59 protein-coding genes and 1 pseudogene (1 of these 60 running past the window's edge) are annotated in these 57671 nt (G+C 52.0%); 37 read left to right on the top strand and 23 right to left on the bottom strand.

Annotated features, from left to right (window positions below; genetic code table 11):
* Both rhaR and rhaS read right to left on the bottom strand, forming a co-directional pair.
* A protein-coding gene (rhaR, locus tag OGV80_RS02495) for an HTH-type transcriptional activator RhaR (protein WP_286513521.1) crosses the window boundary here: on the bottom strand, positions 1-759 show its 5' portion. 90 nt of this gene lie to the left of the window's left edge; 759 of the gene's 849 nt are visible here — the first part of the coding sequence; its start codon is at positions 757-759; the stop codon falls past the left edge of the window.
* Positions 760-906: 147 nt separating this feature from the next.
* Positions 907-1755: an HTH-type transcriptional activator RhaS gene (rhaS, locus tag OGV80_RS02490; RefSeq protein ID WP_043018902.1), complete on the bottom strand. Its 849-nt coding sequence runs from the start codon at positions 1753-1755 to the stop codon at positions 907-909.
* 300 nt (positions 1756-2055) lie between these two features.
* Between rhaS and rhaB the strand changes: the two genes are divergently transcribed.
* From rhaB to rhaM, 5 genes are all read left to right on the top strand, one after another.
* Entirely contained in the window at positions 2056-3525 is a 1470-nt protein-coding gene (gene rhaB, locus OGV80_RS02485) for a rhamnulokinase (RefSeq protein WP_043018901.1), read from the top strand.
* Positions 3522-4781 carry an L-rhamnose isomerase gene (rhaA, locus tag OGV80_RS02480; protein ID WP_200001670.1) on the top strand — a complete coding sequence of 420 codons (1260 nt, stop codon included), beginning with the start codon at positions 3522-3524 and terminating at the stop codon, positions 4779-4781. Before rhaB ends, rhaA begins: the two co-directional genes overlap by 4 nt.
* Positions 4782-4924: 143 nt before the next feature.
* A complete protein-coding gene (gene rhaD / locus OGV80_RS02475; protein ID WP_075145405.1) occupies positions 4925-5752 on the top strand; it encodes a rhamnulose-1-phosphate aldolase in 828 nt (275 codons plus the stop codon).
* A gap of 74 nt (positions 5753-5826) precedes the next feature.
* On the top strand, positions 5827-6975 hold the full coding sequence (gene fucO, locus OGV80_RS02470) for a lactaldehyde reductase (protein ID WP_043018898.1): 1149 nt from the start codon (positions 5827-5829) through the stop codon (positions 6973-6975).
* Positions 6972-7286, top strand: a complete 315-nt coding sequence (gene rhaM, locus OGV80_RS02465) for an L-rhamnose mutarotase (RefSeq protein WP_087050714.1) — start codon at positions 6972-6974, stop codon at positions 7284-7286. The genes fucO and rhaM overlap by 4 nt, the downstream gene beginning before the upstream one ends.
* Positions 7287-7370: 84 nt before the next feature.
* Here the strand turns inward: rhaM and OGV80_RS02460 are convergent, their stop codons facing one another.
* Positions 7371-7919, bottom strand: a complete 549-nt coding sequence (locus OGV80_RS02460; RefSeq protein ID WP_003825255.1) for a helix-turn-helix domain-containing protein — start codon at positions 7917-7919, stop codon at positions 7371-7373.
* A 101-nt stretch (positions 7920-8020) separates the two neighbouring features.
* Here OGV80_RS02460 and OGV80_RS02455 point away from each other — a divergent pair, with 101 nt between their 5' ends.
* The 6 genes from OGV80_RS02455 (at position 8021) to OGV80_RS02430 (ending at position 13893) form a co-directional block, all read left to right on the top strand.
* Complete coding sequence (locus OGV80_RS02455; protein ID WP_286513515.1) at positions 8021-8680, top strand: AzlC family ABC transporter permease; 660 nt, start codon at positions 8021-8023, stop codon at positions 8678-8680.
* Positions 8680-9003 carry an AzlD domain-containing protein gene (locus OGV80_RS02450; protein WP_003847885.1) on the top strand — a complete coding sequence of 108 codons (324 nt, stop codon included), beginning with the start codon at positions 8680-8682 and terminating at the stop codon, positions 9001-9003. The genes OGV80_RS02455 and OGV80_RS02450 overlap by 1 nt, the downstream gene beginning before the upstream one ends.
* Positions 9004-9185: 182 nt before the next feature.
* Positions 9186-9632 carry a PTS fructose transporter subunit IIA gene (locus OGV80_RS02445; protein WP_213732174.1) on the top strand — a complete coding sequence of 149 codons (447 nt, stop codon included), beginning with the start codon at positions 9186-9188 and terminating at the stop codon, positions 9630-9632.
* 10 nt (positions 9633-9642) lie between these two features.
* Positions 9643-11088 (top strand): PTS fructose-like transporter subunit IIBC, encoded by a 1446-nt coding sequence (locus OGV80_RS02440; RefSeq protein ID WP_075145407.1) that lies wholly within the window; start codon positions 9643-9645, stop codon positions 11086-11088.
* The gene (locus OGV80_RS02435) at positions 11078-12148 is read left to right on the top strand and encodes an aminopeptidase (protein WP_213733662.1); all 1071 of its coding nucleotides are present in this window, start codon (positions 11078-11080) and stop codon (positions 12146-12148) included. The genes OGV80_RS02440 and OGV80_RS02435 overlap by 11 nt, the downstream gene beginning before the upstream one ends.
* Positions 12148-13893, top strand: a complete 1746-nt coding sequence (locus tag OGV80_RS02430) for a putative frv operon regulatory protein (protein WP_286513510.1) — start codon at positions 12148-12150, stop codon at positions 13891-13893. The genes OGV80_RS02435 and OGV80_RS02430 overlap by 1 nt, the downstream gene beginning before the upstream one ends.
* A gap of 56 nt (positions 13894-13949) precedes the next feature.
* On the opposite strand, the gene OGV80_RS02425 is transcribed toward OGV80_RS02430, so the two are convergent.
* A complete protein-coding gene (locus OGV80_RS02425; protein WP_003825262.1) occupies positions 13950-14162 on the bottom strand; it encodes a YdgH/BhsA/McbA family protein in 213 nt (70 codons plus the stop codon).
* A 129-nt stretch (positions 14163-14291) separates the two neighbouring features.
* Here OGV80_RS02425 and OGV80_RS02420 point away from each other — a divergent pair, with 129 nt between their 5' ends.
* A complete protein-coding gene (locus OGV80_RS02420; protein WP_286513505.1) occupies positions 14292-14813 on the top strand; it encodes a Crp/Fnr family transcriptional regulator in 522 nt (173 codons plus the stop codon).
* A 58-nt stretch (positions 14814-14871) separates the two neighbouring features.
* A complete protein-coding gene (locus OGV80_RS02415; RefSeq protein WP_043018890.1) occupies positions 14872-15378 on the top strand; it encodes a YgjV family protein in 507 nt (168 codons plus the stop codon).
* Here the strand turns inward: OGV80_RS02415 and fdhD are convergent.
* Positions 15345-16181, bottom strand: coding sequence for a formate dehydrogenase accessory sulfurtransferase FdhD (gene fdhD / locus OGV80_RS02410; RefSeq protein ID WP_286513502.1), 837 nt, complete (start codon positions 16179-16181; stop codon positions 15345-15347). The two genes, OGV80_RS02415 and fdhD, sit on opposite strands and share 34 nt — an antisense overlap.
* A gap of 194 nt (positions 16182-16375) precedes the next feature.
* On the opposite strand from fdhD, the gene fdnG reads away from it, so the two are divergent.
* Genes fdnG through fdhE form a run of 4 tightly spaced genes read left to right on the top strand, consistent with a single transcriptional unit; the run spans position 16376 to position 21899 of the window.
* A complete protein-coding gene (gene fdnG / locus OGV80_RS02405) occupies positions 16376-19426 on the top strand; it encodes a formate dehydrogenase-N subunit alpha (protein WP_286513499.1) in 3051 nt (1016 codons plus the stop codon).
* Positions 19427-19438: 12 nt separating this feature from the next.
* The gene (gene fdoH / locus OGV80_RS02400) at positions 19439-20341 is read left to right on the top strand and encodes a formate dehydrogenase O subunit beta (protein WP_003028691.1); all 903 of its coding nucleotides are present in this window, start codon (positions 19439-19441) and stop codon (positions 20339-20341) included.
* Positions 20338-20973, top strand: a complete 636-nt coding sequence (gene fdoI, locus OGV80_RS02395) for a formate dehydrogenase cytochrome b556 subunit (RefSeq protein ID WP_061066955.1) — start codon at positions 20338-20340, stop codon at positions 20971-20973. Before fdoH ends, fdoI begins: the two co-directional genes overlap by 4 nt.
* Entirely contained in the window at positions 20970-21899 is a 930-nt protein-coding gene (fdhE, locus tag OGV80_RS02390; RefSeq protein WP_043018887.1) for a formate dehydrogenase accessory protein FdhE, read from the top strand. The genes fdoI and fdhE overlap by 4 nt, the downstream gene beginning before the upstream one ends.
* A 36-nt stretch (positions 21900-21935) precedes the next feature.
* Here the strand turns inward: fdhE and OGV80_RS02385 are convergent, their stop codons facing one another.
* Positions 21936-22310 carry a type II toxin-antitoxin system VapC family toxin gene (locus tag OGV80_RS02385; RefSeq protein ID WP_087050718.1) on the bottom strand — a complete coding sequence of 125 codons (375 nt, stop codon included), beginning with the start codon at positions 22308-22310 and terminating at the stop codon, positions 21936-21938.
* The gene (locus OGV80_RS02380) at positions 22310-22552 is read right to left on the bottom strand and encodes a ribbon-helix-helix domain-containing protein (protein WP_043018956.1); all 243 of its coding nucleotides are present in this window, start codon (positions 22550-22552) and stop codon (positions 22310-22312) included. The genes OGV80_RS02385 and OGV80_RS02380 overlap by 1 nt, the downstream gene beginning before the upstream one ends.
* A 205-nt stretch (positions 22553-22757) precedes the next feature.
* On the opposite strand from OGV80_RS02380, the gene OGV80_RS02375 reads away from it, so the two are divergent.
* From OGV80_RS02375 to OGV80_RS02365, 3 genes are all read left to right on the top strand, one after another.
* The gene (locus OGV80_RS02375; RefSeq protein ID WP_080625903.1) at positions 22758-23666 is read left to right on the top strand and encodes an alpha/beta hydrolase; all 909 of its coding nucleotides are present in this window, start codon (positions 22758-22760) and stop codon (positions 23664-23666) included.
* Between the two features lie 64 nt (positions 23667-23730).
* Positions 23731-23973, top strand: coding sequence for a type II toxin-antitoxin system ParD family antitoxin (locus tag OGV80_RS02370; protein ID WP_003825282.1), 243 nt, complete (start codon positions 23731-23733; stop codon positions 23971-23973).
* Positions 23966-24253, top strand: coding sequence for a type II toxin-antitoxin system RelE/ParE family toxin (locus tag OGV80_RS02365; protein WP_003825284.1), 288 nt, complete (start codon positions 23966-23968; stop codon positions 24251-24253). The genes OGV80_RS02370 and OGV80_RS02365 overlap by 8 nt, the downstream gene beginning before the upstream one ends.
* A 5-nt stretch (positions 24254-24258) precedes the next feature.
* On the opposite strand, the gene fabY is transcribed toward OGV80_RS02365, so the two are convergent.
* The 6 genes from fabY to OGV80_RS02335 all read right to left on the bottom strand — a co-directional run bounded on the left by fabY (position 24259) and on the right by OGV80_RS02335 (position 28983).
* Entirely contained in the window at positions 24259-25200 is a 942-nt protein-coding gene (gene fabY, locus OGV80_RS02360; RefSeq protein WP_003825286.1) for a fatty acid biosynthesis protein FabY, read from the bottom strand.
* Positions 25201-25244: 44 nt separating this feature from the next.
* A complete protein-coding gene (gene dtd / locus OGV80_RS02355) occupies positions 25245-25682 on the bottom strand; it encodes a D-aminoacyl-tRNA deacylase (protein WP_003028671.1) in 438 nt (145 codons plus the stop codon).
* On the bottom strand, positions 25679-26551 hold the full coding sequence (locus OGV80_RS02350; protein ID WP_043018884.1) for a virulence factor BrkB family protein: 873 nt from the start codon (positions 26549-26551) through the stop codon (positions 25679-25681). Before OGV80_RS02350 ends, dtd begins: the two co-directional genes overlap by 4 nt.
* The gene (gene yihX / locus OGV80_RS02345; protein ID WP_087052886.1) at positions 26545-27144 is read right to left on the bottom strand and encodes a glucose-1-phosphatase; all 600 of its coding nucleotides are present in this window, start codon (positions 27142-27144) and stop codon (positions 26545-26547) included. The genes OGV80_RS02350 and yihX overlap by 7 nt, the downstream gene beginning before the upstream one ends.
* Before the next feature lie 105 nt (positions 27145-27249).
* Complete coding sequence (locus OGV80_RS02340; RefSeq protein ID WP_003847907.1) at positions 27250-28053, bottom strand: DeoR/GlpR family DNA-binding transcription regulator; 804 nt, start codon at positions 28051-28053, stop codon at positions 27250-27252.
* A gap of 33 nt (positions 28054-28086) precedes the next feature.
* Entirely contained in the window at positions 28087-28983 is an 897-nt protein-coding gene (locus OGV80_RS02335) for a sugar kinase (protein WP_047407495.1), read from the bottom strand.
* A 166-nt stretch (positions 28984-29149) separates the two neighbouring features.
* On the opposite strand from OGV80_RS02335, the gene yihU reads away from it, so the two are divergent.
* From yihU to ompL, 9 genes are all read left to right on the top strand, one after another.
* Positions 29150-30046, top strand: a complete 897-nt coding sequence (gene yihU, locus OGV80_RS02330) for a sulfolactaldehyde 3-reductase (RefSeq protein ID WP_080625905.1) — start codon at positions 29150-29152, stop codon at positions 30044-30046.
* Between the two features lie 10 nt (positions 30047-30056).
* Complete coding sequence (gene yihT, locus OGV80_RS02325; RefSeq protein WP_023217875.1) at positions 30057-30935, top strand: sulfofructosephosphate aldolase; 879 nt, start codon at positions 30057-30059, stop codon at positions 30933-30935.
* Between the two features lie 15 nt (positions 30936-30950).
* Positions 30951-32192, top strand: a complete 1242-nt coding sequence (gene yihS / locus OGV80_RS02320) for a sulfoquinovose isomerase (RefSeq protein ID WP_047407502.1) — start codon at positions 30951-30953, stop codon at positions 32190-32192.
* Positions 32193-32278: 86 nt separating this feature from the next.
* Positions 32279-33166: an aldose-1-epimerase gene (locus OGV80_RS02315; protein WP_072033902.1), complete on the top strand. Its 888-nt coding sequence runs from the start codon at positions 32279-32281 to the stop codon at positions 33164-33166.
* An 88-nt stretch (positions 33167-33254) separates the two neighbouring features.
* Positions 33255-34130 (top strand): sulfite exporter TauE/SafE family protein, encoded by an 876-nt coding sequence (locus OGV80_RS02310; RefSeq protein WP_047407506.1) that lies wholly within the window; start codon positions 33255-33257, stop codon positions 34128-34130.
* Between the two features lie 123 nt (positions 34131-34253).
* A complete protein-coding gene (locus OGV80_RS02305) occupies positions 34254-36290 on the top strand; it encodes an alpha-glucosidase (RefSeq protein ID WP_087052884.1) in 2037 nt (678 codons plus the stop codon).
* A gap of 45 nt (positions 36291-36335) precedes the next feature.
* Positions 36336-37718, top strand: coding sequence for an MFS transporter (locus OGV80_RS02300; RefSeq protein ID WP_047407512.1), 1383 nt, complete (start codon positions 36336-36338; stop codon positions 37716-37718).
* 45 nt (positions 37719-37763) lie between these two features.
* Positions 37764-39182, top strand: coding sequence for an MFS transporter (locus tag OGV80_RS02295; protein ID WP_047407515.1), 1419 nt, complete (start codon positions 37764-37766; stop codon positions 39180-39182).
* Positions 39183-39248: 66 nt separating this feature from the next.
* Positions 39249-39941, top strand: a complete 693-nt coding sequence (gene ompL, locus OGV80_RS02290) for a porin OmpL (protein ID WP_043018875.1) — start codon at positions 39249-39251, stop codon at positions 39939-39941.
* Positions 39942-40010: 69 nt separating this feature from the next.
* Here the strand turns inward: ompL and typA are convergent, their stop codons facing one another.
* Entirely contained in the window at positions 40011-41834 is a 1824-nt protein-coding gene (gene typA / locus OGV80_RS02285; protein ID WP_008786988.1) for a ribosome-dependent GTPase TypA, read from the bottom strand.
* A 380-nt stretch (positions 41835-42214) separates the two neighbouring features.
* Between typA and glnA the strand changes: the two genes are divergently transcribed.
* The 4 genes from glnA to OGV80_RS02265 all read left to right on the top strand — a co-directional run bounded on the left by glnA (position 42215) and on the right by OGV80_RS02265 (position 46616).
* Positions 42215-43624: a glutamate--ammonia ligase gene (gene glnA, locus OGV80_RS02280; protein ID WP_003028638.1), complete on the top strand. Its 1410-nt coding sequence runs from the start codon at positions 42215-42217 to the stop codon at positions 43622-43624.
* Positions 43625-43923: 299 nt separating this feature from the next.
* Positions 43924-44973: a nitrogen regulation protein NR(II) gene (glnL, locus tag OGV80_RS02275; RefSeq protein WP_043018874.1), complete on the top strand. Its 1050-nt coding sequence runs from the start codon at positions 43924-43926 to the stop codon at positions 44971-44973.
* 11 nt (positions 44974-44984) lie between these two features.
* Entirely contained in the window at positions 44985-46394 is a 1410-nt protein-coding gene (gene glnG / locus OGV80_RS02270) for a nitrogen regulation protein NR(I) (RefSeq protein WP_043018955.1), read from the top strand.
* Positions 46395-46505: 111 nt separating this feature from the next.
* Positions 46506-46616, top strand: a complete 111-nt coding sequence (locus tag OGV80_RS02265) for a YshB family small membrane protein (RefSeq protein WP_003028631.1) — start codon at positions 46506-46508, stop codon at positions 46614-46616.
* A gap of 88 nt (positions 46617-46704) precedes the next feature.
* Here the strand turns inward: OGV80_RS02265 and hemN are convergent, their stop codons facing one another.
* From hemN to OGV80_RS02250, 3 genes and pseudogenes are all read right to left on the bottom strand, one after another.
* Positions 46705-48078, bottom strand: coding sequence for an oxygen-independent coproporphyrinogen III oxidase (gene hemN / locus OGV80_RS02260; RefSeq protein WP_087052883.1), 1374 nt, complete (start codon positions 48076-48078; stop codon positions 46705-46707).
* Between the two features lie 188 nt (positions 48079-48266).
* On the bottom strand, positions 48267-48776 hold the full coding sequence (gene yihI, locus OGV80_RS02255; RefSeq protein ID WP_240004100.1) for a Der GTPase-activating protein YihI: 510 nt from the start codon (positions 48774-48776) through the stop codon (positions 48267-48269).
* 106 nt (positions 48777-48882) lie between these two features.
* A pseudogene (locus OGV80_RS02250) lies at positions 48883-49131 on the bottom strand (hypothetical protein).
* A 209-nt stretch (positions 49132-49340) separates the two neighbouring features.
* Here OGV80_RS02250 and yihA point away from each other — a divergent pair.
* Positions 49341-49973, top strand: coding sequence for a ribosome biogenesis GTP-binding protein YihA/YsxC (gene yihA, locus OGV80_RS02245; protein ID WP_072033416.1), 633 nt, complete (start codon positions 49341-49343; stop codon positions 49971-49973).
* A 118-nt stretch (positions 49974-50091) separates the two neighbouring features.
* Here the strand turns inward: yihA and spfP are convergent, their stop codons facing one another.
* From spfP to OGV80_RS24475, 3 genes are all read right to left on the bottom strand, one after another.
* Positions 50092-50139, bottom strand: a complete 48-nt coding sequence (spfP, locus tag OGV80_RS24480; protein WP_071892919.1) for a small protein SpfP — start codon at positions 50137-50139, stop codon at positions 50092-50094.
* 166 nt (positions 50140-50305) lie between these two features.
* Positions 50306-53092, bottom strand: a complete 2787-nt coding sequence (gene polA, locus OGV80_RS02240) for a DNA polymerase I (RefSeq protein ID WP_087052881.1) — start codon at positions 53090-53092, stop codon at positions 50306-50308.
* Positions 53093-53307: 215 nt separating this feature from the next.
* Positions 53308-53643, bottom strand: a complete 336-nt coding sequence (locus tag OGV80_RS24475; RefSeq protein ID WP_236019712.1) for a hypothetical protein — start codon at positions 53641-53643, stop codon at positions 53308-53310.
* On the opposite strand from OGV80_RS24475, the gene yihG reads away from it, so the two are divergent.
* Positions 53528-54391 (top strand): 1-acylglycerol-3-phosphate O-acyltransferase, YihG family, encoded by an 864-nt coding sequence (yihG, locus tag OGV80_RS02230; RefSeq protein WP_226792429.1) that lies wholly within the window; start codon positions 53528-53530, stop codon positions 54389-54391. The genes OGV80_RS24475 and yihG overlap by 116 nt on opposite strands.
* A 13-nt stretch (positions 54392-54404) precedes the next feature.
* Here the strand turns inward: yihG and dsbA are convergent, their stop codons facing one another.
* The 3 genes from dsbA to OGV80_RS02215 form a co-directional block, all read right to left on the bottom strand.
* Positions 54405-55028 carry a thiol:disulfide interchange protein DsbA gene (gene dsbA / locus OGV80_RS02225; RefSeq protein WP_003028621.1) on the bottom strand — a complete coding sequence of 208 codons (624 nt, stop codon included), beginning with the start codon at positions 55026-55028 and terminating at the stop codon, positions 54405-54407.
* Positions 55029-55044: 16 nt separating this feature from the next.
* The gene (locus OGV80_RS02220) at positions 55045-56031 is read right to left on the bottom strand and encodes a serine/threonine protein kinase (RefSeq protein WP_043018868.1); all 987 of its coding nucleotides are present in this window, start codon (positions 56029-56031) and stop codon (positions 55045-55047) included.
* 76 nt (positions 56032-56107) lie between these two features.
* Positions 56108-56377 (bottom strand): YihD family protein, encoded by a 270-nt coding sequence (locus OGV80_RS02215; RefSeq protein WP_043018867.1) that lies wholly within the window; start codon positions 56375-56377, stop codon positions 56108-56110.
* A 69-nt stretch (positions 56378-56446) separates the two neighbouring features.
* On the opposite strand from OGV80_RS02215, the gene mobA reads away from it, so the two are divergent.
* Both mobA and mobB read left to right on the top strand, forming a co-directional pair.
* A complete protein-coding gene (mobA, locus tag OGV80_RS02210; RefSeq protein ID WP_080625908.1) occupies positions 56447-57031 on the top strand; it encodes a molybdenum cofactor guanylyltransferase MobA in 585 nt (194 codons plus the stop codon).
* Positions 57013-57531, top strand: a complete 519-nt coding sequence (gene mobB, locus OGV80_RS02205) for a molybdopterin-guanine dinucleotide biosynthesis protein MobB (RefSeq protein WP_087052879.1) — start codon at positions 57013-57015, stop codon at positions 57529-57531. Before mobA ends, mobB begins: the two co-directional genes overlap by 19 nt.
* The last annotated feature ends 140 nt before the right edge of the window (positions 57532-57671 follow it).

The following is a 57671-nucleotide window of genomic DNA, read 5'->3' as shown; positions in this document are numbered from 1 at the left end:
AAAGCCGCAGCGCATAGAAATCTCACTAATCATCAACCGGCTATGCTTGAGCAGATACTGAGCATGACAGACCCGCACCTGGCGCAGATACTGGTTGATGGTCATCCCGGTCTGACTGCGAAACTGCTGGCGCAAAACGCGCTCGCTGCACCGTTCACGCTCGCAAAACTTATCCAGTTCGAACGCATGCTCATGGCTACCGGCTAACGCGGTGATCAGTTTATCCAGCAGCGTTTCACTCGATGTCACCGGGAGCGTATCTGTGGCGTAACGATGGCGTTTAAGGAGCGTCACCAGTTGCCCGAACAGCAGTTCCGCCATGGTAAAAGCCTGCACATCACGCTGATTACTTTCATGCTCAAGCTGGCTTATCACCTGCCGGGCCTGGGTCATACCAACGCTACCGAGACGCCAGTGCGGCTGCCGCGGCGTACCGTTAAAGCCGGGGATCGCCCCTTGCCAGTCAACATTCAGCGTCAATCGTTCCGGGCAGTAGATGATATTTTGTAACACCAGGTCGTTAACGGAAGTGTAGGAGTGTTTATCTTCGGCGCGAATGTAAAACAGATCGCCACGGGTTATCCGGTACGGACGTTCGTTGAGAACATGTAACCCATTGCCGCGCCAGACCAGTACCAGTTCGCAAAACTCATGAGTATGTTCAGCAAAGACATCCTGCGGATAACGATCGGCCACAGCGACCGCCTGCTTTTCATGCGCAAAAAAGTCTGATTTCAGAAGGACCAGATGGTTCGCCATCACAATATTCCCTGTCGGATGGCGGCTACGCCTTATCCGACCTACAGATTACGTGACACGTAGGCCGGATAAGGCGTAGCCGCCATCCGGCGTTGAGGGACATGATTATCTGAGATTCGGCGATAAAAAACGTTGATAGCTTTCGCGTTACTGAAGGCTGCTTCCCGCAATAAGGTCGCGCCCCTGACGAATATCGCGCGGTGACCACTCGAACTCACGGCGGAAAAGCGTCGAAAAGTGGTTACTGTCGCCGAAACCGCAGAGATAAGCGATATCTGTCACGCTGTCATCACTGTGACGAAGCAGATGCCTGGCTTTAATGAGCCGCAGACGGTTAAGGTAGCGCTGCGGCGTTAGTCCTGTCTGCTGTTTAAGCTGGCGGTGCAAAGTGCGTAAAGAGAGCGAAAACTTCTCGGCCAGCGCCTCCCAACACACCTCGTCGGCAAAGTTATCTTCCAGCCACGCCATCAGAAGATTAAGCCGCGCGTCGTTATCAGTGGCCGCTTCCATCAGGCTGCTTTTACGCAGCAGCACCAGTAACTGCATAAACAGGATCTCGCGATTTGCCGCCGTCGGCGTATCCATCCCCTCGCCGAGCGCCTCCATCTGCCCCACCAAGTGACGAACCTGCTGCAGTACGCCCTGGTTTACGCGCCAGTGGGAGGGATACTGCCCATTTTGTTCCTGAGGCAAAAGCTGATTCAGCCCAGCCAGAAATTGAAACGCATCCGGAGAGCGATACAGAACGTTGGTCAGGCACAGATTGTCAGTATGTTCATATAAATGCCTGTCATGATCGCGGACGAAACACACCGTCCCGCCGCTAATGGTGTAAGGCTGTCCGTTAAACACATGGATCCCCGTGCCATGCTCGACCACTACAATTTCATGAAAATCATGATGATGCTCAGGAAATGCGGGTTGAGGAAGGCGTGGTTCAATAGCCACTGGCGCTTTACCTGTCGGAAAAAAATCCACGCAATGCAGTACGGTCATGACGGCTCCCCCTGATTAACGAATATGGCTGAATAGTAATTAAGGGTTACTACCCTCACCTTAAATTTTTGACGCCAAAGTGCGTAAACACGGTTAATTCTTCAAGAAATGGCGGGAAAGATCGGGAAATGCGGAAGGCGTCACATCCGCCAAAATCCGCGCTATTAGCGGAAACTGTGAACAACATCACGTTCACCTTTGCCGTGTTGCCAGCCACTAATTGGGGCTGTCACTGTCAAGAAGGTACGCTTTATCAGGGGTTCTTAGACTGAGTGCAATAAAACTCAGAAGGACCTCGCTATGACTTTTCGCCATTGTGTCGCTGTCGATCTCGGCGCATCCAGTGGGCGCGTAATGCTGGCGCGTTACGACAGTGAACACCGCACCCTGACGCTGCGTGAAATCCACCGCTTCATTAACTGTCTGCAAAAAACTGACGGTTTTGATACCTGGGACATCGACAGCCTGGAAAATGACATTCGTCTTGGCCTGAAAAAAGTCTGTGATGAAGGCATTCGGATAGACAGCATCGGCATTGATACCTGGGGCGTAGATTACGTCCTGATCGATAACGCTGGTCAGCGTGTTGGTCTGCCGGTCTCTTACCGCGACAGCCGTACAGCCGGCATTATGGCGCAGGCGATGACGCAGCCGGGTAAAGGTGAAATTTATCGCCGCAGCGGCATTCAGTTTCTGCCCTTTAACACGTTGTATCAGCTGCGTGCACTGGTTGAACAGCAGCCAGAACTGCTCCCGCAGGTGGCTCATGCCCTGCTGATCCCCGATTACTTCAGCTTTCGCCTGACCGGTGAAATGAACTGGGAATACACCAACGCCACCACTACGCAGCTCGTCAATATCAACACCGACGACTGGGATGACACGCTGCTGGCGTGGACCGGGGCAGACAAAGCCTGGTTTGGTCGCCCGACGCACCCGGGGAACGTAATTGGCCACTGGATTTGCCCACAGAAAAATCGCATTCCGGTCGTGGCCGTCGCCAGTCACGACACCGCCAGTGCGGTAATTGCTTCGCCGTTGGCCGACAAAAACAGCGCGTATCTTTCTTCCGGTACCTGGTCGCTGATGGGTTTTGAGAGCAGAACACCGTATACCAACGATGCGGCGCTGGCGGCGAACATCACCAACGAAGGGGGCGCGGAAGGGCGCTACCGCGTACTGAAAAATATTATGGGGTTATGGCTGCTCCAGCGCGTTTTAAAAGAGCGCCAGATTACCGATCTGCCAACGCTTATCGCCGAAACGCAAGCGCTGCCGGCCTGCCAGTTCCTGATAAACCCGAACGACGATCGCTTTATCAATCCCGACAATATGAGTGCTGAAATTCAGGCAGCCTGTCGTGAATCGGGCCAACCCGTTCCCCTGCAAAACGCCGAACTGGCGCGCTGTATCTTCGACAGTCTGGCGTTGCTATACGCCGATATTCTGCAAGAACTGGCGCAGCTGCGAGGCGCAGCGTTTAGCCAACTGCACATCGTCGGTGGTGGCTGCCAGAACGTCTTACTGAACCAACTGTGCGCGGATGCCTGCGGGATTCGCGTTATGTCCGGCCCGATTGAGGCCTCCACGCTCGGCAATATCGGCATCCAGTTGATGACGCTGGACGAGCTTAACAACGTCGATGATTTCCGTCAGGTAGTACGCGCCAACTACGACCTGACCACCTTTATTCCAAATCCTGAAAGTGAAATTGCCCGCTACCAGGCGCAGTTTCAATCACTACGACAGACAAAGGAGCTTTGCGCATGACCACTCAACTTGAACAAGCCTGGGAACTGGCAAAACTGCGTTTCGCCGCGGTAGGCATTGATGTCGAGGCGGCATTGCGCCAGCTCGATCGTCTGCCGGTCTCCATGCACTGCTGGCAGGGCGATGATGTCGCCGGTTTCGAGAATCCGGAAGGCTCGCTCACCGGCGGTATTCAGGCTACCGGCAACTATCCGGGCAAAGCGCGTAACGCCACCGAACTGCGGGCCGATCTGGAGCAAGCGCTAAGCCTGATTCCGGGACCAAAACGCCTGAATTTGCACGCGATCTATCTGGAATCGGATACGCCGGTTGCCCGCGACCAAATCAAACCGGAACACTTCAAAAACTGGGTTGAGTGGGCGAAAGCGAACCAGTTAGGGCTGGATTTCAATCCGTCCTGCTTCTCTCACCCGCTGAGCGCTGACGGCTTCACGCTGGCCCACGCCGATGACACCATTCGCCAGTTCTGGATTGATCACTGCAAAGCCAGCCGTCGCGTCTCGGCGTATTTTGGCGAGCAGTTGGGTACACCGTCGGTGATGAACATCTGGATCCCGGATGGCATGAAAGACATCACCGTTGACCGTTTAGCGCCGCGCCAGCGCCTGCTGGAAGCACTGGACGAGGTGATCAGCGAGAAACTCAACCCGGCGCACCATATCGATGCCGTTGAGAGCAAACTGTTTGGCATCGGCGCTGAAAGCTACACCGTGGGCTCCAACGAGTTCTATATGGGTTACGCCACCAGCCGTCAAACCGCGCTATGCCTGGATGCGGGTCACTTCCATCCGACCGAAGTAATTTCCGACAAAATCTCCGCCACCATGCTGTACGTACCGCGCCTGCTGCTACACGTCAGCCGTCCGGTGCGTTGGGACAGCGATCATGTTGTGCTGCTGGATGATGAAACTCAGGCAATTGCCAGCGAGATCGTCCGCCACAACCTGTTCGACCGCGTACACATTGGCCTCGACTTCTTCGACGCTTCCATTAACCGCATCGCCGCGTGGGTGATTGGCACTCGCAATATGAAAAAAGCGCTGCTGCGCGCGCTGTTAGAACCGACCGAACAACTGCGTCAGCTTGAAGCCAGCGGCGACTACACCGCACGCCTGGCCCTGCTGGAAGAGCAAAAATCACTGCCGTGGCAGGCCGTCTGGGAGATGTATTGCCAGCGCCACGACACGCCAGCGGGTAGCCAGTGGCTGGAAAGCGTGCGCGCCTATGAAAAAGAGATTTTGAGCAAACGTAGCTAACCGTGACGCCAGACTTGTAGGCCGGAGAAGACGCCCCGCGTCGCCATCCGGCAATGAATGAAACACGATTGCCGGATGGCGCTTCGCTTATCCGGCAATCGTAAGACCCGATAACGTTCGGGCAATAAACAGGAACACCGAAGATGCAAAACATTACTACTTCCTGGTTCGTCCAGGGGATGATCAAAGCCACTTCTGATGCGTGGCTGAAAGGCTGGGACGAGCGTAACGGCGGCAACCTGACGCTGCGTCTGGATGAGGCAGACATTGCACCGTTTAGCGCCGATTTCCATGAAGAACCACGCTATATCGCGCTAAGTCAGCCAATGCCATTGCTGGCGAACACGCCGTTTATCGTCACCGGTTCCGGCAAATTTTTCCGTAACGTTCAGCTCGATCCCGCGGCAAATTTGGGCGTGGTGAAAGTAGACAGCGACGGCGCGGGCTACCATATCCTGTGGGGCCTGACCCACGAGGCCGTACCAACCTCTGAACTGCCAGCTCACTTCCTCTCCCACTGCGAACGTATTAAAGCGACGAACGGCAAAGACCGCGTGATCATGCACTGCCACGCCACCAACCTGATCGCCCTGACCTACGTGCTGGAAAACAACACCGCGCTGATTACCCGCAAACTGTGGGAAGGCAGCACCGAGTGCCTGGTGGTATTCCCGGATGGCGTCGGCATTCTGCCGTGGATGGTGCCGGGTACGGATGAAATCGGCCAGGCGACAGCCGAGGAAATGCAGAAACACTCGCTGGTACTGTGGCCGTTCCACGGCGTGTTCGGCAGCGGACCTACCCTCGACGAGGCGTTCGGTTTGATCGATACCGCAGAGAAATCCGCCGAGGTTCTGGTCAAAATCTATTCGATGGGCGGTATGAAGCAGACCATCACGCGCGAAGAACTGATAGCCCTTGGCAAACGTTTTGGCGTGACGCCGCTGGCAAGCGCCGTAGAGCTGTACTGATACCTCCCAACTCAACGCCGGATGCGGCTTCACTTTATCCGGCCTACAGGATTTTATTGTTAAGGAGAATAGTGATGAGCTTTATGTTGGCACTGCCAAAAATTAGCCTGCATGGCGCCGGCGCGATTGCCGATATGGTGGATCTCGTGGCGAATAAACAATGGGGCAAAGCGCTGATCGTCACCGATGGTCAACTGGTGAAGCTGGGCCTGCTGGACAGCCTGTTTGCCGCGCTGGATGAACATCAAATGTCTTACCACCTGTTTGATGAGGTGTTCCCGAACCCGACAGAGGAGCTGGTGCAGCAGGGTTTTGCAGCATATCAGGGCGCAGAATGTGACTACATTATCGCTTTCGGCGGCGGCAGCCCGATCGATACCGCTAAAGCGGTGAAGATCCTGACCGCCAACCCAGGCCCTTCTACCGCTTACTCCGGCGTGGGCAAAGTGAAAAATGCCGGCGTACCGCTGGTCGCCATCAACACCACTGCCGGTACGGCAGCAGAAATGACCAGCAACGCGGTTATTATCGACTCTGCGCGCAAGGTCAAAGAGGTGATCATCGACCCGAATATCATCCCGGATATCGCCGTGGATGATGCCAGCGTCATGCTGGAAATCCCGGCCTCCGTCACCGCTGCAACCGGCATGGACGCCCTGACCCACGCGGTGGAAGCCTATGTTTCCGTTGGTGCGCATCCGCTTACCGATGCCAACGCGCTGGAAGCGATTCGCCTGATCAATCTGTGGCTACCAAAAGCGGTCGACGAGGGCCATAACCTCGAAGCCCGCGAACAAATGGCGTTTGGTCAGTATCTGGCGGGTATGGCATTTAACAGCGCCGGTCTGGGTCTGGTGCATGCGCTGGCTCATCAGCCGGGCGCAACCCACAATCTGCCGCACGGCGTCTGCAACGCCATCCTGCTGCCGGTAATCGAAAACTTTAACCGCCCAAACGCGGTGGCGCGCTTTGCCCGCGTGGCGCAGGCAATGGGCGTCGATACCCGTGGCATGAGCGATGAAGCGGCAAGCATGGAGGCCATCAAGGCGATTCGAGCACTCAGCAAGCGTGTCGGTATTCCTGCGGGCTTTAGCTCCCTTGGCGTGACGAAAGAAGATATTGAAGGCTGGCTGGACAAAGCATTGGCCGATCCGTGTGCGCCGTGCAACCCGCGTACCGCCAGCCGCGACGAGGTCCGCGAGCTGTATCTGGAGGCGTTATGATCCGCAAGGCCTTTGTGATGCAGGTAAATGCCGACGCGCACGTTGAATATCAACGTCGGCACAATCCCATCTGGCCAGAACTGGAAGCGGTGCTGAAAGAACACGGCGCCCATCACTACGCGATTTATCTCGATCGGGAGCGCAATCTGCTGTTCGCCACCGTCGAGATTGAGTCCGAAGCGCGCTGGGACGCTGTCGCCAGCACCGACGTTTGCCAGCGTTGGTGGAAGCATATGCGTGACGTAATGCCAGCCAACCCGGACAACAGCCCGCTCAGCGCAGAGCTAAAAGAGGTGTTCTATCTGCAGTAAGTCGTGTGCCCGGTGGTGCAAGCTTACCGGGCACACGGTTTTATTTTTTGTAGGCCGGATAAGCGATAGCGCCATCCGGCAATTTCAATTCTGCTCAGAAACCAGAATCGCCTGGGTGTCAGGCTCCAGTGCTTTAAAGATATGCGCCCGATCGGCGGGGTAACAAATGTAGTCGCCCTCACCTAACTCTTCCGGCGCTTCCGTCAACCCCACCATCGCCTTGCCCTGCGTCACGATGATATGTTCAACCGATCCCGGCGGATGCGGCTGTGAAATACGATCCGCGCCCGGCTGCGTCAGCAACAGATAAATATCCCGCCGCGCGCCCGGTGGGCAGGCGGCCAGTAAAATGGCCTGATAGTGGGCCTGTTCCGCCACGACTTTTGTCCCTTCGCCACGGCGAATCACCTGCGTTTTTTGCTCCTGCGGCTCCAGCAGGCGCGCAAAGGGAATGTCCAACGCCACACACAGCGACCAGAGCGTTTCCAGGCTAGGATTGCCATTGCCCGCTTCCAACTGTGAGAGCGTCGATTTTGCAATCCCCGCACGACGGGCAATCTCCGCCAGCGACAAACCGGTGCGCTGACGTTCACGCACCAGGCTTTTCGCGATCATACTGATGGGCTGGGTCATTCACGACTCCATGTTTTTTATATCGAACGAATCGTTCGACTTGTAAAGTTAACTGCTCCCGTTCATTATAATGGAAATTCGTTCGATATGGCTAAAACGGTATGAAACATTATTTTTCCAGTCTCAAAGGCGACACGCTGAAAGCAATATTTCTCGTCTGTCTGGCTGTCGGCGTTGTCGGCATGTCGTACGGCTCGCTGGCGATGGCTTACGGCTTCCCGCTGTGGGTACCGTTTGTACTCTCTATTACGGTACTGGCGGGGGCGTCCGAGTTTATGTTTATCGGCATCGTCGCCAGCGGTGGTAACCCACTGGCGGCTGCGGCTGCCGGTTTACTGGTCAACGCCCGACACGTGCCGTTTGGCGTCACGGTGCGCGATCTGGTGGGCAATCGGGCCGCCTGTTTCCTCGGCTGCCATATCATGAACGACGAAAGCGTGGTTTTTGGCCTGTCGCAAAAAACGCCCGAACAACGTAAAGCCGCCTACTGGCTTTGCGGTCTGGGCGTCGCGATTTTCTGGCCTGTTGGTACACTGATCGGCGCGGGCGTCGGCAAACTGCTCCCCGCACCGGAAACCATCGGCCTGGATGCCGTCTTCCCTGCCATTCTGCTGGCTTTGGTCGTCCCGGCATTCAAAAACCGCACCACGCTGATTCGCGCCTGTAGCGGCGCCGGGCTGTCGCTTGCCGCCATTCCCTTTGCGCCGGTCGGTTTGCCAGTTCTGCTTTCACTGTTCGGCTTACTGACGAGGAAAAAATAATGGGTAACATGACGCTGTTTATCGTCGGTATCGCCATCTTATCTCTGGGAACCTATTTAATGCGTTTAGGAGGAGCGAAGCTTGGGAGCCGTTTAGCGTTCTCAGAACGCTCGCAGGCGCTGCTTTCCGACGCCGCAACGGTATTACTGTTCTCCGTGGCGCTGGCGACCACCTTTTACGAAGGCGAACATTTTGCCGGTATGGCGCGGGTTCTTGGGGTTGGCTTCGCGGTATTTCTCGCCTGGCGCAAGCTGCCGCTAATCGTGGTGATTGTTGCCGCCGCGGTGGTGACCGCGTTGTTAAGGATGGCGGGAATACACTAAAAAAATAATTACCCTGGCGAAATATTCATCAGGGTAATCGCCTGTAGCGTTGTGTGTTTTACCCCACAAAACCACGCGCTAACTCGGCCTCAAATTGTCACTCCACGCTGACATATTGCCGCTCATCTCTTCGCCATCTCGCCGTTAGAATCAAATCAAATAGTTTTAACGGAGCCCTCCACATGACAACCCTTACAGCTAACTGCATTGACATGAATATTCAGGGGAATAGCGTGTATGCCATCCTCAAGCAATTGGCAGATATGGCGTTTCAGAATGGCTATGTCTCCGATCGCAGCACTTTCCTGCAAACGCTATTGCTGCGCGAAAAGCTGCATTCCACCGGCTTTGGCTCGGGTATTGCCGTCCCGCACGGTAAGAGCGCCTGCATCAGGCAGCCCTTTGTGTTGTTCGCGCGCAAATCAGAAAACGTGGACTGGAAAGCCAGCGACGGCGAGGACGTCAACTGCTGGATCTGCCTCGGTGTACCGCAAACCGGCGAGGACGATCAGGTCAAAATCATCGGCACCCTGTGCCGCAAAATCATTCATCAGGATTTCATCGATCAACTGAAGCAAGGTGACACCAGCCAGGTGCTCGCCCTGCTTAATCAGACCTTAACCTCATAAGGAAGCGGCTATGGAGTCATCCTTACGTTTAGTGGCGATCACCAACTGTCCGGCGGGGATCGCCCACACTTATATGGTGGCAGAGGCGCTGGAGCAAAAAGCGCGCTCGCTCGGCCACACGATTAAAGTCGAAACCCAGGGCTCAAGCGGCGTCGAAAACCGCCTGAGCAATGAAGAGATTGCCGCAGCCGATTATGTCATTCTGGCCACCGGTCGCGGCCTGAGCGGCGAAGACCGGGCGCGTTTTGCCGGGAAAAAAGTCTATGAAATCGCCATTTCCCAGGCGCTAAAAAATATCGACCTGATTTTTACGCAGTTACCGACGCATTCACAACTTTTCGCCGCCGATAGCAGCGTAAAGCTGGGAAAACAGGAGGTCCAGCACGGTAGCGTAATGAGCCACCTGATGGCGGGCGTTTCCGCCGCGCTGCCGTTTGTTATCGGCGGCGGTATTCTGGTCGCCATCGCCAATATGCTGGTACAGTTCGGTTTGCCCTATACCGATATGTCGAAAGGCGCGCCGTCGTTCACCTGGATTGTTGAATCGATCGGCTATCTGGGCTTTACCTTTATGATCCCGATTATGGGGGCATATATTGCCTGGTCGATTGCCGATAAACCCGCTTTTGCCCCAGCATTTCTGGTGTGTTATCTGGCGAACGATAAAGGCCTGCTGGGTACGCAGTCCGGCGCAGGATTTCTCGGCGCGGTCGTACTCGGGCTGGCAATTGGCTACTTTGTCCTGTGGTTTCGCAAGGTTCGCCTCGGCAAAGCGCTGCAGCCGCTGCTTGGTTCTATGCTGATCCCGTTTGTCACTTTACTGGTGTTCGGCGTACTGACTTACTACGTCATCGGCCCGGTGATGTCCGACATCATGGGCGGTCTGCTGCACTTCCTGAACACCATTCCGCCATCCATGAAAATGGGCGCGGCCTTCCTCGTTGGTGCGATGCTGGCGTTTGATATGGGCGGGCCAATCAATAAAACGGCCTGGTTCTTCTGCTTCTCGCTGCTGGAAAAACATATCTATGACTGGTACGCCATCGTCGGCGTGGTGGCGCTGATGCCGCCCGTCGCGGCGGGAATCGCTACCTATTTAGCGCCCAAACTGTTTACCCAACAGGAGAAGGCCGCCGCCAGCAGTGCGATTGTCGTCGGCGCCACCGTCGCCACCGAGCCGGCCATCCCCTACGCACTGGCCGCGCCGCTGCCGATGATTACCGCCAATACGCTCTCCGGTGGCATTACCGGCATGCTGGTTATCGCCTTTGGAATCAAACGCCTCGCGCCGGGTTTAGGTATCTTTGATCCGCTGATTGGCCTGATGTCTCCGGTGGGATCATTTTACCTGGTGCTGGCTATCGGTCTGGCACTGAACATTTCGTTAATTATCATCCTGAAAGGGTTGTGGCTGAAACGTAAAGCCGCGCAGCAGGAGCTTGCCCATGAACATTGAGTTACTTCAGCAGCTATGCGAAGCCAGCGCCGTCAGCGGCGATGAACAGGAAGTTCGTACTCTTCTCATTAACGCGCTGGAATCCAGCGTCGATGAAATCACCTTCGACGGCCTCGGTAGCTTTGTCGCCCGCAAAGGCAACCGCGGGCCGAAGGTGGCGGTTGTCGGCCATATGGATGAAGTCGGCTTTATGGTCACGCATATCGACGAGAGCGGATTTTTGCGCTTCACCACCATTGGTGGTTGGTGGAGCCAGTCGATGCTCAATCATCGGGTCTCTATCCGTACCCGTAAAGGCGTTAAAATCCCTGGCATCATCGGCTCCGTGGCGCCGCATGCTTTGACGGAAAAGCAGAAACAGCAGCCGCTGACCTTTGACGAGATGTTTATCGATATTGGCGCTAACAGCCACGAAGAAGTAGAAAAATACGGGATTGCGATCGGTGACTTCATTAGCCCGGAAGCCAATTTCGCTCGCTGGGGCGAAGATAAGATCGTCGGTAAAGCGCTGGATAACCGCGTCGGCTGCGCCCTGATGGCTGAGCTTTTACAAACCGTCGATAACCCCGACATTACCCTGTACGGCGTGGGCAGCGTGGAAGAAGAGGTGGGGCTGCGCGGAGCGCAAACCTCGGCCGAGCATATCAAGCCCGACGTGGTGATCGTGCTGGATACCGCAGTTGCGGGCGATGTGCCCGGAATCGACGCCATCAAATACCCGCTCAAGCTTGGTGAGGGTCCTGGTCTGATGCTGTTCGATAAGCGCTATTTCCCGAATCAACAACTGGTCGCCACATTAAAAGAGTGTGCAGAAAGCAGCGGTGCGTCATTGCAGCTCTGTACTATGAAAACCGGGGCGACGGACGGCGGACGCTATAACGTTATGGGAGGGGGTCGTCCGGTGGCGGCACTCTGCCTGCCGACACGTTATCTCCACGCCAACAGCGGCATGATTTCCGCATCGGATTACAACGCGCTGTTTACCCTGGTGCGCGAACTGCTCACCGCGCTGACGGCCGAAAAGGTCTGCGCGCTCACTGATTTTCGCCAGGAGAGTTAATGCTATCGGAACGCCAGTTAAAGATTGTCGATCTCCTCGAACAGCAGCCGTGTTCGCTGGGCGAGCTGGCGCGGCAAACTGGCGTGTCGGGCAGAACCATCCTGCGCGATATTGATTACCTCAACTTTACCCTCAGCGGTAAGGCCCGCATTCAGCCCGGTGGTGGTGCAGGATATCAGTTGGAAATTGTCGACAGACGCGGTTATTTTCAGCTTCTGCAACGCCATGATAATGATGACCGGTTGCTGGCCTTTCTTCTGCTTAATACCTTTACACCCCGCGTACAGCTGGCTTCAGCACTCAATTTACCTGAAACATGGGTGGCCGATCGTCTCCCGCGTTTGAAACAGCGCTATGAGCGCGCCTTTTGTCTTGCCAGCCGCCCGGGAGTCGGTCATTTCATTGATGAACCAGAAGAAAAGCGCATAATCCTGCTGGCAAATCTGCTTAAAAAAGATCCACTCTTAATTCCACTGCCAGGTATTACCCGAGACAACATCGACAGGCTCAATGCAGCATGTGAAAAACTTAATGAATTCCCGTTCATCTCGGGAGAGTACCTGGCAAGTCTGGTGCTGGCAGTCTACGCCCTGCGTAATCAGCTCACCAGATCGTGGCCGGAGTGTCGGTATATATCACTGAAAAATGCGGTGGAACAAGGAGGAGTCTACCTGGGCGAAAACGCTTTCAGAACCCTGATCGGTCTTCTGGAAATCAGGCAACGTCAGGCAATGACCATCTCGGCCGATGCGGTGACCTGCTTGTTAAAAAGCGTTCCCGGCATTGCCGCGTTGAACGTTATCGATGCCCAACTGGTTGAAAATATTACCGGCCACCTGCTGAGATGCGTCTCTGCCCCGGTTTGGGTACCGGAGCATCGCCAGAGCAGTATGCATAACCTGAAGTCTACCTGGCCTGCCGCTTTCGATTTGAGTTTGCGTTTTATCGCCCTGTTGCGCGAAAAACTGGATATCCTGCTGTTCGATAGCGATCTCATCGGGCTTTACTTCGCCTGTGCGCTGGAGCGGCATCAAAACGAGCGTCAGCCGGTCATTTTATTATCCGACCAGAATGCTATCGCCACCATCAACCAACAGGCTATTGAGCGGGATGTCCTGAATTGTCGGGTGATCATTGCGCGAAATACAAGTGAAGTCAGCGCCATCAGCGAAGAAATCACCCCGCTGTTAATCGTCAACAATAGTCACTATCTGCTTGATGAATCTCTAAAAAATACATTAACTATCAAGAATATTATCACCGCAGCGGGTACCGAGCAGATCAAACACTTTCTTGCGACGGCCTTTATCCGCCAGCAGCCCGAACGTTTCTTTTTACAGCAGGGCTGCTTCCATTACGCCAATATGAAGGCCGAAAGCTGGCAGAGTATCATCGGTCGGATCTGCGGCCAGCTTGTGGCTCAGGGCCATATCACTGAGGACGAAGCGCTACGCATTTGCGCCCGGGAGCATGAAGGTGAAAACCTGATAGTGAATCGCCTGGCGATTCCTCATTGCTGGAGCGAACAGGAGCGTCGTTTCCGCGGTTTCTTTATCACCCTCGCGCAGCCCATTTTGGTGAATAACGAACCGGTCAGTCATGTCCTGATCGCCTGTGCCGCCGCTGAGGCGCGGCATGAACTAAAAATCTTCAGTTATTTATCCAGCGTACTGAGCAGCCATCAGGCTGATACTATTGCGGGATTGACCGGATATGAAGCGTTTATTGCATTGCTCAGGCAGTAAATATCAGAAATGAAAAAAGCGCCTCAAGGGCGCTCTTTCGACAGTACTAAGGTATCTTATTTCAGCAGTTCTGCGGTCATGTGCACGCGGTTGCCGGTGTAAGCCTGAGTGATTTTATAATCGCTGGCGCCTGCACGTTCAGCCTGAGCGGCAATTTTTGCTTCAGCGCTTTCCAGCGTAGAACCGGTTGCGGTAACGGTCTGAGCAGCGAAAGAACCGAAAGAAGTAGCCAGAGCGATAACTGCGACAAAAGTTTTGATGCTTTTCATGATATAAACCCTTTAACTAAGTTGTTTGAGTAAGGCACCGTGCCTTGATGTGATAAATAATAGGCTGATACTCGAACAACTAAAAGCGGAATGATTTGCCAGTCTTATTCAAATTATTTGAGAGATAAGATGTCACATAATCGGGAATCACAATGGCTTGCAGGCAGCCGAAGAAAAACGCAACCGGCGGGAAGTTGGTTACTGCGTCAGGGTGAACCGCAAAGTAAAATTCATCTTTTACATCATGGCGTTGCACGTGCGGTGTATCACGCAGACAGTGGCGTTGAAAGGGTTAAAGAGTTCTACTTTGCCGGGGAATACTGCTTTTTGTACCTGAACTGGCTAACCAACACGCCTGCTGATTACAGTCTGCAAATGATCGCCGCTGGCGAAACCAGTGAAATACCGCTGGCGTTGCTGGATGCGCCGGAAAATCAGGATATTAGGACCCAGCTATCGGTCCAGCAGTTGATCTATAAAGAGAAAAAAGAACAAATGCTGCTGCTCAATACCCCAGAGCAACGCTACCAGTACGTACAAACACACTTCCCGGACTGGGAGTCGCAACTCACTCAGCGCGATCTCGCCAACTATATCGGCATTACTCCCGTTAGCCTGTCTCGTATTCGCCAGCGTCTTAACAAAGGTTAACGCCTTACGTTGATGCGTCGATTATTGTCCCGTCACTCTTCAATTGTTGGCGCACATTATGAACGCATTTCTCCTCTCTCAGATTCTGGCTGGCATCAGCTTTTTGCTGGATATTTCCGCTTTTCATTTTCAGCGCCGGGCTATCACCTTATCTCTGCTCACCAGTTCCACTTCCCTGTTGGCTATCCATTTCTATCTTTTGGATCAACACGCAGCGGCTGGGTTAATGATCATTGCCGCATGCCGCTACGCGACGGCCATCGTCACGTTTCACCGCTGGGCGATGTGGGGATTTATGCTGGGATCGCTGCTGTGTAGCGTTTATCTTTGGCAAAATCTGTCGAGTATTTTGCCGCTGATGGGAAGCCTGCTAATGACCTTTGCGTCGTTTCAAAAACGAAGCGGAAAATTACGGGGTTACACATTGTGCGGTAGCCTGTGTTGGCTACTGAACAATGTGATTGTCGGCTCGCCAGTTGCCGTAATCATGGAACTGGCATTTTCAGGCAGCATTCTGGCTGCCTGGTGGCGTCACAGCGCGATCAGACGTTGCGGATGCGTGTAGACCGTCGCCCTGCCCGGTTTGCAAAAACCCACCAGCGTCAGGTTACAGCGTTCGGCAACTTCCACGGCAAGCGTGGTCGCCGCAGAGACGGCAAACAGAATTTCCACGCCGCACATTGCCGACTTCTGCACCATCTCGTAGCTGGCGCGGCTGGAGACTAATACTGCGCCTTGCTGCCAGACCTCCCCTTCGATTGCGCGTCGCCCCAGCAGTTTATCCAGCGCAACATGACGCCCGACATCTTCATGCCCACCCGCCAGATGACCTGACGGCTGAACCCAGGCAGCCGCGTGCGTGCAGCCTGTCAGTTGCCCAACAGGTTGGAAATCAGGGAGATGCCGTAAAGCGTTATCGAGATGCCCCAGATCGAATGTCTGGGTAAACGGCAGCGGCTGGACCGGCTTGCCAATATCATTAAGCTGTTCCACACCACAAACACCGCAGCCGGTGCGACCGGCCAGAGCGCGACGACGTTCTTTCAGCCCCATAAAGCGACGGCTGGACAACTCAACCTGCACTTCCAATCCGTTGCAGGAAGGCACTACGTCCATCGCGTAAATATCTTGTGGGGACTCAATGATGCCCTCAGAAAGTGAAAAACCTATCGCGAAATGCTCAAGATCTTTCGGTGATGCCATCATCACCACGTGTGAAATCCCGTTGTATACCAGCGCTACAGGCACTTCTTCAGCTACCTCATCAGGCTGAGGATGTTGCAAATCCTCGCGTTTCCAGAGGGTCAACTGACGAGATCCTGTCGGAGATGTCACATTCTTGATGTTTTCTTGAATAATCTTATTCACTTTCTTTTAACCATATTGGAACACACATACCAACATTGTGGTATTCTTTACAAACCCCTCCTGGACGGAGGGAAATTCACCCAATTCTGGACCTTTGCGGTCCCGTCCGCAAAGAAAAATAACAACCACTTCCCTCGCGTTCGCGTTATAGAAAAGCGAAGGGAACGTGACAATGTCGAAACAAGGAGCGAACCATGCAGGTCAGCAGAAGGCAGTTCTTTAAGATCTGCGCTGGCGGTATGGCAGGCACCACGGCAGCGGCACTGGGCTTTGCACCCGGCGTAGCGCTCGCGGAAACACGGCAATATAAACTGCTGCGCACCCGTGAAACCCGTAACACCTGCACTTACTGTTCCGTTGGCTGTGGACTGTTAATGTACAGCCTCGGTGACGGAGCTAAAAACGCCAAAGCATCCATCTTCCATATCGAAGGGGACCCGGATCACCCGGTGAACCGTGGCGCGCTGTGCCCGAAAGGGGCAGGACTTGTGGACTTCATCCACTCCGAAAGCCGCCTGAAATTCCCGGAATACCGCGCACCAGGCTCTGATAAGTGGCAACAGATTAGCTGGGATGAGGCATTTGACCGCATCGCTAAGCTGATGAAAGAAGACCGCGACGCTAACTACGTTGCACAAAACGCCGAAGGCGTAACCGTTAACCGCTGGCTTTCCACCGGGATGCTGTGTGCTTCCGCTTCCAGTAACGAAACCGGCTATTTAACGCAAAAATTCTCCCGCGCGCTCGGTATGCTCGCGGTCGACAACCAGGCACGCGTCTGACACGGACCAACGGTAGCAAGTCTTGCTCCAACATTTGGTCGCGGTGCGATGACCAACCACTGGGTCGACATTAAAAACGCTAACCTCGTTGTGGTGATGGGCGGTAACGCCGCTGAAGCTCACCCGGTCGGATTCCGCTGGGCGATGGAAGCCAAAATTCACAACGGCGCGAAGCTGATTGTTATCGATCCGCGCTTTACGCGAACCGCCGCGGTAGCTGATTTCTATGCTCCGATTCGTTCCGGTACTGACATTGCTTTCCTGTCAGGCGTCTTGCTGTACCTGCTGAACAACGAAAAATTCAACCGCGAATACACTGAGGCCTATACCAACGCCAGCCTGATCGTGCGTGAGGATTACGGTTTCGAAGATGGCCTGTTCACCGGCTACGACGCGGATAAACGCAAGTATGACAAAACCAGCTGGAACTACGAACTGGATGAAAAAGGCTTCGCCAAACGCGACGTCACCCTGCAACATCCGCGCTGCGTGTGGAACCTGCTGAAACAGCACGTCTCCCGCTACACGCCGGACGTCGTAGAAAACATCTGCGGGACGCCAAAGGCCGACTTCCTGAAGGTCTGTGAGTACATCGCAGAAACAAGCGCCAAAGATAAAACCGCGTCGTTCCTGTACGCCCTGGGCTGGACGCAACACTCCGTGGGTGCGCAGAACATCCGTACCATGGCGATGATCCAGTTGCTGCTTGGCAATATGGGGATGGCAGGCGGCGGCGTTAACGCCCTGCGCGGTCACTCCAACATTCAGGGTTTGACCGACTTAGGCCTGCTGTCACAAAGCCTGCCTGGCTATATGACGCTGCCGAGCGAAAAACAGACTGACCTGCAAACCTATCTTGCCGCCAACACACCAAAACCGTTGCTGGAAGGTCAGGTGAACTACTGGGGCAACTATCCGAAATTCTTCGTTTCGATGATGAAAGCCTTCTTTGGCGATAAAGCGACAGCAGAAAACAGCTGGGGCTTCGACTGGCTGCCGAAGTGGGATAAAGGGTACGACGTCCTGCAGTACTTCGAGATGATGAACCAGGGCAAAGTGAATGGCTATATCTGCCAGGGCTTTAACCCGGTCGCGTCATTCCCGAATAAAAACAAAGTTGTGGCTTCACTGTCCAAACTGAAGTTCCTGGTCACTATCGACCCACTCAACACTGAGACTTCCACCTTCTGGCAGAACCACGGTGAGTCGAACGATGTTGACCCGTCGAAAATCCAGACCGAAGTATTCCGTCTGCCATCCACCTGCTTCGCCGAAGAGAATGGTTCTATCGTCAACTCCGGTCGCTGGCTGCAGTGGCACTGGAAAGGCGCTGATGCCCCAGGGATTGCCGTTACCGATGGCGAAATCCTCGCTGGTATCTTCTTACGCCTGCGTAAGATGTATGCCGAGCAGGGTGGCGCGAACCCGGAACAGGTGCTGAGCATGACCTGGAACTACTCCACCCCACACGAACCGGCTTCGGAAGAAGTGGCGATGGAGAGTAACGGTAAAGCGCTGGCCGACATTACCGACCCGGCAACCGGTGCGGTTATCGTCAAGAAAGGCCAACAGCTTAGCTCGTTCGCCCAACTGCGTGACGATGGCACGACCTCCAGCGGCTGCTGGATTTTTGCCGGTAGCTGGACGCCGGAAGGCAACCAGATGGCACGTCGCGATAATGCCGACCCGTCAGGCCTTGGCAATACGCTGGGCTGGGCATGGGCGTGGCCGCTCAACCGACGTATTCTGTACAACCGCGCCTCTGCTGACCCGCAGGGGAATCCGTGGGATCCAAAACGTCAGCTCCTGAAATGGGACGGGGCAAAATGGAGCGGGATGGATATTCCGGACTACAGCGCCGCCGCACCGGGCAGCAATGTTGGGCCGTTCATCATGCAGCCGGAAGGGATGGGACGCCTGTTTGCTATCGATAAGATGGCGGAAGGTCCGTTCCCGGAACACTACGAGCCGTTTGAAACGCCGCTGGGCACTAACCCGCTGCACCCGAACGTTATCTCTAACCCTGCCGCACGTATCTTTAAAGGTGACGCGGAAGCACTGGGTAAAGCAGATAAGTTCCCGTACGTCGGTACGACCTACCGTCTGACCGAGCACTTCCACTACTGGACCAAGCACGCGCTGCTGAACGCCATCGCTCAGCCGGAACAGTTTGTGGAAATTGGCGAGAAGCTGGCGAATAAGCTCGGTATCTCCCATGGCGATACCGTCAAAGTCTCCTCTAACCGCGGCTACATTAAGGCCAAAGCGGTGGTGACTAAACGTATTCGCACGCTGAAGGCTAACGGTAAGGATATCGACACTATCGGTATTCCGATTCACTGGGGCTACGAAGGTGTGGCGAAAAAAGGCTTTATCGCTAACACGTTAACGCCATTCGTCGGTGATGCGAACACGCAGACGCCGGAATTTAAGTCCTTCCTCGTGAACGTGGAAAAGGTGTAACGGAGACGACCTATGGCTTATCAATCGCAAGACATCATTCGTCGTTCCGCCACTAACGGTTTCACCCCCGCGCCTCAGGCGCGGGACCATCAGGAAGAGGTGGCGAAGCTTATCGACGTCACCACCTGTATCGGCTGTAAAGCGTGTCAGGTGGCGTGTTCTGAATGGAACGACATCCGTGATGAAGTGGGTAACAACGTTGGGGTGTACGACAACCCGGCTGATTTGACCGCTAAATCCTGGACGGTAATGCGCTTCTCAGAAGTGGAACAAAACGACAAACTGGAATGGCTTATCCGCAAGGATGGCTGTATGCACTGTGCCGATCCGGGCTGCCTGAAGGCGTGTCCGGCTGAAGGCGCAATCATTCAGTATGCCAACGGGATCGTCGACTTCCAGTCCGAGCAGTGCATCGGCTGTGGCTACTGTATCGCGGGCTGTCCGTTCGACGTACCGCGCCTCAACCCGGAAGACAACCGCGTCTACAAATGTACGCTGTGCGTTGACCGCGTGGTGGTCGGGCAAGAACCGGCCTGCGTGAAAACCTGCCCAACCGGCGCCATTCATTTCGGCACCAAAGAGTCGATGAAAACGCTGGCCGGCGAGCGCGTAGCGGAGCTGAAAACGCGTGGTTACGAAAACGCGGGTCTGTACGATCCGGCAGGCGTTGGCGGTACGCACGTAATGTACGTATTGCACCATGCCGACAAGCCGAATCTGTACCACGGTCTGCCGGAGAACCCGGAAATCAGCGCCACCGTGAAATTCTGGAAAGGCATCTGGAAACCTCTCGCAGCCGTCGGCTTTGCAGCGACATTTGCGGCCAGTATCTTCCACTACGTCGGCGTAGGCCCGAACCGTGCGGAAGAGGAAGAAGACAATCTGCATGAAGAAAAAGACGAGGTGCGCAAATGAAACGACGTGACACCATCGTGCGCTACACGGCGCCGGAACGCATCAACCACTGGGTAACCGCCTTCTGCTTCATTCTGGCGGCAGTGAGCGGGATGGGCTTTCTCTTCCCATCTTTTAACTGGCTGATGCACATCATGGGCACTCCGCAACTGGCGCGAATTGTGCACCCGTTTGTCGGCGTGATCATGTTTGCCTCGTTTATCATCATGTTTTTCCGTTACTGGCACCACAATCTAATCAATCGGGATGATATCTTTTGGGCGAAGAATATTCGTAAGATTGTCGTCAACGAGGAAGTAGGTGACACGGGACGTTATAACTTCGGCCAGAAATGCGTATTCTGGGCGGCGATTATCTTCCTGGTCCTGTTGCTGGTGAGCGGAGTGGTCATCTGGCGTCCGTATTTTGCGCCTGCTTTCTCAATCCCGGTGATCCGATTCGCGTTAATGCTGCATTCATTTGCCGCAGTAGCGTTAATTGTGGTTATCATGGTGCACATTTACGCCGCCCTTTGGGTGAAAGGCACCATTACCGCGATGGTGGAAGGATGGGTTACCAGCTCATGGGCGAAGAAACATCACCCGCGCTGGTACCGTGAAGTCCGCCAGAAACAGGAAAAGTCATCTGAATGAGTATTCGCATAATCCCGCAAGATGAGCTGGAGAAGAGCGAGAAACGCACGGCGGATATGATTCCGCCGTTATTATTCCCCAGACTCAAAAATTTGTATAACCGCCGCGCTGAGCGTCTGCGCGAGCTGGCCGAGAACAACCCGCTTGGCGATTATCTGCGCTTTGCCGCGCTGATCGCACACGCGCAGGAAGTGGTGTTGTACGACCATCCGCTGCAGATAGATCTGACCGCTCGCATCAAAGAAGCGAACGATCAGGGCAAACCGCCGCTGGACATTCACGTCCTGCCACGCGACAAGCACTGGCAAAAACTGCTGCAATCGTTAATTGCTGAGCTGAAGCCGGAGATGAGCGGCCCTGCGCTAGCCGTGATCGAGAATCTGGAAAAAGCCTCAGAGCAGGAACTGGAGCTGATGGCCAGCGCGCTGTTTGCCTCTGATTTCGCCTCCGTCAGCAGCGACAAAGCGCCGTTCATTTGGGCTGCCCTGTCGCTCTACTGGGCGCAGATGGCAAGCCTGATCCCCGGCAAAGCCCGTGCGGAATACGGTGAACAGCGTCAGTACTGCCCGGTGTGTGGTTCAATGCCGGTCTCCAGCATGGTGCAAATCGGTACCACTCAGGGGCTGCGCTATCTGCACTGCAACCTGTGCGAAACCGAGTGGCACGTGGTGCGCGTGAAGTGCAGCAACTGCGAACAGAGCCGTGATTTGAACTACTGGTCGCTGGATAACGAACAGGCAGCGATTAAAGCTGAAAGCTGCGGCGACTGCGGGACTTACCTGAAGATTCTCTATCAGGAAAAAGACCCGAAAGTTGAGGCAGTAGCTGACGATCTCGCTTCACTGATGCTGGACGCTCACATGGAGCAAGAGGGCTTCGCCCGCAGCTCCATCAACCCGTTCTTATTCCCGGGTGAAGGGGAGTAAGTTCTCCGTACCACCGGGCGGCGTAGGTCGCCCGGGTTATAACGCATACGGCGTGACCACGCCTGATATGCCTGCAAAATCCTTGGTATTACGCGTAACCAATGTAAGACGATGAATCTGCGCAGTGGCCAAAATAATGGCATCCGGCAATTTCATCCCATGCTCCTGTCTGATACTCACGCTTCGTTCAGCAATATCCTGTGAAATGTCGATCACGTTAAAAGCGCCTAGCGCAACGCGAGTAAGGGCTTCCTGATGGTATTTTTTTGCGCCCACCATCACCTCCATCCATGTAATGAGGCTGATTGCATTCTGCGGCGGCCATGTTTCTAGCGCTAGTTTTGCTTCATTTCTCCCGCTAAAAAGGTCGATGAGGATGTTGGTATCAAAAAGAGCTGATCCTTTGACCATTACCATTCCTCACGGAGTTTACGCTGGTATTCAACACCATCTTCCTCACAGCCTTGCCACAGCCCAAGAGCACGTGAAATTGTTGTTTCAGCCTGATCCTGCCTCTCAAGATACTGTTCAACGGCCTCCCGTAAGAGTTCTGCTCGCGGCAGGTTGCGCTGAACCTTGAGATCATCAAGACGTTTAATCACCTCATCTGATAAATCGAGTAAAATTCTGCCCATATCCATCCCAGCCATCATACTCACATATACCTCCAGTATATCATCAGTGATTAATTTCCACACAACATACACCTGAGAAAAGTGGGAAAGTAGCCTTCACGCGAACGTTTTTTATTTTTGCGAGCTGCTTTCCAGAATCATACCCGCCCCCTTTTTTCCCATTTTCATTCGTGAGTATCCAGGTTATAAAACTGTATATATATACAGATAAGGAGAATAATAAATGGCACTGGAAAACGGGATTGCACAGCTTGTTGAGGCATTTATCGCGGCGGGACGCCCTTCTTCACGCGAGCAGAATATTGATGACCGGAGAGCAGGCTACATCGCCAGCACTGCACTGGCAGGAGAAACTGAAACCCGCGTACAGGTTGAAGATATTGAACTCGATGCCATGACGTTTCGCGTTGTTTCGCCGCGGGGCAGCACAGGAAATCTCCCCTGCGTTATCTATTATCACGGCGGCTGCTTTGTCAGCGGTGGATTCGCCACCCATGATAATCAGCTAAGGCAGCTCGCGTGGTACAGCGGCTGTCGGGTGATTGCGGTGCAATATCGCCTCGCACCAGAGCACACCTTCCCGGCAGCGCATAACGATGCTGAATCGGGGGCCAATATTATCTGGAAGTATGCCCAGAAACTGGGAGTCGACCGCAGCAACATTACGCTTGCCGGTGACAGCGCGGGCGGGCATCTGGCGCTGGTCACCGCACTACGCCTGAAAGCTAGCGGACAATGGCAACCTGCGCAGCTTATGTTGATCTACCCGATGCTGGACGCAACCGTCAGGTTTGCGAGCTATGACCATAATGGACAGGATTACATTATCACCCGCGACACGCTGCTGTCGGGCTACGAGATGTATATGCCGCAAACCGATCCACTGCATCCCGAAGTCAGCCCACTCTGGCGCGAAGACTTCAACGGTTTGCCGCCCACGCACATCATTACAGCTGAATTCGACCCACTGCGAGATGAAGGCGAGGCCCTGTATCAACGGTTCCAGGAGCAGGGCGTGGAGTGCACTTGCCAACGCTATCTCGGCGTTATCCACGGATTTTTCCAGTTGGCTGGGGTGAGTCAGGCAGCACGAAGCATTATGCGGGATGTGGCCTGGCGGCTAGGTCAGTAAGGTTGTTCATGTTTTCGTCCACGGGTGCTATCTTGTGTGAATAGATAACACAAAGGACAAACCTATGCCCAGAACTACCAGCATTACGATTGGCGAGCATCTCGATCGTTTTATTAACGAAATGATTGAAAGTGGGCGCTATGGTTCCACCAGCGAAGTTGTCCGTTCAGCATTACGTTTACTGGAAGAACAAGAATTGCGAAACAACGCATTACGCGACGCGCTGGAGGATGGGATACACAGCGGCACAAGCGACCTGACTCTACAGGAGGTCGCGCACAGGAAAAAGCGCAGTCTGAATGTATAAACTCTCTAATCAGGCAGTCGAAGACTTTGAATCTATCTATGAATACACCTGGAGAAAATTCGGTTATCAGCAGGCGGATAAATACACGACTGAGATGGAACAGCTTTTTTTACTGTTAGAGAAAAACGCTTTGATGGGACACAACTGTTCTGCGATTAAGGAAGGTACCCGTCAATACAATCATCGACAGCATGCGATTTTTTATCAAAATGCGGATTATGGCATTTTCATAATCCGCATTTTACATCAGCAAATGAACCCAATATTGCATTTCAGCTAGAAGGCCTACTCTTCCTCGTTCCCGCCTTCTTCATATGCGCCAAACGGTTTTGCGGGTAGCACAATGTAGGTGCCTTCAAACACCACGCCCGGCGTGTCATCGCCAAATACCCCGACCTGCATCTGAACGCGCGCCTTGCGGCCTCTTGCCAGACGGTCCAGGTCACCGCTCAGCGAGCCCAGGTCGGCGATGGCGGTAGGCTTCCCGGTGATCGGCCTGCTGTATCGGATATGCGCGTCCGCGAGGATTATGGTCCCGCCCAGATGACGCTCGCGCAACATTAGCCAGATAAGCCCCCAGCCCGTTAACGTCGCCAGTGAAAACAGGCTTCCGGCAAACAGCGTATGGTGCGGGTTCTGATTACCGGTCTCGGGCATCGTGGTAATAAATTTCTGCCCGGTGTACTGCTGAATGCGCACGCCCATTTTCTCACTCAAGGGAATATGTTCGTACCAGGCTTGCTGTAACTGTCCGCACCAGTCGCCGCGATGGAGAATATCGTCCAGCGTCGCGATGGGCTTAATCATCAAAAAGTGGCGCACCGGTGTGGTTTGCGGCGTGGTGATTTCTCCCTGGCTCACAAACCCAAGTTTGGCGAAAAATTCGACCGCATCTTCACGGGCGCTACAGGTTACGCGCTTTACCCCTTCCTGACGCGCCACAGACTCCAGGGTCATCGCCATCAGCGTGCCCAACCCTTTCTCCTGTACGGAGGGGTCTACGGCCATAAAGCGTATCGAGGCTTCGTTATCCGCATTGATATACAAACGCCCAACCGCGACCAGATTCCCCTCTTCGTCCACCACCATCTGGTGATGCGCCATCGCATCCCAGGCATCCCGTTCGGAGCCTTTGGGCTGGTGCAAGGGTTTACGCAGCATCTCCCAGCGAAACTGGTAGTAACGCTCCAATTCTTCTTCTGTTTGCGGTACTCGAAGGTGATACATAGTCGTATTCTCTCTTGTTGCCCGCGGCCACACCGGTAGCTGGTTCATACTTGTAACCAGAACGTCACGGGACCATCATTAACCAGTGAAACCTGCATATCCGCAGCGAAACGACCGGTTTGCGTATTCATTTCCTGTTGGCGGCAACGCTCAACAAAGTACTCATACAGCGCTTCTGCCCGCTCGGGCGCTGCGCCTTTTGAAAAGCCCGGACGCATGCCGCGCTCAGTATCTGCCGCCAACGTAAATTGCGAGACCACCAGCACGCTGCCGCCTGACTGCTGCACATTCAGGTTCATTTTGCCTTCGGCATCGCTAAAGATTCGATAGCCGAGTACACGTTCGCACAGGCGGTTCGCTTTTTGTTCGTCATCATCCCTTTCGACACCTAACAGGACCAAAAGTCCTGGGCCAATTTCACCCGTCACCTCGCCCTCCACGGTGACGCTGGCACGGGTTACGCGCTGAATTAATGCAATCATGGTTGCTCTGCTTCTTCTTGTTCTGCGGCTTGTTTAAGTTTGCGGTATTCCCCGAGAGTGACAGTTATTTCCGCGCCTAGCAAGACGATACACCACGTCCAGTATACCCAGACAAATAAAATGGGGATCACCGCCAGGACACCGTAAATGAGCTGATACGACGGAAACATCGTGATGTAGAGCGCAAATCCTTTCTTTCCGGCTTCGAACAACACGGCGGCCACAAAGGCGCCAATAACCGCATCACGATTGGGTACACGGGTTGTCGGTACAATGCTGTAAAGCAGCCAGAACGAGAGCCAGGAAAGCACCAGCGGGAAAATACGCAGAACGTTATCAATCACCGTGTTGAGATCGCTGGCCCAGCGCAATGACAACAGATAAGAGCTGATCGCCAGGCTGGCCCCCGCCAGCAGCGGCCCCAGCGTTAAAATCATCCAGTAAACGGCGAAAGAGTAAACTTTAGGGCGAGTGCGTTTACTACGCCAGATAGTATTCAGCGCATTATCAATGGCATACATCAATAATAACGCCGTAACAATCAGCCCACATGCTCCAACGGCGGTCATTTTGTTCGAGTTGGCGACAAACTGTTCGATATAACGCTGGATAACGTCTCCCGTCGCCGGGATAAAGTTTGCGAAAATAAAATGCCGCAGCTGGACACTAACGTCAGAAAACATCGGAAAGGCGGCGAAAAGAGCAAACACAACGGCAATAAGCGGCACTAATGAGAGCAATGAAACGTAGGCAAGATTCCCTGCCAGCGTCGTCATGTTGTCTTCATCAATCCGCTGCCATAGTAGCTTCAGCCAGGCCCGTACAGGACGCGTATGGTGCCTGGCTTGTTGCTGAACATTTTTTAGCATAACAACTTCGCGAAATAGTCAGGAATGGTCGTTTTATCGACGACCTGGATACTGGTAATCCCTAACCGATTGGCCCCTTCAATATTATCGGCGTTGTCGTCAAAAAAGATCGCATCTTGCGCAGAAAAACCTTCAGACTGCAGGACGTGCTGGTAAATCCGCGCTTCAGGTTTACGCATGCCCAGTTCCTGGGAAAGATAAATATGGTCAGCAGCCTGACGGATCTCGGGGTATTCATCTGGCCAAAACGTCGTGTGCAAACGGTTAGTATTCGACAAGACGACCACCCGATGCCCCTGCTCACGCAGCTTTTGCATGATGTCGATGACTTCAGGACGCAAGGCGACAAAAACGGCCTGCCAGCCGTGGGAGAACTGCTCGTAACTGAGCGGCAGCGCCATGTCATGGCATAGCGCCTCCGCAAAAGCTTCATCCGTTATTTCACCTCGCTCGTGCTGGTGAAAAGCCTCCCCCATGGTGAAACTTTGCTTTAACGAGGCCAGCGGTACACGGCTCAAATCGCTCCATGTGCCTAACACGCGATTGAAGTCGATATCGACAATCACATTACCCAAATCAAAGATATAGAGCATGCCCTTCTCCTTATTCGCCGTGGATGAATAACTGTAGCGGGAAAGGAGAAGTTTGACTATGTGAGAGTGATGACTACGAACTTATCGAGCCATCACTGGAGAGAATTACACGGCCAGAGCATCGTCCTGTGAAGGACTCACTTGCACAATTTCCACCTGCTGTGACTGGAGTAAATTATGCAATGCGGGACCTGGGTATTCATCGGTAAACAACGCGGTCACCTGAGACACGTTACCAATTTCTACCGCGGCAGAAGCCGTATATTTCGTATGATCCGCAGCCAGCAGAATGTGTCTTGAATGGGACATCATCGTTTTCACTACGCTGGCTTCATTGACATCAAACTCCAGTAGCGCGCCATCACTTTCAATCGCGCCAACGCTGGTAACCAGGTAGTCGGCCCGAAAATCCGCGACAAATGCCGAGGCAGAAGGGCCAATGATGCCACTGTTATGCGGACGTAACGTTCCCCCCGGCACCATGACTTCAAAACGTGGGTTGTTATACAGAATGTGCGCCACACGCAGGCTATTGGTGATAATGCGCAAATGATTATGGTTTAACAGTGCGCGCGCCACCTGCTCAACGGTGGTGCCAATGGTAATAAACACCGTTGACCCATCAGGAATGTAATCAGCCACCGCTTCCGCGATGGCTTTTTTCTCTTCCGTCCAGGAGACTTCACGCTGCTCAAACGCCGTATTCACCACGCTGGAAGCTCTACCCGCGCCACCATGATGACGGGTAATTAATCCCTGCTCGCTGAGTTTACGAATATCACGACGCACGGTTTGCGTGGACACGTCCAGCAGGCTGGCGAGCTCGTCGATGTTCATATAACCGCGCTCGCTAATCAGCATCAGCAGTTGATCGTGTCGCGGGTTACCGGTCAGTTCGGTAAGACTCATGAAATTTCCTCGAAAAACCATTGCCCTGGCATTTTATACAAAAAGTGACAGAAAAGATCGGGTTTGATCACAGTCAGGGATTCCGGCTCTTCCTCCCGGACGTGTACATTTTAGCGCAGCAACCCCGCTGGCGAACCTGACAGCCCCTTCCGGAGCATCGCCGTCAGCCAGGCTGAATGCGAGCGCACCGTGGAAAACATCCCCCGCCCCCGTTGTGTCAACGACGTCGACTTTAAATCCAGATTGATGCTGCAACGTATTATTTTTTATCCAGTCACAGCCTTCGCTCCCTCGTGTCACATAAACATGACCATTTGTGAGCGTTTGTGCTTGTTTCAGTCCAGCGACAGGATCGCTTATTCCGGTTAAACGCGCCAGACCAGGTTCAGAGAATGCAGCATGATCGCTTAACGCCACCAGTTCACTAATACCCTGTGGCGTTACATCGCCATCCAAAACCGTCATCACTCCCGCCTGACGCGCCAGCGTGAACGCCTGCCTGGCCCCTTCGTGCCAGCGAACATCCGCCAACACCACATCCCACTGGGAAAAATCGATCTCATTGAGCCAATCAGCATCCGGCAGTAAATCCGGGCTGGGATAGTTAACGATAATCCGTTCACCTTGCGCATCAACCATAATCGCCGATTGCGAAGACTTTGCCCCCACGTAGCGCCGGGTGTAGCGGGTGTTTACCCCCAGGGATTCCAGCTCCGCCAGCAGGCTATTTCCGGTGTCGTCATCGCCCACACGGCCAATAAAGTCCACCTGCGCGCCCAGCTTCGCTGCAGCCACTGCGGCCGTTGCAGCAGGCCCGCCGCCCACTTCCGTATAACGCTTCGCCACATACTTACCTCCTTCAGTCGGTAAACCTTCCACGTAATAGATGCGATCCATCACGGCAATACCTACACAAGCAATACGAATCATGGTCATTCCTTAGGCGTTTCAAGATGGGATCATTTTAATTTCACAAAATGTTTAAAAAGTGACGGCTGTCAATTTTTTGACCATAAATTACAAATACGATCAAAAACAGACAAAAACAAACGACCTTAAATGACAAAAAATGACATCCACGTCTCAGGAGAACGTTATGGCAGTTATAGCATTTATCGGATTAGGTCAGATGGGTTCACCCATGGCGAGCAACTTGCTGAAGCAGGGTCATCAACTCAGCGTCTTTGACGTTAACCCGGATGCCGTTCAGCGCCTGGTGGAAAAAGGAGCACAGCCTGCCAACAACCCGGCCCAGGCGGCAAAGGGGGCAGAATTTGTCATCACCATGCTGCCAAACGGCTCCCTGGTGCGTAGCGTATTGTTCGGGGAGCAGGGTATCTGCGAAAGCCTCTCCCCGCAGGCGTTAGTGATTGATATGTCGACTATTCACCCACTGCAAACCGACAAGTTGATCGCCGATATGCGTGCCAAAGGTTTCGACATGATGGATTGCCCGGTTGGACGCACCTCCGATCACGCTATCGCGGGAACGCTGTTGCTGCTGGCAGGTGGAACGGCACAGCAGGTAGAACGCGCCACATCAGTTCTGATGGCGATGGGTAATGAATTGATCAATGCAGGGGGTCCCGGCATGGGGATCCGCGTGAAGCTCATCAACAACTACATGAGTATTGCGCTAAATGCCCTGTCTGCTGAAGCCGCCGTGCTGTGCGAAGCGCTCGGCCTCTCCTTCGATGTGGCCTTAAAAGTGATGAGCGGAACGCCTGCCGGAAAAGGTCACTTCACCACCTCCTGGCCAAACAAAGTGCTGAAAGGCGATCTTTCCCCGGCCTTTATGATCGATTTAGCTCACAAGGATCTTGGCATCGCCCTGGACGTTGCCAACCAACTGCATGTGCCGATGCCGCTCGGCGCCGCCTCCCGCGAAGTCTATAACCAGGCACGCGCCGCTGGCCGTGGCCGGGAAGACTGGACGGCAATTCTCGAACAGGTTCGCGCATCCGCCGGGCTAAATAAACACACAGATAAGTAAGGACTGAACAATGACGAAGTACACCCTGAAAGATATCACCCGAGCTTCCGGCGGTTTTGCCATGCTGGCGGTCGATCAGCGCGAAGCCATGCGCTTAATGTTTGCCGCAGCGGGTGCAAAATCCCCGGTCAATGACAGCGTGCTGACCGATTTCAAGGTCAATGCGGCAAAGATCCTGTCCCCCTATGCCTCCGCCATTTTGGTCGACCAGCAGTTCTGCTACCGCCAGGTTGTAGAGCAAAACGCGGTCGCCAAAAGCTGCGCCATGATTGTGGCCGCTGATGAGTTCATTCCGGGTAACGGTATTCCGGTCGATAGCGTGGTGATTGATAAAAAAATCAACCCGCAAGCCGTGAAGCAAGATGGTGCTAAGGCTCTCAAACTGCTGGTGCTGTGGCGTAGCGATGAAGATGCTCAGCAGCGTCTTGATATGGTGAAAGAATTCAATGAGCTATGCCATTCCAATGGCCTGCTTAGCATCATCGAGCCGGTTGTTCGCCCACCGCGTCGTGGCGATAAGTTCGATCGCGAACAGGCCATTATCGATGCCGCAAAAGAACTGGGTGATAGCGGTGCCGATCTCTACAAGGTCGAAATGCCGCTGTACGGCAAAGGTACTCAACAAGAACTACTAAGCGCCTCTCAGCGCCTGAATGAAAACATCAACATGCCGTGGGTCATTCTCTCCTCTGGTGTGGATGAAAAACTGTTCCCGCGCGCAGTCAGCGTAGCAATGACCGCAGGCGCATCTGGCTTCCTGGCCGGACGTGCGGTCTGGTCATCGGTTGTTGGCCTGCCAGATACCGAACTGATGCTGCGTGATGTTTCCGCGCCTAAATTGCAACGTTTAGGTGACATTGTCGATGAAATGATGGCCCGTCGCCGCTAATACGAGGATCAAAGAATGAAATGGTTTAACACATTGAGCCACAACCGTTGGCTGGAGCAGGAAACAGACCGCATCTTTAATTTTGGTAAAAATGCTGCTGTTCCTACTGGATTTGGCTGGCTGGGTAACAAGGGGCAAATTAAAGAAGAGATGGGGACTCATCTGTGGATTACTGCCCGTATGTTACACGTTTACTCTGTAGCTGCAGCCATGGGCAGACCTGGGGCATATGACCTGGTCGATCACGGCATCAAGGCTATGAATGGCGCATTGCTAGATAAAAAATACGGTGGTTGGTATGCATGCGTAAATGACGAAGGCGTGATGGATGCCTCCAAGCAAGGGTATCAACACTTTTTTGCACTGCTGGGCGCAGCCAGCGCAGTAACAACCGGGCATCCTGAAGCCAGGAAATTGCTGGATTACACCATAGAAGTGATTGAGAAATATTTTTGGAGTGAAGAAGAGCAGATGTGCCTTGAGTCCTGGGACGAGGCCTTCAGCCAGACGGAAGATTACCGTGGCGGTAACGCCAACATGCACGCTGTTGAGGCTTTCCTGATCGTTTATGACGTTACCCATGACAAAAAATGGCTGGATCGCGCTATCAGAATCGCATCAGTCATCATTCATGATGTGGCCAGAAACAATCATTACCGTGTTAATGAACACTTTGATACTCAATGGAATCCTATCCGCGACTATAACAAAGAAAATCCAGCACACCGTTTCCGTGCATTTGGCGGTACTCCAGGTCATTGGATCGAATGGGGTCGTTTAATGCTGCATATCCACGCAGCGCTGGAAGCCAGATGCGAACAACCCCCAGCATGGCTGCTGGAAGACGCTAAAGGTTTGTTCCACGCGACAGTACGTGATGCATGGGCTCCAGATGGAGCTGACGGCATTGTGTATACCGTTGACTGGGAAGGGAAACCCGTTGTACGTGAGCGTGTACGCTGGCCAATTGTCGAAGCGATGGGGACAGCCTATGCCCTCTATACCGTAACAGGGGATCGTCAATATGAAACCTGGTATCAGACATGGTGGGATTACTGCATTAAATACCTGATGGACTATGAAAATGGTTCATGGTGGCAAGAATTGGATGCTGACAACAAGGTGACCACTAAAGTCTGGGACGGTAAGCAGGATATATACCATCTTCTGCACTGTCTGGTAATCCCACGCATCCCGCTCGCTCCAGGGCTGGCACCAGCCGTAGCAGCAGGTTTGTTAGATATCAATGCAAAATAAATAAGCCTGGTAAAGACGGCATATCAGCAAATGAATGTTGCATATGCCGTTGTTTAGTAAGGATATCTAATATTAAGGTGATATGTATGCATAGTGGTGGGAATACGATATTACTCGCTGCAGGTGATTACCGGGCGCAAATAGTTTCAGTTGGTGCCGGTCTTGCCGAATTAACCTGGCAGGGCAAGCATCTGGTTATACCTCATAAACCAGAAGAGATGCCTCTTGCTCATCTGGGTAAGGTATTAATCCCTTGGCCAAATCGTATTGCCAATGGCATCTATCAGCATGATGGGCATGAGTATCTGCTGCCGATTAATGAACATGGCTCTAACGCCGCTATTCACGGCTTACTTGCATGGAGAGACTGGCAAGTTAGTGAATTAACAGCCGCAAAAGCTTCGTTCTCCATATTTTTACCGCCAAGTTATGGCTACCCATTCGCATTGATTTCGCAGGTTATTTACTCACTGGACGCTACAACGGGGCTGTCCGTTGAAATAATTAGCCAAAATATCGGCGATAAACCAGCACCTTATGGCGTCGGTGTTCACCCTTACTTAACTTGCGATTTAGCACCTGTTGATGACTGTACGCTGCAACTTCCTGCAAATGAGGTTTTTGCTTCCGATACACAGTCTAACTCAACAACGTTACTTCACGTCGATGAGCTGAATTTGGATTATTCCATCCAACAGAAAATCGGTGATAAACGGATTGATCATACTTTCAAAACTTGCGGCGAGCGGTGGGAGACGAAAATTATTAACGAACAACAGCAGCTTGCTGTTAGTTTGTGTTCCGATCAACCGTGGCTTCAGGTCTATAGTGGCGAAAAGTTGAATCGCCGGGGGTTGGCTATCGAACCGATGAGTTGTCCACCGGATGCCTTTAACTCTGGGATCGACTTACTATTACTTAAACCAAAACAGCAGCATACATTATTTTTTAATATTCGCGGTGAATGCATATAGTGCAAGTGTTTATTTGTGCAGGATACCCATTACCATGACTTAAAACAGCCAAGGTAATATTTTAGAATTTGATAATGAAGGAATTATAATGGATTTCTTTAATTTATTTACACCTGATGGCGTGATGTTGGAGCCAAATGTTATATATACTGTTATCGCCTTAATGTTTCTTTATACATTTGTAGGAATATGTGCTGGCTTTGGTGGTGGATTGACAACCATGCCGCTCATCACCCTGATGCTTCCTGTAAAAATGGCAACTCCACTTTCTGTTATTGTCGGAACAGCGACCGCCATTTATGCCACGTGGTTATCTCGTAAAGAAACGGACTGGCGATCGGCTGCCGTTCTTATCGGTTTCTCTTTTCTTGGCATTCCGGTAGGTTTATATGCACTGTCATATCTGCCTGATCACATCATGAAAATAGGATTGGGTGGTTTTCTTATTCTCTACTCATTCTACAGTATGTTTATTCCCCGCCTCCCCATCTATGACAGACGTTGGATAGCTGCGCCGTTAGGGGCAATAGCTGGTGCACTAGGAGCGGCCTTTTCCACAAATGGACCACCAGTTGTAATGTATGGAATGCTGCGTAACCTGGGCCCAGCCGCTTTTCGCGGTACGCTAAATGCGTTCTTTACGGCAAACAACATTGCAGTTGTCGGCGGTCTGGCAACCAGTGGAATATTAACAGTATCAACATTTAAACTGGTTATTTTCTGTATTCCTACCATGATACTCGGTTCCTTAGTCGGGCAATATGTACATAAGCGTATTTCGGTAAAAGTATTCCGTGTTTTAGTCTTTTTGTTATTAATCGCTTCGGGGGCAATGTTAATAAAAGGTGCATTGGGTATTTCAGCAATCACTGCTCTTCTACCACCATTTGCACTGTTGGCGGCATTACAAATACTTTTAGGTAAAAAAATCGCTGAGATTCGTAAAGTGGATGCTAGCAAATAATAAAAGCTTTTCTTGTTCAGGCGCTACTTCAAGGGTAGCGCATAACTATTTAAGGCTAATGAATAATAGCAAATCATAAACAATCAGTATGCTCGCGTTCCTCAATTTCATGGAGAATATTTTATGAGCACGCAAAGTAAGCATTTATCCTCAGTCCTGATAGAAAAGAATATTGATGGTTTTACGCTGACATACCACCAGCGCCTGATTTTGCGTCACAGCACAGAACTCCCCTGCCTGTGGATCGGCGCTGGCGTTGCCGACATTGACATGTTTCGCGGCAACTTCAGCATTAAAGACAAGCTCAATGAGAAGATTGCTCTGACCGACGCCACGGTAAGCGAGTCGCCTGAAGGCTGGCGGGTAGATTTCAGCCGCGGTAATACCATCAACGCCACGCTGCACATCTCCACCGATGAACAGGGACGCCTGAAGCTGGATCTGCACAACGAGGATCTCAGCCATAACCGTATCTGGCTGCGCCTGGCCGCCAGGGCGGACGATCATATTTACGGCTGCGGCGAACAATTCTCTTACTTCGATTTGCGCGGAAAGCCATTCCCACTGTGGACCAGCGAACAGGGCGTGGGCCGTAACAAAAACAGCTATGTCACCTGGCAGGCAGACTGTAAAGAAAATGCCGGCGGTGACTACTACTGGACCTTCTTCCCGCAGCCGACCTTTGTCAGTACGCAGAAATACTACTGCCATGTGGATAACAGCTGCTATATGAATTTCGACTTCAGCGCGCCGGAGTACCACGAACTGGCATTGTGGGAGGATAAAACCACTCTTCGCTTTGAATGCGCAGACACCTATATCTCTTTGCTGGAAAAACTGACTGCACTGCTAGGACGCCAGCCAGAGCTACCGGACTGGATCTACGATGGCGTCACGCTCGGTATTCAGGGCGGTACTGAGATTTGCCAGAACAAACTGGACACTATGCGTAACGCAGGCGTGAAAGTAAACGGCATCTGGGCGCAGGATTGGTCCGGGATCCGCATGACTTCTTTTGGCAAGCGCGTGATGTGGAACTGGAAGTGGAACAGCGACAACTATCCGCAGTTGGATAGCCGTATTAAGCAGTGGAAAGAAGAAGGCGTGCAGTTTCTCTCCTACATCAACCCGTACGTCGCCAGCGATAAAGATCTCTGTGCCGAAGCCGCTGCACATGGCTATCTGGCGAAAGACGCCTCTGGCGCTGACTATCTGGTTGAGTTTGGTGAATTTTACGGCGGCGTGGTCGATCTGACCAACCCCGAAGCCTACACCTGGTTCAAAGAAGTCATCAAAAAGAACATGATTGAACTGGGCTGCGGCGGTTGGATGGCCGACTTTGGCGAATACCTGCCGACCGATACGTATCTGCATAACGGCGTCAGCGCTGAAATTATGCATAACGCCTGGCCCGCGTTGTGGGCGAAATGTAACTACGAAGCGTTACAGGAGACCGGCAAACTCGGCGAGATCCTGTTCTTTATGCGTGCGGGCTACACCGGCAGCCAGAAATACTCCACCATGATGTGGGCAGGCGATCAGAACGTTGACTGGAGCCTCGACGATGGTCTGGCTTCCGTCGTTCCTGCGGCGCTGTCGCTGGCGATGACCGGCCACGGTCTACACCACAGCGATATCGGCGGTTACACCACCCTGTTTGACATGAAACGCAGCAAAGAGCTACTGCTGCGCTGGTGTGATTTTAGCGCCTTCACGCCAATGATGCGCACCCACGAAGGTAACCGCCCTGGCGATAACTGGCAGTTTGATGGTGATGCAGAAACCATCGCCCACTTTGCCCGTATGACCACCGTCTTTACCACCCTGAAACCGTATCTCAAACAGGCGGTCGCGCAAAACAGCGCTACTGGTCTGCCGGTGATGCGCCCGCTGTTCCTGCATTACGAAGACGATGCGCGGACCTATACCCTGAAATATCAGTACCTGCTGGGGCAGGATTTGCTGGTTGCGCCGGTTCACGAACAAGGTCAGCAAAACTGGACGCTGTATCTGCCGGAGGATAGCTGGGTAAACGTCTGGACTGGGGAAACTTCTCAGGGCGGAGAAATTACCGTGGATGCGCCTATTGGCAAGCCTCCGGTGTTTTATCGCGCGAAGAGTGAATGGGCGTCACTGTTTGCCACCTTACGCAACATCTAATGCGGCTCGCCCGCGGGTAAACTCGCGGGCACATGGAGAATAATAATGAGTCAGACCTCTGCTGATCCAGCAACGCTACGCCTGCCACTTAAAGAAAAAATAGCTTATGGCATAGGCGATCTGGGTTCCAATATTCTGCTGGATATTGGCACACTCTATTTGTTGAAATTCTACACAGATGTCCTCGGTCTTCCGGGAACCTATGGTGGGATTATTTTCTTAATCGCTAAATTCTTTACCGCATTTACCGATATGGGTACCGGTATTGTGCTCGACTCACGGCGAAAAATAGGACCGAAAGGTAAATTTCGCCCGTTCGTTCTGTATGGCTCATTCCCAGTAGCACTACTGGCTACAGCCAACTTTATAGGAACACCGTTAGAAATTACGGGTAAAACGGTTGTCGCAACGCTGCTGTTTATGCTTTATGGATTATGCTACAGCCTGATGAACTGCTCTTATGGCGCGATGGTGCCAGCCATAACCAAAAATCCAAATGAACGTGCCTCGTTGGCAGCCTGGCGCCAGGGTGGATCCACCTTAGGCCTTCTCATTGGGACCGTTGCTTTTGTACCAGTAATGAATTTGATTGAAGGTAATCAACAACTGCAATATGGCGTTACGGCTGCTCTTTTCTCGTTATGCGGGCTGCTATTTATGTGGCTTTGCTATGCGGGTGTCAAAGAGCGTTATGTTGAGGTCAAACAGGCTGATTCCGCACAAAAAGCAGGAATTTTGCAATCCTTCCGTGCAATCGCGGGTAATCGCCCACTGTTTATTTTGTGCGTTGCCAACCTCTGCACCCTTGCGGCCTTTAATGTCAAACTGGCGATTCAGGTCTACTACACCCAGTACGTGCTAAACGATCCGATTATTTTGTCCTATATGGGCTTCTTCAGCATGGGTTGTATATTCATCGGCGTCTTTTTGATGCCTGCTGCTGTACGCCGCTTTGGTAAGAAAAAGGTCTATATCGGCGGGCTAATAATTTGGGCCGTGGGCGATCTGCTTAACTACGGCTTCGGTGACACTTCGGTGAGTTTCGTGGCCTTCTCCTGTCTGGCATTCTTCGGCTCAGCATTTGTTAACAGCCTTAACTGGGCGCTGGTCTCGGACACAGTGGAATATGGTGAATGGCGTACTGGCGTGCGTTCCGAAGGGACGGTTTATACCGGGCTCACCTTCTTTCGAAAAATGTCCCAAGCGCTGGCTGGATTTTTCCCTGGATGGATGCTTACTCAAATTGGCTACATTCCAAACGTGGTGCAGTCGGCCAGCACTGTTGAAGGATTACGTCAGTTGATCTTCATATATCCTTGTGTGCTCGCGGTGCTCGCCATGATTACAATGGGCTGTTTTTACAACCTCAACGAGAAAATGTACTTCCGTATCGTTGAAGAAATAGAAGCACGTAAACGTACTGCTTAACAATAATAATTAATGACGCCCTTCGGGGCGTTATAAGGAGTGGTTATGCCTGACCATGATCCGCTAACGCTAAAACTAAGCCTGAAAGAAAAACTCGCTTACGGCGCGGGTGATATTGGCTCCAATCTAATGCTAAGCATTGGTACATTGTATTTGCTCAAGTTTTACACAGATGAGCTAGGAATGCCTGCATATTATGGTGGGATTATTTTCCTTATAGCAAAATTCTTTACTGCATTTACAGATATGCTAACCGGATTTCTTCTCGATTCTCAAAAAAGCATTGGAAGCAGGGGGAAATTCAGGCCTTTTATTCTGTATGCAGCAGTACCATCCGCGATTATTGCGACAGTTCAGTTTATTGCTACAACATTTAGCCTGCCAATTAAGACTGCTATTGCCACTGGTCTATTTATGCTATTCGGTCTGTTTTACAGCCTAATGAACTGTTCATATGGTGCCATGATTCCAGCAATAACAAAAAATCCAAATGAACGCGCACAACTGGCAGCTTTTCGACAGGGTGGGGCAACAATCGGATTATTAATCTGTACGGTTGCTTTTATCCCACTGCAATCTTTATTCTCTACAACTACCATTGGTTATGGTTGTGCAGCCTTAACTTTCTCTGTCTTTGGTTTTGTTTTTATTATGTTATGTTATAAAGGAACCAAAGAATATTACATTGAGCCCCGCTCACCGGGACATAAAACAAGCATCATCAAATCATTCTGTGCAATTTTTCATAACCCACCACTATTAGTTCTATGCATTGCAAATTTGTGTACACTAGCAGCATTTAATATCAAGTTAGCTATTCAGGTTTATTATACCCAATATGTACTAAATGACATTAACCTATTATCCTGGATGGGTTTTTTTAGTATGGGGTGCGTAATTATTGGTGTTTTGTTAGTCCCCTGGACCGTGAAATGTTTTGGCAAGAAACGCGTATATTTAGCAGGTATGGTTTTATGGGCCGCTGGCGATATTTTAAATTATTTTTGGGGTTATAACTCCTTTTATTTTGTGATTTTTTCTTGTTTAGCCTTCTTCGGAACCGCTTTTGTTAACAGCCTGAACTGGGCGCTGGTTCCGGATACGGTCGATTATGGCGAATGGAAAACAGGGATCCGCGCGGAAGGCTCGGTGTATACGGGTTATACCTTTTCTCGCAAAATATCTGCTGCGCTCGCAGGCTTCCTGCCGGGCATCATGCTGACGCAAATCGGTTATATCCCTAACATAGCCCAGAGCGATGCCACCCTGCTCGGTTTGCGTCAGCTTATTTTTCTCTGGCCCTGCGGTCTTGCGATTATTGCAGCACTCACGATGGGCTTCTTTTATAAACTTAACGAAACACGTTTTGCTTTTATTATTGAGGAAATCAGCCAACGGAAGAAAAACAACATCCAACCGGACCCTATTACCAATAAAAAGAATACCTCTGCTGTAAAAGTATAAAAATAATAGCCGCCTATTCCATCCCAATGGATGGCGGCCTCCCTACGCTTAAAAAATGGATTTATCATGAAAAAATTAACGACAATAATTCTCCTATCCTCTGTGGTGTCAACCTCTGCTTTTGCTGGAGTCTATGTAGAAAACCGCGAAGCATATAATCTGGCGTCCGACCAAATGGAAGTCATGCTGCGTGTCGGTTATAACTCCGATATGGGCGCGGGTATCATGCTCACCAACACCTATACTATGCAACGCAAGGATGAGTTAAAACACGGCTATAACGAAATAGAGGGCTGGTATCCATTATTTAAACCGACAGATAAATTAACAATCCAGCCAGGAGGATTAATAAACGATAAGAGTATTGGTTCAGGCGGAGCTGTTTATCTGGATGTTAACTATAAATTTACTCCGTGGTTTAATCTTACCGTGCGGAATCGATATAACCATAATAACTACAGTTCAACTGATTTAAATGGTGATCTGGATAATAATGACACCTATGAAATCGGTAACTACTGGAACTTTACCATTACCGATAAATTCTCCTACACCTTTGAACCGCACTATTTTATGCGCGTCAATGACTTCAATAGCAGCAATGGAAAAGATCATCACTGGGAAATTACTAATACCTTTAAGTATCGTATTAATGAACACTGGCTGCCCTATCTGGAATTACGCTGGTTAGATCGCAATGTTGAGCCCTATCATCGTGAACAAAACCAGATTCGTGTCGGGGCAAAGTATTTCTTCTGATCCTCCTGATGATAAAAAAAGCCGCTGAAATCAGCGGCTTTTTTATGCTTACCTGAGGAAGAGCGTTAATTACTCTTCTTTCGCGCCACGCATTGCACGGCGACGATCGTTTTCAGTCAGGTGACGCTTACGGATACGGATAGAAGTTGGGGTAACTTCTACCAGTTCGTCGTCATCGATGAATTCCAGAGCCTGCTCCAGAGTCATCTTAACCGGTGGAACCAGAACCGTTGCTTCGTCAGTACCAGACGCACGCATGTTGGTCAGTTTCTTACCGGTCAGGCAGTTTACAGTCAGGTCGTTAGAGCGGCTGTGAATACCGATGATCTGGCCTTCGTAAACTTCTGCACCGTGACCCAGGAACAGCTTACCGCGGTCCTGCAGGCTGAACAGTGCGAACGCAACTGCTTTACCCTGGCCATTGGAGATCAGAACGCCGTTCTGACGCTGACCCACATCACCCGCACGAACGTCGTCGTAGTGGCTGAAGGTGGAGTACAGCAGACCGGTACCGGAAGTCATGGTCATGAATTCTGAACGGAAGCCGATCAGACCACGGCTTGGGATCACGTAGTCAAGACGTACGCGGCCTTTGCCATCTGGATTCATGTTTTTCAGGTCGCCTTTACGCTCACCCAGAGCCTGCATGACAGACCCCTGATGCTGCTCTTCGACGTCCAGCGTTACGTTTTCGAACGGCTCTTGTTTACGGCCATCGATTTCGCGGAAGATTACTTTCGGACGGGAAACCGCCATTTCGAAACCTTCACGACGCATGTTTTCGATCAGAACAGACAGGTGCAGCTCACCACGACCAGATACACGGAACGCATCCGCATCTTCGGTTTCTTCAACGCGCAGGGCAACGTTGTGCACCAGCTCTTTGTTCAGGCGGTCAAGGATCTGACGAGAGGTAACATATTTACCTTCTTTACCACAGAACGGAGAGGTGTTTACGCAGAAGAACATGGTTACGGTCGGTTCATCAACGGACAGAGCCGGCAGCGCTTCGACATTCTGCGGGTCGCAGATGGTGTCGGAGATGTTCAGTTCGCCCAGACCGGTGATCGCGATGATATCGCCTGCTTCGGCAATATCACTCTCAATACGTTCCAGACCCAGATGAGTCAGAACTTTACCGACTTTACCGTTACGGGTTTTGCCTTCACTATCAATGATAGTGATCTGCTGGTTCGGTTTAACTTTACCGCGTTTGATACGACCGATGCCGATTACGCCAACGTAGTTGTTGTAGTCCAGCTGAGAGATTTGCATCTGCAGCGGGCCATCAAGGTCTACGCTCGGAGCCGGTACGCGATCAACGATGGTCTGATACAGCGGAGTCATGTCTTCAGCCATGTCTTCGTGATCCAGACCTGCGATACCGTTCAGCGCGGAAGCGTAAACGATCGGGAAGTCCAGCTGCTCGTCGGTAGCGTCGAGGTTAACGAACAGGTCGAATACCTGATCAACAACCCAGTCAGGACGCGCGCCAGGACGGTCAACTTTGTTGATAACAACAATTGGCTTCAGGCCATGGGCAAAGGCTTTTTTGGTCACGAAGCGCGTCTGCGGCATCGGACCGTCCATTGCATCCACCACCAGCAGCACGGAGTCGACCATGGACATTACACGTTCAACTTCACCACCGAAGTCGGCGTGCCCCGGGGTATCAACGATGTTGATACGGTAGTCATTCCATTTGATAGCGGTGTTTTTAGCGAGGATGGTAATCCCACGCTCTTTCTCCAAATCGTTGGAGTCCATCACGCGCTCTTGGGTTTCAGCACGTGCATCGAACGTACCGGATTGTTGGAGCAGCTTGTCTACCAGGGTCGTTTTACCATGGTCTACGTGCGCGATGATGGCGATGTTACGCAAATTTTCGATCACAACTTTGCCTCAGGCATTTTAGAAATAGCGCGTTATTGTACACGGATTAATCGCAGTACAAAACAGGATCACAAACATCCTCCGCAAACAAGTATTGCAGAGTTTCTTTGTGATCACATTCACGGAGCGTTAAAAGGGGTAATCTGACATGCTTTGCACCAATATGGTGCTTAATGTTCACATTAAAGCACTATAATGGTGCAATACTACCTTCATGGTGCAGCCCCTTTGCACGATAGTGCGCATGATAACGCCTTTTAGGGGCAATTTAAAAGTTGGCACAGATTTCGCTTTATATTTTTTACGGCGACACGGCCAATTTTTTGCAGAATTGAAGACTTCGTTACCACGACGACCATGACCAATCCGGGAGAGTAAGTATGTCCGCTGAACACGTTTTGACGATGCTGAACGAACACGAAGTGAAGTTTGTTGATTTACGCTTCACTGATACCAAAGGTAAAGAACAGCACGTCACTATTCCTGCTCATCAGGTAAATGCCGAATTCTTTGAAGAAGGCAAAATGTTTGACGGCTCCTCAATCGGTGGCTGGAAAGGCATTAACGAATCAGACATGGTTCTGATGCCAGATGCGTCTACTGCACTCATCGACCCGTTCTATGAAGAGTCTACCTTGATCATCCGTTGCGATATCCTGGAACCAGGTACGCTGCAGGGCTACGACCGCGACCCGCGCTCCATCGCTAAACGCGCTGAAGAGTATCTGCGCTCTACCGGCATCGCAGACACCGTTCTGTTCGGGCCAGAGCCAGAATTCTTCCTGTTTGACGACATCCGTTTCGGCGCGTCTATTTCCGGTTCCCACGTGGCTATTGATGACATCGAAGGCGCATGGAACTCCTCCACCAAATACGAAGGTGGTAACAAAGGTCACCGCCCTGGCGTGAAAGGCGGTTACTTCCCGGTTCCTCCGGTAGATTCTTCTCAGGACATCCGTTCTACCATGTGTCTGATCATGGAAGAGATGGGCCTGGTCGTTGAAGCGCATCACCACGAAGTTGCTACCGCTGGCCAGAACGAAATCGCAACCCGCTTCAACACCATGACCAAAAAAGCGGATGAGATTCAGATCTACAAATATGTCGTTCACAACGTCGCTCACCGTTTCGGTAAAACCGCGACCTTTATGCCAAAACCAATGTTCGGCGATAACGGTTCCGGCATGCACTGCCACATGTCTCTGTCCAAGAACGGCGTAAACCTGTTCTCCGGTGACAAGTATGCGGGTCTGTCTGAGCAGGCGCTGTTCTACATCGGCGGCGTAATCAAACACGCTAAAGCGATCAACGCCCTGGCGAACCCGACCACTAACTCCTACAAGCGTCTGGTCCCAGGCTACGAAGCGCCGGTAATGCTGGCTTACTCTGCCCGTAACCGTTCTGCTTCTATCCGTATTCCAGTAGTTGCTTCTCCGAAAGCGCGTCGTATCGAAGTGCGTTTCCCGGACCCGGCTGCTAACCCGTACCTGTGCTTCGCAGCGCTGCTGATGGCTGGTCTTGACGGTATTAAGAACAAGATCCACCCGGGCGAAGCGATGGACAAAAACCTGTACGACCTGCCGCCGGAAGAAGCAAAAGAGATCCCACAGGTTGCTGGTTCTCTGGAAGAAGCACTGAAAGAACTGGATCTGGACCGTGAGTTCCTGACAGCAGGCGGCGTGTTCACCAATGAAGCGATCGATGCGTACATTACGCTGCGTCGCGAAGAAGATGACCGCGTGCGCATGACTCCGCACCCGGTAGAGTTTGAGCTGTACTACAGCGTTTAATTTAACTTTTACACTCTCACATAAAAACGTGCAGAGGATGTAATAACCAATGGATTTCTTGCTACAGCAAGGCGGCAATTGAGTGAATCCCCGGGAGCTTACATAAGTAAGTGACTGGGGTGAGCGAAAGCAGCCAACACAGCTGTAGGGAGAAAGACGAAGGTTTTAGTTGCCGTGGAACTTTTAGCCCATCTCTGGATGGGCTTTTTTCTCCACTAACAACCTGCTTTTTCGCGCTTTTTTGATGTAAAAAGCTATAATGCACTAAATTGGTGCAACACTTTTCAGGAGACTGCTGAATGGCAACCGGCACGCTGCCCGATGCTGGGCAGATCCTCAATTCTTTAATCAACAGCATCTTACTCGTCGACGATGAGCTGGCGGTACATTACGCCAACCCGGCAGCGCAACAGCTGCTCGCCCAAAGCTCCCGCAAACTGTTTGGTACTCCGCTTCCCGATCTGTTGAGTTATTTCTCCTTGAACATCGGGCTGATGCGAGAGAGCCTGGAAGCAGGCCAGGGCTTTACGGATAACGAAGTGACGCTGGTGATAGACAGCCACTCACATATCCTCTCTGTGACCGCTCAGAGGCTGCCTGATGGCCTTATCTTGCTGGAGATGGCGCCAATGGATAACCAGCGCCGTCTGAGCCAGGAACAGCTCCAGCACGCCCAGCAGATTGCCGCCCGCGATCTGGTGCGCGGCCTGGCACACGAAATTAAAAACCCGCTGGGTGGATTGCGCGGCGCGGCGCAACTTCTCAGTAAAGCGCTTCCGGACCCGGCGCTGACCGAATATACCAAAGTCATTATTGAGCAGGCCGACCGCCTGCGTAATCTGGTCGACCGTCTGCTGGGGCCACAACAGCCGGGTATGCACGTCACAGAGAGTATTCACAAAGTGGCGGAGCGCGTGGTAGCGCTGGTCTCGATGGAGCTGCCGGAAAACGTCACGCTGATCCGGGATTACGATCCGAGTCTGCCGGAATTACTGCACGATCCGGACCAGATAGAGCAGGTTCTGTTAAACATCGTGCGTAACGCTTTGCAGGCGCTGGGACCAGAAGGCGGTGAGATCGTTCTGCGTACCCGCACCGCGTTTCAGCTCACGCTGCACGGCATGCGTTATCGCCTGGCGGCACGGATTGATGTTGAGGATAACGGTCCGGGTATCCCCTCGCATTTACAGGACACGCTGTTCTACCCAATGGTCAGCGGTCGCGAGGGCGGTACTGGCCTTGGCTTATCCATCGCCCGTAATTTGATTGATCAACATTCCGGCAAAATTGAATTTACCAGTTGGCCGGGTCATACCGAGTTCTCGGTTTACCTGCCTATCAGGAAATAAAGGTGACGTTTATGCAACGAGGAATAGTCTGGGTAGTTGATGACGATAGTTCCATCCGTTGGGTGCTTGAACGTGCGCTCGCAGGGGCAGGACTAAGCTGCACAACATTTGAAAGCGGTAAAGAGGTGCTGGACGCGCTGGCCAGCAAAACGCCGGATGTGCTGTTGTCGGATATTCGCATGCCGGGCATGGACGGTCTGACGCTGTTAAAACAGATTAAGCAACGGCATCCGATGCTTCCGGTCATCATAATGACCGCGCACTCCGATCTGGATGCCGCCGTCAGCGCCTATCAGCAAGGGGCGTTTGATTATCTGCCCAAACCTTTTGATATAGATGAAGCCGTGGCGCTGGTCGAACGCGCCATCAGCCATTATCAGGAACAGCAGCAGCCGCGTAATGTTCAGATCAACGGCCCCACAACCGACATCATCGGCGAAGCGCCGGCAATGCAGGACGTCTTTCGCATTATTGGTCGCCTGTCCCGGTCTTCAATCAGCGTATTGATAAACGGAGAGTCAGGGACCGGTAAAGAGCTGGTCGCCCATGCGTTGCACCGTCATAGCCCGCGCGTCAAAGCGCCGTTTATCGCGCTGAACATGGCGGCTATTCCGAAAGATTTGATCGAGTCTGAACTGTTTGGTCACGAGAAAGGCGCGTTTACCGGGGCGAATACGATTCGTCAGGGGCGCTTTGAACAGGCAGACGGCGGTACGCTGTTCCTCGATGAAATAGGCGATATGCCGCTGGACGTACAAACGCGTTTATTGCGGGTATTAGCCGATGGACAGTTTTACCGCGTGGGTGGTTACGCACCGGTGAAAGTGGATGTGCGCATTATCGCCGCCACGCACCAAAACCTTGAACTGCGCGTACAGGAAGGCAAATTTCGTGAGGACTTATTCCATCGCCTGAACGTCATTCGGGTACATCTGCCGCCACTGCGCGAACGTCGGGAAGATATCCCCCGCCTGGCGCGTCATTTCCTGCAGGAGGCCGCCCGCGAACTGGGAGTAGAAGCCAAGCAATTACACCCGGAAACCGAGGCGGCACTCACCCGTCTGGCCTGGCCTGGAAACGTGCGTCAGCTTGAAAACACCTGTCGCTGGTTAACCGTCATGGCCGCCGGACAGGAAGTACTGATTCAGGACTTACCAACCGAGCTGTTTGAAACCACCGTGCCTGACGCACCGTCACATATGCAACCAGACAGTTGGGCAACCCTGTTGGCACAGTGGGCGGATAGGGCATTACGTTCCGGTCATCAAAACCTGCTTTCTGAGGCGCAACCAGAGTTGGAGCGTACGCTGTTAACCACCGCGCTACGCCATACCCAAGGGCATAAACAGGAAGCTGCACGACTGCTCGGTTGGGGGCGTAATACCTTGACGCGGAAGTTAAAAGAACTCGGTATGGAGTGACAAATCGTCACTGTGTAAAGATTGATTATTAAGCGCAAATTGCTGCTATTTTGCGCTTTACTGTTCCGATGAGTTAAGTATGATCGTGCCCGGCAAACGGGGGAAGTTATCATGCTGGAATCAATGATTAATCTGCTGTCGAGCGGTGCAGTCGAAAGCCATACGCCACAAACTGCGGTTGCCGCAGTGCTGTGTGCGGCGCTGGTTGGGCTGTTCAGCTAGCGGGTTTGTCGGGTGGCGTTTCGCTTAACCGGCCTACGTAGTGAGATTTTGGTAGGCCCGGTAAGCGAAGCGCCACCGGGCAACCCGGTTAAATGACGCGCGAGAATTGCTGCATCCGCGCTTTCTGACGCAGATACGCATCGAAGCACATGCAAATATTACGGATCAGCAGGCGGCCCTTAGGCGTAACCTGAATTCCCTTCTCATTCACATCCACCAGCCCATCTTTCGCCAACGGCGCCAGCAGTTTCAGATCTTCGGCAAAATAGTCAGCAAAGTTCAGGTCCCATTGCTGTTCCACGGCGGCATAGTCGAGGCGGAAGTTGCAGATCAGGAGCTTAATAACATCCCGACGAATGCAGTCGTCGCGGGTCAGGGCGATTCCGCGCCACAGCGCGTCCCCCTGCTCGTCTACCTGCTGGTAATAGTGCTTCAGCTCTTTCTGGTTCTGCGCGTAGTTGTCGCCAATCATACTGATGGCCGATACGCCCATCCCCAGTAGATCGGTATCCCCCTGGGTGGTATAGCCCTGGAAATTGCGATGCAGAACACCCTCGCGTTGTGCAATGGCCAGTTCGTCATCCGGGCGGGCAAAATGATCCATACCAATAAACTGATAACCGGTTTCGGTCAGTGACGAGATGGTCTCCTGCAAGATATCCAGTTTCTGCTGCGCGCTGGGCAGGTCGGCATCTTTAATCTTACGCTGAGCGGCAAACAGCGTTGGCAGGTGCGCGTAGTTAAAGACGCTAAGACGGTCTGGATTCAACTCAGCCACGCGTTTCAGGGTAAAGGCAAAACTTTCCGGCGTCTGTTTTGGCAGGCCATAAATCAGATCGATATTTGTTGAGGTAAAACCAATCTCCCGCGCATGATTCAGCAGCGAAAAGATAAACTCCTCATCCTGCTCACGGTTCACCAGGCGCTGAACTTCTTTGTTGAAGTCCTGTACCCCCATGCTCAGGCGGTTAAAACCTTCAGCACGTAAATGATCGAGCACATCCAGCTCAATTTCACGCGGATCCACTTCGATCGAGATTTCGGCATCGTCGTTGAAGTTGAAGTTGCCACGCAGCAACGACATTAAACGGCTGATTTGCGCTTTATTCAGATACGTTGGCGTGCCGCCGCCCCAGTGCAACTGGCTGACATGGCGTCCGGCGAACAGCGGAGCGCGATGAATGATTTCTTGTTCCAGGGCATCGAGGTATTGATCGGCTTTATGCTGCTGACGCGTCACAATCTTGTTGCAACCGCAGAAGTAGCACAGTTTATGGCAGAACGGGATATGAACGTACAGCGAGAGCGGACGCTCAGGATAACGCGCCACAGCCTTTAGAAATGCTTCAGTGCCGTAGTCTTCAGAAAACTCCAGCGCGGTCGGGTACGAGGTATATCGTGGCCCGGAATAGTTATATTTCTGGATCAGGGCCAGGTCCCAGTCTATTAACTGCTCTGACATGCTCACTCCTTCCGATGGCGTCTCTGGCGGGTACGGCGTACCGACTTAACCCCACTACGGGTGATAAGTCGGTTGCGCAGCCACTTCTGTCGCCGCGACAACCGCTGTAGTTTAACGAATAACCACACCAGATAACATATAACCGGAAGGGTTATAAGCAGGACGGGAAGACCCACGGTGTAAAACCGTTAGTTGCCGCCTTTCAGCAGGCGCATCATGTCTTCCTGTTTTTCTTCCTCTTCCTCTTCTTCCTCGTCATCGTAAGAAAGACCCAGCTTTTGCATCAGTTCATCGATGCGGTCCAGCTTGGCATCAACCCAGGTCTGATCTTCTGCGCTCAGGATTTCTCCTGCTTCAAGACGCTCCAGCAGCGCATCCAGGCGCTCATCCGTTTCCAGTAAATCCAACTCAGCCTGTGGTGAAAGCATAGGTTTCTCACTCTTCGGTTTGTGCTGTTTGGTGACTTTTTCGGTCACGCCTAATGGAATGGGGTTTTTGCTGCCAATACGAGGATCTTTTTGCTTATTTTTGTTTCCGCCACCAGATGCGCCTTCGCTACCGGACGCACGGCTACCCGCCGCATGACCACGGTGTTTTTTCTGGCGCTTACGGTCGCGAGCTTCCTGGTTAATTTCTTCGCGTGTTTTACGACGCGCTTTTGCAGGACCTTTACCGCGTGGTGTAGAAGTTGGTTTCATCATGATTCGTCTTTGGCTGTATTTATTCAGTATATAATTGCGCCGGAATCTAGCAGAAATAAAGAAAAAAGGCGACAGAGTAATCTGTCGCCTTTTTTCCTGACTCTCAACCCTTACGGGCTCTACATTCCCTGTTGGCTATCAACACACCCTGTTTTTCCTTTAGCCTGAAACATTCCGTGTTGTTTCCATTTCCTTTTACTAACGTCTCCGGACGTTTGTCTTCCTGACAATCCTGTGTCTTCGCCTCCTGGCGCTCCTGACCCTCATCCTGAGTCGACTATCCTGTCAGCTTCCTCGCTATGGACACTACTTTACCGGTTTGGTTTAAACGTACAAGTAACCTGGGTAACAATTTCGGATTTTAAGAATAGCACCCTAATGTAACTCTATGATTTGTTTTAGTTCCGTCATTTTTTACTCTGTCATCTCGTATAGAAACTATCGGCAATGTCTCACAAAGTGCGAGGTTTTTACTTACACAGCCCACTCGTCGAAAAACCAGCCTTTTGCTGGGGTTCAGGTATAATCGCTGCAAAGCCCTGATTGATGGAGAGGACTGCTTTGACTAACTTGAATTATCAACAGACGCACTTTGTGATGAGTGCGCCTGATATTCGCCACCTACCTTCCGATACCGGAATAGAAGTGGCTTTTGCTGGCCGTTCCAACGCAGGCAAATCCAGTGCGCTAAATACCCTGACGAATCAAAAAGGTCTGGCGCGTACATCTAAAACGCCGGGTCGTACTCAGCTTATCAACCTGTTTGAAGTCGTTGACGGCAAACGCCTGGTCGATTTGCCAGGATACGGTTATGCCGAAGTTCCGGAAGAGATGAAGCGCAAATGGCAGCGCGCGCTGGCTGAATATCTGGAAAAACGACAGAGCCTGCAAGGTCTGGTGGTGCTTATGGATATTCGTCACCCGCTAAAAGATCTCGATCAACAGATGATCCTGTGGGCAGTTGAGAGCAATGTTCAGGTTCTGGTACTGCTGACTAAAGCAGATAAGCTGGCCAGCGGTGCGCGCAAAGCCCAGTTGAATATGGTGCGTGAAGCCGTACTGGCATTTAATGGTGATGTGCAGGTAGAAGCATTTTCATCACTGAAAAAGCTGGGTGTGGACAAACTACGGCAGAAGCTGGATAGCTGGTTTAGTGAACTGGCGCCGGTTGAAGAGATACAGGACGGAGAATAACCCACCGTATTGCCGGATGGCGCCGCTGCGCGTCTTATCCGGCCTACAGTATGTGCGAAACCTTCTTTCGCACAATAAAAAACGCCCCAGTCATTACTGACTGGGGCGGCTAAAATATTCAGCCAAATCCGATTACGTGAAGTAAAAGGTCTGAAAGATAGAACATCTTACCTCTGTACCCTACGTGAATAACTTTACTCTTTTTTGAGCAGCTCAGAAAGCACTTTTTGTAATTTTTTTTCATTCCTTACATAGGGAATTCTAATGAACATCACAAAAAGTTCTATCTTATGTTGCTTAGTTACGAAAAAGGGGCGTTATTCAGTAAACCCTTAGTGCGCCTGATCCCAGTTTTCACCACTACCGACTTCCACCAGCAACGGCACGTCAATCTGGGTCTCATTTTCCATCAGTTGGTGGATCTTTTTAGAGACGCTTTCCAGGTCATCTTTATGCACTTCAAACACCAGTTCATCGTGTACCTGCATAATCATGCGCACGCGCGGGTGCTCGGTTTGCAGCCATCCATCCACCGCTATCATGGCGCGTTTGATAATGTCTGCGGCTGTACCCTGCATCGGGGCGTTAATTGCCGCACGCTCGGCACCTGCGCGACGAGCGCCATTACTGGATTTAATATCCGGTAAATAGAGACGACGCCCTTCCAGCGTCTCTACATAACCTTGCTCTTTCGCCTGCGCACGAGTTCGTTCCATATATTCCAGCACGCCAGGGTAGCGTTCAAAGTAGAGGTCCATGTACTTCTGCGCTTCTTTACGCGGAATATTCAACTGGCGCGCCAGACCAAAGGCACTCATCCCGTAGATCAGACCGAAGTTAATGGCTTTCGCGCTGCGGCGTTGTTCACTGGTCACGGAATCCAGCGGTAAGCCAAAAACTTCCGCCGCCGTTGCACGGTGAATATCTTTCCCTTCGGCAAACGCGGTAAGCAGGCCTTTATCACGTGAGAGATGCGCCATGATGCGCAATTCAATCTGCGAGTAGTCCGCAGAGACAATCACATAGTCTTCTGGCGCAATGAATGCCTGACGAATACGACGACCTTCGTCATTTCGTACCGGGATGTTCTGCAGATTTGGGTCCGTTGAAGACAAGCGCCCGGTAGCGGTAACCGCCTGATGATAGGAGGTGTGCACGCGCCCGGTTTTCTTGTTAATCATCAACGGAAGCTTGTCCGTATAGGTTGACTTCAGTTTTGCTAAGCCACGATATTCCAGGATGACTTTCGGCAACGGGTAATCCAGCGCGAGCTCTTCCAGTACCTCTTCCGACGTTGATGGCGCACCACCAGGGGTTTTCTTCAGCGGCTTAATACCCTGCTTTTCAAACAGGATAGTTTGCAGTTGCTTGGTGGAAGAGAGGTTAAACGCTTCTCCGGCGATCTCGTGCGCTTTTTGCTCCAGCTCGTTCAAACGCAGCGTCAGCTCTTCTGAATGCTTGTGCAGAACTGCCGGATCGATTTTCACACCGTTGCGCTCAACGCGAGACAAAACCGGCACCAGCGGCATATCGATATTTTCAAAGACGTTCAGCGGCCCTTTATGCTGCTGCAATTCCGGCCACATCTTCAGATGCAGCTGTAGCGTAACGTCGGCATCTTCCGCAGCGTAACGACCGGCTTCTTCCAGCGCTATCTGGTTAAAGGTCAGCTGGTTTTTGCCCTTTCCGGCGATCTCTTCAAAGGTGATGGTTTTATGTTTCAGCCAGCGGTCAGACAAGCTGTCCATATCGTGTCGGCCAGCGACGCTGTTCAGAATGTAGGATTCGAGCATGGTATCAAAGGTGATGCCGCGCAGCTCGATGCCATAGTTCGCCAGAATACCGCGATCGTACTTCAGGTTTTGCCCGACTTTGTGTGCGTTCTCATCTTCCAGCAGCGGCTTCAGCAGCGCCAGCGCGCGGTCACGAGCGATTTGATCGGGGGCGTCCAGATAATCGTGGGCAACAGGAACATATGCAGCCACACCCGGTTCAATGGCAAAAGACAGGCCAACCAGATTCGCGGAGATGTTGTCCAGACTGTCAGTTTCAGTATCGAAAGCAAAAACAGGCGCTTTTTTTAGCTTCGCGATCCACTCTTCCAGCGTCGCTTCGTCCAGAATCGTCACATAGTTATCATACGAAAGAACCGTAGCCGGCTCTTCAGGCGTTTCATCGACAACGAGTGTTTCCTGTAGTTTTGCCGCCGGCTTCGTTCCTTTCGCCTGTAGCCATTTACCCGCTTCAACGTCGGTAACCCAACGTTTGAATTCATACTGTTTAAACAGGCCAAGCAGTTCTTCTGCTGCCGGTTGACGGACTTCCAGCTGCTCGCAGGTCAACTCCAGCTCAACATCCGTTTTGATAGTAGCCAATTGATAGGAGAGGTACGCCACCTCTTTATTCTGCTCAAGTTTGCCCGCCATGGTTTTCGCACCACGGAAAGTCAGCCCCGCTATTTTGTCTGACTCAGCATAGAGGGTATCCAGCCCACCCAGCCCCTGCAGCAGAGCCTGCGCGGTTTTTTCACCTACGCCTGGAACGCCAGGAATGTTATCTGAGGAGTCCCCCATCAGCGCCAGGAAATCGATGATCAGTTCCGGCGGGACGCCGTACTTATTCACCACTTCATCCGGGCCGAGGATCGTATTGGTCATGGTGTTGATCAGGGTGATATTCGGCGTCACTAACTGAGCCATATCTTTATCGCCAGTGCTAATCAGCACCGGACGACCCACCTTCTCTGCTTCCCGCGCCAGCGTACCGATAACATCGTCCGCCTCCACGCCTGATACGGCCAACAGTGGCAACCCCATCGCTTTTACCATCGCATGCAGGGGTTCAATCTGCGCTCGCAGATCGTCCGGCATAGGTGGGCGGTGCGACTTGTAGTGTTCGAATAACTCATCACGGAAGGTTTTACCCTTAGCGTCGAATACCACCGCTGCATGGGTCGGCTGATATTGCAGAATCAAGCTACGCAGCATGTTGAGCACGCCATACATCGCGCCAGTAGGCTCCCCTGCACTGTTAGTCAGCGGCGGGAACGCATGGTATGCGCGATAAAGGTAAGAGGAGCCATCTACAAGGATAAGGGGGTTTTCTGGGATCTGAACCATAATGTCCGTGCCTGTTTATCAGATTATGGGTAAAGGATGCCACAGACAGGATAAAAACATGAGTTTTTCGCCGCATTTGTCGAAAAACTTTTGCAGTTCTTCTGCTTTGCTCGCAAACACGGCTGTGGATAACTTTGTGAATAAATAATTTTCAGTTCTTTAAATATAGCAAGGCAATTAGTGCTTCATTGTATTTATGTATATTTTTCATAATCTTAATTTAGCGCGCAGCATTTTATTCCATTTTTCCAGCTTATATCCTGATGTGGATAGATATTCTCTTTTTTTCTATTCAGGGAAGAGCCATCATTTGATTCGTTTTCTGATAAAATCAGCCCCTTGCGCCTCTTTAGCGCACTATCTATGGCTAACCTTTTGAATAATTTAATTATGACGAGAATACTCGCTGCGATAACGCTGTTGCTGAGTATCGTATTGACCATATTGGTCACGATTTTTTGTTCTGTGCCGATCATCCTTGCCGGAGTTGTGAAACTCCTTTTGCCCGTTCCTGTCGTCTGGCGCAAGGTTTCCGTGTTCTGTAATTTCATGATGTACTGCTGGTGTGAAGGTCTGGCGCTACTGCTACACCTCAATCCGCGACTGAAATGGGATGTCGAGGGACTGGAAGGTCTTAGCAAGAAAAACTGGTATCTGCTCATTTGTAACCATTACAGCTGGGCCGATATTGTTGTGCTTTGCGTTCTGTTCCGTAAACGCATCCCGATGAATAAATATTTCCTCAAGCAACAGCTGGCCTGGGTGCCCTTTATTGGCCTGGCCTGCTGGGCGCTGGACATGCCGTTCATGAAACGCTATTCGCGTGGCTATCTGCTCCGCCATCCGGAACGGCGCGGAAAAGATGTCGAAACAACACGTCGTTCCTGCGAGAAGTTTCGCGTACACCCGACAACCATTGTGAATTTTGTCGAAGGTTCACGCTTTACCAAAGAGAAACGCGAGCAAACCCGCTCTCCTTATCAAAACCTACTCCCACCCAAGGCAGCCGGTATTGCGATGGCATTGAACGTACTGGGTTCACAGTTCGATAAAATGTTGAACGTCACGTTGTGCTATCCGGAAAACAGTAGCCGACCGTTCTACGATATGTTGAGCGGTAAGCTAACGCGGATTGTCGTGCGGGTGAATCTGGAGCCAATTGATGAAGAGTTGCACGGTGATTACGTGAACGATAAGGGATTCAAGCGTCGGTTTCAGCTCTGGCTAAATACGCTATGGAGTGAGAAAGACGCGCAGCTCGACGCGATTAAAGCCTCAAATAAAAAAGCCGGTCAGTGACCGGCTTTTGCTTTTATTTCTGACCAACCAGGTATTTCACGGTATCCGCATACTGTTGTACAAAGATATCCATGCTGCTGGTATCCATGCCCTGCGGATTTACCTGATATTTGCCATTCACGAACATCGCCGGAACGCCCTGCAGCTGTAAATCAGCCGCTGCTTTTTCCTGCTGCGCCACGAGTGATTTCACTACGAAGCTGTTCCATGCCGCATCATAGTCTTCGCCTTTAATACCTGCGTCGACAAACACTTTACGGATATCAGCAACGGACTGAACGGTCTGAGTTTTCTGAACTCCCTCAAACAGCGGAACAGTGACCTGATCTTCAACGCCCAGCGCCATAGCAACCGCCCATGCCTGCGTCAGATCTTTGCCCAAAGGCCCCAGAAACTCGACGTGGTATTTGGTCATCTTGGTGCCTTCCGGCAGTTTTTTCTTCACGTTATCAGAGACGTGAAGCACTTCTTCAAACTGATAGCAGTGCGGGCAGTAGAAGGAGAAGAACTCCAACACTTGCGGTTCACCCGCAACTGGCTTTTCCAGAGTGATGTATTGTTTACCATCCTGGAACTGCGCTGCAGATGCGCTAAAAGCTAAGACCATACCAGCCAGCGCCAGCCATATTTTTTTCATGTTCAAGTTTCTCCGATTAATACATTGGCGTTAATTGTAAGGGGGGCTCTTGCAGAATTTTTGCCTGCTCAATAAAGGTCGCGGTCTGACGATGCCAGTAATCTTCCCCGGTTAACCACGGGAAGTTTTTTGGAAATGCAGGGTCAGCCCAACGTCGAATTAGCCAGGCAAGATAATAAACTAAACGCATAGCGCGTAAAGGTTCTATCAGTCCGATTTCAGAGATGTCGAATTCACTAAACTCTTCATATGCCTCGATAATGGTTTCAAGCTGCATACGTTGTTCAGCTTTATCGCCATTGAGGAGCATCCATAAATCCTGAACGGCTGGACCATTGCGGGCATCATCTAAATCGACAAACATCGGGCCATCGCGCCATAGGATATTACCGGCATGACAATCACCGTGCAGGCGTAACGTGGCAAAACGTGTATGCCAGCGTTCGGTAACGACCGCGATAAGTGCATCTGTCGCCTTCAGGAAGGCCGCCTTTTGCCCTGATGGGATCAGCTGCGCGTGCTCAAAAAGTTTACGCGGCTCAGTCAGGTACTCTTCAAGACCTATCGTCGGGCGGAAGGCAAAATTATGCTTACCTCCGGTCTGATGCATACGCCCCAGATAGCGCCCCACCGCCTCCATTTGATCGATATTGTCGGCCTCAAACTGCCTTCCGCCGACGCTAGGGAAGATCGCATAATGAAAACCCTGATGGCTTAACAGCGTTTGGCCGCTGAATACCAGCGGAGCAGCTACCGGGACTTCATCGCTTACCAGTTCCAGAGCAAACTGGTGCTCTTCCTGGATCTGATCGACAGACCAACGTTCAGGGCGATAAAACTTAACGACAAAGCGTCGACGGTCTTCGTCCTGGAATTGATAGACACGGTTTTCATAGCTGTTAAGCGGGGTAAGCCCGGAGTCCACCCGGATCCCCTGCTCAAACAGTGCATCCATGATGGTATCCGGGTGTAGCGTCTGGAAATTAAAAGCGTTGTCGTTCATCCCATCATCCGGAAAATACTACGAATGATTCAGGATATCATTTCGCAGCGCTTTCGGTGGCGGCGATTACAAGCTTTTACTCTTTAATTACGCCACGTGCGCGGAGTAGTGCGGTTTTAAAATCTTCTTCATAATCTTTCTGAATACCTGGAATGGCCGCATCTTTCGCCGAGTCACGCATTTTCAGGTGATAGATCAGAATGTCATCAGTTAAATCCGCCAGTTCGCCGTCAAAACCTGACTCTTGCGCCAGTTTCTGTAAAAATTGCATCAGGTTAAGATCAGGTTCCTTTTGCCAGGCAGGCTGGAGGAGTTCAATAACTTCATTCAGACGTTTACATTTCATGGTTGTGCTCCTTAGGCTCAATACAGATACGTTAGCAGGGTCAATCCCACATTAAAAGAGGCGATATCAGTGATTCTGGATAGTGCAATAACAGGGGTTGTGCTGGCTGGCGGTAAGGCCAGACGGATGGGTGGAACCGATAAAGGTCTGCTTGAACTGGACGGTAAACCTCTTTGGCGGCATGTGGCCGATACCCTCGCTTTGCAGGTCGAAACCGTGGTGGTTAACGCCAATCGCCACCGGGATATTTACCAGCAAAGCGGCCTGAAAGTTATCCCCGATTCATTGGCCGATTTCCCTGGCCCACTGGCCGGGATGCTATCGGTATTCCTGCAGCAAACGGGGGAGTGGTTTTTGTTCTGCCCGTGCGATATGCCCTATATTCCTCATGATCTGGTTACACGTTTGAAGGAACAGCGCAAAACCGCACCCGTTGTCTGGGTGCACGATGGGGAAAGAGATCACCCGACCATTGCGCTGATGCACCGCTCCATGCAGCCCTTGTTACAGGATTATCTTCAGTCCGGTGAAAGGCGCGTCATGGTCTTTATGCGCCAGGCTGGCGGTCATGCTGTGGATTTCAGCGATCGCAAAGATGCGTTCGTGAACGTGAATACCCCTGAAGAACTCGCAAAATGGCAGGACAAATCATGATCCCATTACTCGCTATAGCAGCATGGAGCGGAACGGGGAAAACCACGCTGCTCAAAAAATTAATCCCGGAGCTACGTGCCAGAGGTATTCGTCCCGGATTGATTAAGCATACCCATCACAATATGGATGTCGACACGCCCGGCAAAGATAGCTATGAGCTACGCAAAGCAGGTGCAGCACAAACGCTGGTCGCCAGCCAACAACGTTGGGCGTTAATGGTAGAGACGCCGGAAGAGCCCGAACTGGATTTAGCGTACCTGGTAAGCAGGATGGATGCATCAACGTTGGATATGGTGTTGGTTGAGGGTTTTAAGCATGAACCTGTTGCTAAGATCGTGCTTTTTCGCGACGGTTGCGGGCACAGTCCGGAAGAATTGGCGATAGACGAATATGTTATCGCGGTTGCCAGTGATGTTCCGCTGGCGGTGGATGTTCCATTGTTAGATATCAACGATCTACAGCAACTTACTGATTTTATTACGCAATGGGTAAGGCAGTAACTGTGGTATTGCCTGATGCGCTGCGCTTATCAGGCCTGCAAAATACGTTCAGTCCGGCGATTTTCACTCCGTACAGACGCAAAAAAGCCCATCCGTCAGGATGGGCTTCTTCACTTGTTTGATGCCTGGCAGTTTATGGC

The sequence above is a fragment of the Citrobacter sp. Ce119 genome (genome assembly GCF_030334525.1).
GTDB lineage: Bacteria > Pseudomonadota > Gammaproteobacteria > Enterobacterales > Enterobacteriaceae > Citrobacter > Citrobacter europaeus.
Note: the sequence above shows the minus strand (reverse complement) of the source record. Positions and strands in the feature narration are given on the sequence as shown.

Coding starts and splice junctions, on each gene's coding strand:
- OGV80_RS02215 (WP_043018867.1), bottom strand. CDS start 56,377: ATGAAATGTAAACGTCTGAATGAAGTTATTGAACTCCTCCAGCCTGCC.
- dsbA (WP_003028621.1), bottom strand. CDS start 55,028: ATGAAAAAAATATGGCTGGCGCTGGCTGGTATGGTCTTAGCTTTTAGC.
- glnA (WP_003028638.1), top strand. CDS start 42,215: ATGTCCGCTGAACACGTTTTGACGATGCTGAACGAACACGAAGTGAAG.
- OGV80_RS02305 (WP_087052884.1), top strand. CDS start 34,254: ATGAGCACGCAAAGTAAGCATTTATCCTCAGTCCTGATAGAAAAGAAT.
- fdoI (WP_061066955.1), top strand. CDS start 20,338: ATGAAACGACGTGACACCATCGTGCGCTACACGGCGCCGGAACGCATC.
- OGV80_RS02455 (WP_286513515.1), top strand. CDS start 8,021: ATGAAACATTATTTTTCCAGTCTCAAAGGCGACACGCTGAAAGCAATA.
- ompL (WP_043018875.1), top strand. CDS start 39,249: ATGAAAAAATTAACGACAATAATTCTCCTATCCTCTGTGGTGTCAACC.
- yihU (WP_080625905.1), top strand. CDS start 29,150: ATGGCAGTTATAGCATTTATCGGATTAGGTCAGATGGGTTCACCCATG.
- polA (WP_087052881.1), bottom strand. CDS start 53,092: ATGGTTCAGATCCCAGAAAACCCCCTTATCCTTGTAGATGGCTCCTCT.
- OGV80_RS02375 (WP_080625903.1), top strand. CDS start 22,758: ATGGCACTGGAAAACGGGATTGCACAGCTTGTTGAGGCATTTATCGCG.
- OGV80_RS02310 (WP_047407506.1), top strand. CDS start 33,255: ATGGATTTCTTTAATTTATTTACACCTGATGGCGTGATGTTGGAGCCA.
- fdhE (WP_043018887.1), top strand. CDS start 20,970: ATGAGTATTCGCATAATCCCGCAAGATGAGCTGGAGAAGAGCGAGAAA.
- OGV80_RS02420 (WP_286513505.1), top strand. CDS start 14,292: ATGTCACATAATCGGGAATCACAATGGCTTGCAGGCAGCCGAAGAAAA.
- OGV80_RS02430 (WP_286513510.1), top strand. CDS start 12,148: ATGCTATCGGAACGCCAGTTAAAGATTGTCGATCTCCTCGAACAGCAG.
- mobB (WP_087052879.1), top strand. CDS start 57,013: ATGGCAGGACAAATCATGATCCCATTACTCGCTATAGCAGCATGGAGC.
- fdoH (WP_003028691.1), top strand. CDS start 19,439: ATGGCTTATCAATCGCAAGACATCATTCGTCGTTCCGCCACTAACGGT.
- OGV80_RS02415 (WP_043018890.1), top strand. CDS start 14,872: ATGAACGCATTTCTCCTCTCTCAGATTCTGGCTGGCATCAGCTTTTTG.
- yihX (WP_087052886.1), bottom strand. CDS start 27,144: ATGCTCTATATCTTTGATTTGGGTAATGTGATTGTCGATATCGACTTC.
- yihI (WP_240004100.1), bottom strand. CDS start 48,776: ATGAAACCAACTTCTACACCACGCGGTAAAGGTCCTGCAAAAGCGCGT.
- OGV80_RS02340 (WP_003847907.1), bottom strand. CDS start 28,053: ATGAGTCTTACCGAACTGACCGGTAACCCGCGACACGATCAACTGCTG.
- OGV80_RS02445 (WP_213732174.1), top strand. CDS start 9,186: ATGACAACCCTTACAGCTAACTGCATTGACATGAATATTCAGGGGAAT.
- OGV80_RS02450 (WP_003847885.1), top strand. CDS start 8,680: ATGGGTAACATGACGCTGTTTATCGTCGGTATCGCCATCTTATCTCTG.
- OGV80_RS02335 (WP_047407495.1), bottom strand. CDS start 28,983: ATGATTCGTATTGCTTGTGTAGGTATTGCCGTGATGGATCGCATCTAT.
- dtd (WP_003028671.1), bottom strand. CDS start 25,682: ATGATTGCATTAATTCAGCGCGTAACCCGTGCCAGCGTCACCGTGGAG.
- rhaM (WP_087050714.1), top strand. CDS start 6,972: ATGATCCGCAAGGCCTTTGTGATGCAGGTAAATGCCGACGCGCACGTT.
- OGV80_RS02435 (WP_213733662.1), top strand. CDS start 11,078: ATGAACATTGAGTTACTTCAGCAGCTATGCGAAGCCAGCGCCGTCAGC.
- yihS (WP_047407502.1), top strand. CDS start 30,951: ATGAAATGGTTTAACACATTGAGCCACAACCGTTGGCTGGAGCAGGAA.
- OGV80_RS02220 (WP_043018868.1), bottom strand. CDS start 56,031: ATGAACGACAACGCTTTTAATTTCCAGACGCTACACCCGGATACCATC.
- OGV80_RS02315 (WP_072033902.1), top strand. CDS start 32,279: ATGCATAGTGGTGGGAATACGATATTACTCGCTGCAGGTGATTACCGG.
- OGV80_RS02365 (WP_003825284.1), top strand. CDS start 23,966: ATGTATAAACTCTCTAATCAGGCAGTCGAAGACTTTGAATCTATCTAT.
- OGV80_RS02350 (WP_043018884.1), bottom strand. CDS start 26,551: ATGCTAAAAAATGTTCAGCAACAAGCCAGGCACCATACGCGTCCTGTA.
- OGV80_RS02460 (WP_003825255.1), bottom strand. CDS start 7,919: ATGACCCAGCCCATCAGTATGATCGCGAAAAGCCTGGTGCGTGAACGT.
- OGV80_RS02295 (WP_047407515.1), top strand. CDS start 37,764: ATGCCTGACCATGATCCGCTAACGCTAAAACTAAGCCTGAAAGAAAAA.
- rhaS (WP_043018902.1), bottom strand. CDS start 1,755: ATGACCGTACTGCATTGCGTGGATTTTTTTCCGACAGGTAAAGCGCCA.
- fabY (WP_003825286.1), bottom strand. CDS start 25,200: ATGTATCACCTTCGAGTACCGCAAACAGAAGAAGAATTGGAGCGTTAC.
- OGV80_RS02440 (WP_075145407.1), top strand. CDS start 9,643: ATGGAGTCATCCTTACGTTTAGTGGCGATCACCAACTGTCCGGCGGGG.
- rhaD (WP_075145405.1), top strand. CDS start 4,925: ATGCAAAACATTACTACTTCCTGGTTCGTCCAGGGGATGATCAAAGCC.
- glnG (WP_043018955.1), top strand. CDS start 44,985: ATGCAACGAGGAATAGTCTGGGTAGTTGATGACGATAGTTCCATCCGT.
- OGV80_RS02425 (WP_003825262.1), bottom strand. CDS start 14,162: ATGAAAAGCATCAAAACTTTTGTCGCAGTTATCGCTCTGGCTACTTCT.
- OGV80_RS02380 (WP_043018956.1), bottom strand. CDS start 22,552: ATGATGGCTGGGATGGATATGGGCAGAATTTTACTCGATTTATCAGAT.
- OGV80_RS02300 (WP_047407512.1), top strand. CDS start 36,336: ATGAGTCAGACCTCTGCTGATCCAGCAACGCTACGCCTGCCACTTAAA.
- yihT (WP_023217875.1), top strand. CDS start 30,057: ATGACGAAGTACACCCTGAAAGATATCACCCGAGCTTCCGGCGGTTTT.
- fucO (WP_043018898.1), top strand. CDS start 5,827: ATGAGCTTTATGTTGGCACTGCCAAAAATTAGCCTGCATGGCGCCGGC.
- glnL (WP_043018874.1), top strand. CDS start 43,924: ATGGCAACCGGCACGCTGCCCGATGCTGGGCAGATCCTCAATTCTTTA.
- rhaA (WP_200001670.1), top strand. CDS start 3,522: ATGACCACTCAACTTGAACAAGCCTGGGAACTGGCAAAACTGCGTTTC.
- OGV80_RS02265 (WP_003028631.1), top strand. CDS start 46,506: ATGCTGGAATCAATGATTAATCTGCTGTCGAGCGGTGCAGTCGAAAGC.
- OGV80_RS02385 (WP_087050718.1), bottom strand. CDS start 22,310: ATGGTCAAAGGATCAGCTCTTTTTGATACCAACATCCTCATCGACCTT.
- OGV80_RS02370 (WP_003825282.1), top strand. CDS start 23,731: ATGCCCAGAACTACCAGCATTACGATTGGCGAGCATCTCGATCGTTTT.
- OGV80_RS24475 (WP_236019712.1), bottom strand. CDS start 53,643: ATGAAATTACAGAACACGGAAACCTTGCGCCAGACGACAGGAACGGGC.
- hemN (WP_087052883.1), bottom strand. CDS start 48,078: ATGTCAGAGCAGTTAATAGACTGGGACCTGGCCCTGATCCAGAAATAT.
- rhaB (WP_043018901.1), top strand. CDS start 2,056: ATGACTTTTCGCCATTGTGTCGCTGTCGATCTCGGCGCATCCAGTGGG.